At 41.1% G+C, this 57,671-nt stretch carries 52 protein-coding genes and 1 pseudogene; 31 read left to right on the top strand and 22 right to left on the bottom strand.

Going from position 1 to position 57,671, the window contains the following annotated elements:
- Nucleotides 1-150: 150 nt before the first annotated feature.
- The 3 genes from CDG77_RS07675 to CDG77_RS07665 all read left to right on the top strand — a co-directional run bounded on the left by CDG77_RS07675 (nt 151) and on the right by CDG77_RS07665 (nt 1,855).
- Nucleotides 151-639, top strand: coding sequence for a hypothetical protein (locus CDG77_RS07675; protein WP_094328805.1), 489 nt, complete (start codon nt 151-153; stop codon nt 637-639).
- A 156-nt stretch (nt 640-795) separates the two neighbouring features.
- Nucleotides 796-969 carry a 50S ribosomal protein L32 gene (gene rpmF, locus CDG77_RS07670; RefSeq protein WP_094328804.1) on the top strand — a complete coding sequence of 58 codons (174 nt, stop codon included), beginning with the start codon at nt 796-798 and terminating at the stop codon, nt 967-969.
- A 280-nt stretch (nt 970-1,249) separates the two neighbouring features.
- Nucleotides 1,250-1,855 (top strand): sulfite oxidase-like oxidoreductase, encoded by a 606-nt coding sequence (locus tag CDG77_RS07665; RefSeq protein WP_094328803.1) that lies wholly within the window; start codon nt 1,250-1,252, stop codon nt 1,853-1,855.
- A 114-nt stretch (nt 1,856-1,969) separates the two neighbouring features.
- Here CDG77_RS07665 and CDG77_RS07660 read toward each other — a convergent pair whose 3' ends face one another.
- The 3 genes from CDG77_RS07660 to CDG77_RS07650 form a co-directional block, all read right to left on the bottom strand.
- The gene (locus CDG77_RS07660) at nt 1,970-3,352 is read right to left on the bottom strand and encodes an aldehyde dehydrogenase (RefSeq protein WP_094328802.1); all 1,383 of its coding nucleotides are present in this window, start codon (nt 3,350-3,352) and stop codon (nt 1,970-1,972) included.
- Between the two features lie 194 nt (nt 3,353-3,546).
- Nucleotides 3,547-4,665: an ATP-binding response regulator gene (locus tag CDG77_RS07655; RefSeq protein ID WP_094328801.1), complete on the bottom strand. Its 1,119-nt coding sequence runs from the start codon at nt 4,663-4,665 to the stop codon at nt 3,547-3,549.
- A gap of 66 nt (nt 4,666-4,731) precedes the next feature.
- Nucleotides 4,732-4,962, bottom strand: a complete 231-nt coding sequence (locus CDG77_RS07650) for a hypothetical protein (protein ID WP_094328800.1) — start codon at nt 4,960-4,962, stop codon at nt 4,732-4,734.
- Nucleotides 4,963-5,135: 173 nt separating this feature from the next.
- Here CDG77_RS07650 and CDG77_RS07645 point away from each other — a divergent pair, with 173 nt between their 5' ends.
- Nucleotides 5,136-7,436, top strand: a complete 2,301-nt coding sequence (locus CDG77_RS07645; RefSeq protein WP_094328799.1) for an NACHT domain-containing protein — start codon at nt 5,136-5,138, stop codon at nt 7,434-7,436.
- Between the two features lie 326 nt (nt 7,437-7,762).
- Here the strand turns inward: CDG77_RS07645 and CDG77_RS07640 are convergent, their stop codons facing one another.
- From CDG77_RS07640 to CDG77_RS07605, 8 genes are all read right to left on the bottom strand, one after another.
- Complete coding sequence (locus CDG77_RS07640) at nt 7,763-8,134, bottom strand: type II toxin-antitoxin system VapC family toxin (protein ID WP_223269735.1); 372 nt, start codon at nt 8,132-8,134, stop codon at nt 7,763-7,765.
- A complete protein-coding gene (locus tag CDG77_RS07635; protein WP_094328797.1) occupies nt 8,128-8,343 on the bottom strand; it encodes a hypothetical protein in 216 nt (71 codons plus the stop codon). Before CDG77_RS07635 ends, CDG77_RS07640 begins: the two co-directional genes overlap by 7 nt.
- A gap of 125 nt (nt 8,344-8,468) precedes the next feature.
- Complete coding sequence (locus CDG77_RS07630; RefSeq protein ID WP_223269733.1) at nt 8,469-9,011, bottom strand: hypothetical protein; 543 nt, start codon at nt 9,009-9,011, stop codon at nt 8,469-8,471.
- Between the two features lie 123 nt (nt 9,012-9,134).
- Nucleotides 9,135-10,850, bottom strand: coding sequence for an urease subunit alpha (gene ureC, locus CDG77_RS07625; protein ID WP_190233923.1), 1,716 nt, complete (start codon nt 10,848-10,850; stop codon nt 9,135-9,137).
- A 9-nt stretch (nt 10,851-10,859) separates the two neighbouring features.
- A complete protein-coding gene (locus CDG77_RS07620) occupies nt 10,860-11,402 on the bottom strand; it encodes a DUF1349 domain-containing protein (protein WP_094328795.1) in 543 nt (180 codons plus the stop codon).
- 2 nt (nt 11,403-11,404) lie between these two features.
- The gene (locus tag CDG77_RS07615; RefSeq protein ID WP_181154372.1) at nt 11,405-11,710 is read right to left on the bottom strand and encodes an urease subunit beta; all 306 of its coding nucleotides are present in this window, start codon (nt 11,708-11,710) and stop codon (nt 11,405-11,407) included.
- A 21-nt stretch (nt 11,711-11,731) separates the two neighbouring features.
- The gene (gene ureA / locus CDG77_RS07610; protein ID WP_094328793.1) at nt 11,732-12,034 is read right to left on the bottom strand and encodes an urease subunit gamma; all 303 of its coding nucleotides are present in this window, start codon (nt 12,032-12,034) and stop codon (nt 11,732-11,734) included.
- Nucleotides 12,035-12,076: 42 nt separating this feature from the next.
- Nucleotides 12,077-12,916 carry an urease accessory protein UreD gene (locus tag CDG77_RS07605; RefSeq protein WP_094328792.1) on the bottom strand — a complete coding sequence of 280 codons (840 nt, stop codon included), beginning with the start codon at nt 12,914-12,916 and terminating at the stop codon, nt 12,077-12,079.
- Nucleotides 12,917-13,130: 214 nt separating this feature from the next.
- Here CDG77_RS07605 and CDG77_RS07600 point away from each other — a divergent pair, with 214 nt between their 5' ends.
- Nucleotides 13,131-13,988 (top strand): ParA family protein, encoded by an 858-nt coding sequence (locus CDG77_RS07600; protein WP_094328791.1) that lies wholly within the window; start codon nt 13,131-13,133, stop codon nt 13,986-13,988.
- Entirely contained in the window at nt 13,988-14,407 is a 420-nt protein-coding gene (locus CDG77_RS07595) for a hypothetical protein (protein WP_094328790.1), read from the top strand. Before CDG77_RS07600 ends, CDG77_RS07595 begins: the two co-directional genes overlap by 1 nt.
- A gap of 135 nt (nt 14,408-14,542) precedes the next feature.
- On the opposite strand, the gene CDG77_RS07590 is transcribed toward CDG77_RS07595, so the two are convergent.
- Complete coding sequence (locus tag CDG77_RS07590; protein ID WP_094328833.1) at nt 14,543-17,749, bottom strand: glycoside hydrolase family 15 protein; 3,207 nt, start codon at nt 17,747-17,749, stop codon at nt 14,543-14,545.
- A 291-nt stretch (nt 17,750-18,040) separates the two neighbouring features.
- On the opposite strand from CDG77_RS07590, the gene CDG77_RS07585 reads away from it, so the two are divergent.
- The 7 genes from CDG77_RS07585 (at nt 18,041) to CDG77_RS07555 (ending at nt 23,253) form a co-directional block, all read left to right on the top strand.
- Entirely contained in the window at nt 18,041-18,226 is a 186-nt protein-coding gene (locus tag CDG77_RS07585) for a ribbon-helix-helix protein, CopG family (protein WP_094328789.1), read from the top strand.
- Nucleotides 18,226-18,408 carry a DUF6888 family protein gene (locus tag CDG77_RS07580; protein WP_094328788.1) on the top strand — a complete coding sequence of 61 codons (183 nt, stop codon included), beginning with the start codon at nt 18,226-18,228 and terminating at the stop codon, nt 18,406-18,408. The genes CDG77_RS07585 and CDG77_RS07580 overlap by 1 nt, the downstream gene beginning before the upstream one ends.
- Nucleotides 18,405-18,602, top strand: coding sequence for a DUF6887 family protein (locus CDG77_RS07575; RefSeq protein ID WP_094328787.1), 198 nt, complete (start codon nt 18,405-18,407; stop codon nt 18,600-18,602). The genes CDG77_RS07580 and CDG77_RS07575 overlap by 4 nt, the downstream gene beginning before the upstream one ends.
- Before the next feature lie 464 nt (nt 18,603-19,066).
- Nucleotides 19,067-19,498, top strand: a complete 432-nt coding sequence (locus tag CDG77_RS07570; protein WP_094328786.1) for a hypothetical protein — start codon at nt 19,067-19,069, stop codon at nt 19,496-19,498.
- A gap of 580 nt (nt 19,499-20,078) precedes the next feature.
- Nucleotides 20,079-21,431 carry a magnesium transporter gene (mgtE, locus tag CDG77_RS07565; RefSeq protein ID WP_094328785.1) on the top strand — a complete coding sequence of 451 codons (1,353 nt, stop codon included), beginning with the start codon at nt 20,079-20,081 and terminating at the stop codon, nt 21,429-21,431.
- A 95-nt stretch (nt 21,432-21,526) separates the two neighbouring features.
- The gene (locus CDG77_RS07560; RefSeq protein ID WP_094328784.1) at nt 21,527-22,540 is read left to right on the top strand and encodes an aspartate carbamoyltransferase catalytic subunit; all 1,014 of its coding nucleotides are present in this window, start codon (nt 21,527-21,529) and stop codon (nt 22,538-22,540) included.
- A 272-nt stretch (nt 22,541-22,812) separates the two neighbouring features.
- A complete protein-coding gene (locus tag CDG77_RS07555) occupies nt 22,813-23,253 on the top strand; it encodes a pentapeptide repeat-containing protein (protein ID WP_094328783.1) in 441 nt (146 codons plus the stop codon).
- A 70-nt stretch (nt 23,254-23,323) separates the two neighbouring features.
- On the opposite strand, the gene CDG77_RS07550 is transcribed toward CDG77_RS07555, so the two are convergent.
- The 8 genes and pseudogenes from CDG77_RS07550 to CDG77_RS07520 form a co-directional block, all read right to left on the bottom strand.
- Nucleotides 23,324-24,664 (bottom strand): TldD/PmbA family protein, encoded by a 1,341-nt coding sequence (locus CDG77_RS07550; RefSeq protein WP_094328782.1) that lies wholly within the window; start codon nt 24,662-24,664, stop codon nt 23,324-23,326.
- Between the two features lie 174 nt (nt 24,665-24,838).
- Nucleotides 24,839-26,311: a TldD/PmbA family protein gene (locus CDG77_RS07545; RefSeq protein WP_104899130.1), complete on the bottom strand. Its 1,473-nt coding sequence runs from the start codon at nt 26,309-26,311 to the stop codon at nt 24,839-24,841.
- A gap of 75 nt (nt 26,312-26,386) precedes the next feature.
- Nucleotides 26,387-26,908: pseudogene (locus tag CDG77_RS37385) on the bottom strand (glycosyltransferase family 2 protein); the annotation flags it as partial.
- 45 nt (nt 26,909-26,953) lie between these two features.
- Complete coding sequence (locus CDG77_RS07540; protein ID WP_094328780.1) at nt 26,954-28,258, bottom strand: NAD(P)/FAD-dependent oxidoreductase; 1,305 nt, start codon at nt 28,256-28,258, stop codon at nt 26,954-26,956.
- A gap of 90 nt (nt 28,259-28,348) precedes the next feature.
- A complete protein-coding gene (locus CDG77_RS07535; protein WP_223269736.1) occupies nt 28,349-28,678 on the bottom strand; it encodes an EamA family transporter in 330 nt (109 codons plus the stop codon).
- Between the two features lie 62 nt (nt 28,679-28,740).
- Nucleotides 28,741-29,124 (bottom strand): EamA family transporter, encoded by a 384-nt coding sequence (locus CDG77_RS07530; RefSeq protein ID WP_094328778.1) that lies wholly within the window; start codon nt 29,122-29,124, stop codon nt 28,741-28,743.
- A 204-nt stretch (nt 29,125-29,328) separates the two neighbouring features.
- Nucleotides 29,329-29,634, bottom strand: a complete 306-nt coding sequence (locus tag CDG77_RS07525; RefSeq protein ID WP_143856970.1) for a hypothetical protein — start codon at nt 29,632-29,634, stop codon at nt 29,329-29,331.
- A 1,442-nt stretch (nt 29,635-31,076) separates the two neighbouring features.
- Nucleotides 31,077-31,391 (bottom strand): hypothetical protein, encoded by a 315-nt coding sequence (locus CDG77_RS07520; protein ID WP_317615911.1) that lies wholly within the window; start codon nt 31,389-31,391, stop codon nt 31,077-31,079.
- A gap of 460 nt (nt 31,392-31,851) precedes the next feature.
- Here CDG77_RS07520 and CDG77_RS07515 point away from each other — a divergent pair, with 460 nt between their 5' ends.
- The 5 genes from CDG77_RS07515 (at nt 31,852) to CDG77_RS07500 (ending at nt 35,616) form a co-directional block, all read left to right on the top strand.
- Nucleotides 31,852-34,011: a Tex family protein gene (locus CDG77_RS07515; protein ID WP_094328776.1), complete on the top strand. Its 2,160-nt coding sequence runs from the start codon at nt 31,852-31,854 to the stop codon at nt 34,009-34,011.
- A gap of 13 nt (nt 34,012-34,024) precedes the next feature.
- Nucleotides 34,025-34,354, top strand: coding sequence for a 2Fe-2S iron-sulfur cluster-binding protein (locus tag CDG77_RS07510; RefSeq protein WP_094328775.1), 330 nt, complete (start codon nt 34,025-34,027; stop codon nt 34,352-34,354).
- A complete protein-coding gene (locus CDG77_RS38455) occupies nt 34,351-34,485 on the top strand; it encodes a hypothetical protein (RefSeq protein WP_262985140.1) in 135 nt (44 codons plus the stop codon). The genes CDG77_RS07510 and CDG77_RS38455 overlap by 4 nt, the downstream gene beginning before the upstream one ends.
- Nucleotides 34,486-34,898: 413 nt before the next feature.
- Complete coding sequence (locus CDG77_RS07505; RefSeq protein WP_094328774.1) at nt 34,899-35,297, top strand: phage holin family protein; 399 nt, start codon at nt 34,899-34,901, stop codon at nt 35,295-35,297.
- A gap of 127 nt (nt 35,298-35,424) precedes the next feature.
- Nucleotides 35,425-35,616: a YqaE/Pmp3 family membrane protein gene (locus CDG77_RS07500; RefSeq protein WP_094328773.1), complete on the top strand. Its 192-nt coding sequence runs from the start codon at nt 35,425-35,427 to the stop codon at nt 35,614-35,616.
- A gap of 239 nt (nt 35,617-35,855) precedes the next feature.
- Here the strand turns inward: CDG77_RS07500 and CDG77_RS07495 are convergent, their stop codons facing one another.
- Nucleotides 35,856-36,662, bottom strand: a complete 807-nt coding sequence (locus CDG77_RS07495; RefSeq protein WP_094328772.1) for a histidine kinase — start codon at nt 36,660-36,662, stop codon at nt 35,856-35,858.
- A gap of 191 nt (nt 36,663-36,853) precedes the next feature.
- On the opposite strand from CDG77_RS07495, the gene CDG77_RS07490 reads away from it, so the two are divergent.
- From CDG77_RS07490 to CDG77_RS07455, 8 genes are all read left to right on the top strand, one after another.
- The gene (locus CDG77_RS07490) at nt 36,854-37,078 is read left to right on the top strand and encodes a hypothetical protein (protein ID WP_094328771.1); all 225 of its coding nucleotides are present in this window, start codon (nt 36,854-36,856) and stop codon (nt 37,076-37,078) included.
- Between the two features lie 26 nt (nt 37,079-37,104).
- Nucleotides 37,105-37,440 carry a cytochrome c6 PetJ gene (gene petJ / locus CDG77_RS07485; RefSeq protein ID WP_094328770.1) on the top strand — a complete coding sequence of 112 codons (336 nt, stop codon included), beginning with the start codon at nt 37,105-37,107 and terminating at the stop codon, nt 37,438-37,440.
- Between the two features lie 111 nt (nt 37,441-37,551).
- The gene (locus CDG77_RS07480; RefSeq protein ID WP_094328769.1) at nt 37,552-38,571 is read left to right on the top strand and encodes an aldo/keto reductase; all 1,020 of its coding nucleotides are present in this window, start codon (nt 37,552-37,554) and stop codon (nt 38,569-38,571) included.
- 382 nt (nt 38,572-38,953) lie between these two features.
- Nucleotides 38,954-40,192, top strand: coding sequence for an exodeoxyribonuclease VII large subunit (gene xseA, locus CDG77_RS07475; protein ID WP_094328768.1), 1,239 nt, complete (start codon nt 38,954-38,956; stop codon nt 40,190-40,192).
- A 38-nt stretch (nt 40,193-40,230) separates the two neighbouring features.
- Nucleotides 40,231-40,464, top strand: a complete 234-nt coding sequence (xseB, locus tag CDG77_RS07470; RefSeq protein ID WP_094328767.1) for an exodeoxyribonuclease VII small subunit — start codon at nt 40,231-40,233, stop codon at nt 40,462-40,464.
- A gap of 148 nt (nt 40,465-40,612) precedes the next feature.
- Nucleotides 40,613-42,871, top strand: coding sequence for an ATP-binding protein (locus CDG77_RS07465; protein WP_094328766.1), 2,259 nt, complete (start codon nt 40,613-40,615; stop codon nt 42,869-42,871).
- A complete protein-coding gene (locus tag CDG77_RS07460) occupies nt 42,868-43,341 on the top strand; it encodes a response regulator (RefSeq protein ID WP_094328765.1) in 474 nt (157 codons plus the stop codon). The genes CDG77_RS07465 and CDG77_RS07460 overlap by 4 nt, the downstream gene beginning before the upstream one ends.
- A 374-nt stretch (nt 43,342-43,715) precedes the next feature.
- Entirely contained in the window at nt 43,716-48,230 is a 4,515-nt protein-coding gene (locus tag CDG77_RS07455) for a PAS domain-containing protein (RefSeq protein WP_094328764.1), read from the top strand.
- A 90-nt stretch (nt 48,231-48,320) separates the two neighbouring features.
- On the opposite strand, the gene CDG77_RS07450 is transcribed toward CDG77_RS07455, so the two are convergent.
- Entirely contained in the window at nt 48,321-54,986 is a 6,666-nt protein-coding gene (locus tag CDG77_RS07450) for an ATP-binding sensor histidine kinase (RefSeq protein ID WP_094328763.1), read from the bottom strand.
- 100 nt (nt 54,987-55,086) lie between these two features.
- On the opposite strand from CDG77_RS07450, the gene CDG77_RS36280 reads away from it, so the two are divergent.
- From CDG77_RS36280 to ruvA, 5 genes are all read left to right on the top strand, one after another.
- A complete protein-coding gene (locus tag CDG77_RS36280) occupies nt 55,087-55,230 on the top strand; it encodes a hypothetical protein (protein WP_190233922.1) in 144 nt (47 codons plus the stop codon).
- Nucleotides 55,217-55,528 carry a DUF1877 family protein gene (locus tag CDG77_RS07445; protein WP_094328762.1) on the top strand — a complete coding sequence of 104 codons (312 nt, stop codon included), beginning with the start codon at nt 55,217-55,219 and terminating at the stop codon, nt 55,526-55,528. The genes CDG77_RS36280 and CDG77_RS07445 overlap by 14 nt, the downstream gene beginning before the upstream one ends.
- Nucleotides 55,529-55,633: 105 nt before the next feature.
- Nucleotides 55,634-56,026 (top strand): hypothetical protein, encoded by a 393-nt coding sequence (locus tag CDG77_RS07440; protein ID WP_094328761.1) that lies wholly within the window; start codon nt 55,634-55,636, stop codon nt 56,024-56,026.
- A 176-nt stretch (nt 56,027-56,202) separates the two neighbouring features.
- Nucleotides 56,203-56,961: a sucrose-phosphate phosphatase gene (locus CDG77_RS07435; protein ID WP_094328760.1), complete on the top strand. Its 759-nt coding sequence runs from the start codon at nt 56,203-56,205 to the stop codon at nt 56,959-56,961.
- The gene (gene ruvA, locus CDG77_RS07430; protein ID WP_094328759.1) at nt 56,961-57,593 is read left to right on the top strand and encodes a Holliday junction branch migration protein RuvA; all 633 of its coding nucleotides are present in this window, start codon (nt 56,961-56,963) and stop codon (nt 57,591-57,593) included. Before CDG77_RS07435 ends, ruvA begins: the two co-directional genes overlap by 1 nt.
- Nucleotides 57,594-57,671: the final 78 nt, after the last annotated feature.

Genomic DNA, 57,671 nt, shown 5'->3' with positions numbered 1-57,671 from the left:
TGCCAAAAAAACAAAGCTAACCTATGTCTTATGCTCTAGGTGATTCTGATGGAATCTTAAGTTAGAATGTAATTTTTATTACGTTAGTTAGTCGGAAAATACCTTTTACCTAATTTCAATAACAGATAGTTACTAAGGAGATAGAAGGTCATGAGCAAAATTTCTGCTCACCTACCATCATCGATCGCTCCCTTTTCATTTATTAGCCAAATTGCCAGACAAATCCGGATAATTCCTTTATTAATTTTGCTCGGATCTACCATTCCTGCGTGGTTTTTGACGGAAGCGATCGCACCCCAGGTTGTGCGAGCTTACACCGCTAGAGTCGATCTAGCTATTGACCGCCTACCGGAAGAAAACTATGAAACCGTTCTCAGGAGGGCGGAAGCGGCCGCGAGGGCAGCTGCTCAGAGGAGTTTCGACCAAGATATCTTGGTGACAGATGTTTCAATAATTATCTCCGTACAAAATTATGGAGCGATCGCACCAGTTCTGGCATTAGATGTTAGTCGTCCCCAATGGCGATCGCGTCCTGATGCTCAAAATTGGGCGACTTATTTTAAAACGGCGCGATCGCTACTTTTCTTTGACAATAGCTCTACAGCAGCTAGCAGTGTCAGTGTACCAACCAAAAAATGACGGGTTGAGCTAGACACGGAGACGTAAAGAGTGGAAGATTGAAAAAATTCCCTCTGTCCCCGTGTTTTACTTCAGTCTCAACCACTTACTGTTGTTCTTCACGTCAGTGGATGGACTAGAATAAGAAGGTTGTCAAGAATCACGATATCTGCTGACATGGCTGTTCCTAAGAAGAAAACTTCCAAATCAAAACGAGATAAACGTCGAGCTACCTGGAGACACAAAGCTGTCGTCGAAGCTCAGAAAGCCCTATCTTTGGGTAAGTCAATTTTGACTGGACGTTCTACATTTGTCTATCCAGCTGCTGAAGAAGAGGAAGAAGAATCATAATTTCCCAGTCAGGCAAAGCATAAACAGCACCAATCTTCTTACCACTGGATTAAACGCTTTTTATTAGCTTTCCTGATTGCATTTTGAATCATAGATACTCTACACAAGCTCATTAAATCGAGAAAAATTGGTAGTGAGTAATTGGGAATATCCATTACCCATTACCCATTACTGATGAGTAATGATTAAGTAACCATATAAAAAGTAAAATATCTGGTACTGTTAGCAACTCAGGAAAAAAGCTTGTAAACACTTTGAGAAAACTTATTTTTCTCCAACTATGCTAGGAAAATTTTTTCAGAAACCAGGGAAAGAAGAGGGGGAACGTGTCCCTCCTGGTCAACACTTAGCTAAAGGTTTCCCCGTATTAACTTACGGCGCAACTCCCCAAGTCAGCATTGAGGAATGGGAGTTTAAAGTTTGGGGTTTGGCAAAACCTGCTACCTTTAGTTGGTCAGATTTTATGGCGCTACCTCAACACGAATTTACAGCAGACTTCCACTGTGTAACGCGCTGGTCTAAGCTTGATGTCAAATGGACTGGCATTAAAGTTACAGATTTTATGGGTCTGATTGAGTTAGATCCGAAAGTAGCCCACATTATGGAACACTGCTATGGCGGCTACACTACCAATATTTCTGTAGAAGATTTCATCCGAGAAGAAAACTTCTTTGCCTTTAAAGTCTTTGGTGAAGACCTTCCATCTGAACACGGTGGCCCGATGCGGCTAGTTGTTCCCCACCTCTACGCTTGGAAAAGTGCTAAGTGGATTAATGGTTTAGAGTTTTTAGCTGGTGAAGAACTTGGTTTTTGGGAGCGCAATGGCTACCATCGCCGTGGTGAACCTTGGGCTGAAGAGCGTTACAGCAACGCTTTCGGGTTGTAAAAGTTAGGGATTTTTCACTTTCGGATTTTAGATTTTAGATTTTTCCTTCAATTCAAAATCTAAAATTGGCATAGTTAGGAGTTGGGGATTTTTATTTCTAACTCCTAGCTTTTTTTAACCCAAAAGTTTCTTTATGAGCGGCAATTTGCCTTCATAAGGAGCGTATCGCCATTTTAAATCGAGCCAGAAGGAGTTTTGCAATACACTTTTGTTATGGGAAAAAGTGTCAAAACTAGCTTTGCCGTGATAGTTGCCAATACCGCTATCTCCCACTCCACCAAATGGTAAAGACGAGACACCAACCTGCATCACTGTGTCATTGATACAGACTCCACCAGACGAAGTTTCCTGCAAAACTCGCTTTTGGAGATTTTTGTTTTGAGAAAATAAGTATAACGCTAAGGGTTTGGGTCTAGAGTTAATCAACGCGATCGCTTCGGCAATGTCAGTATATTCAATAATGGGTAAAATGGGGCCAAAAATCTCTTCCTGCATTACAGAATCTTTCAAAGAGACATTATCAATCACAGTGGGGGCAATATAACGCTCTGAAGGTTGATTTTCTCCACCAATGATAACTTCACCATCTTTGAGAAAGTTAACCAATCTATCAAAGTGTTTTTGACTGATAATCCTAGCATAATCAGGACTGCTTACAGGATTATCACCATAAAACTCTTTTAGGCATTTTCTCAGCCCATCTATTAAATCTTGTTTGATTTTTTGATTAACTAAAAGATAGTCAGGGGCGATACAAGTTTGTCCAGCATTAATAAATTTTCCCCAAGTGATTCGTCTGACAGTGTATTCAAGATTAATATCACTATCTACGATACAAGGACTTTTGCCACCCAATTCTAAAGTAACTGGTGTGAGATATTTTGCTGCTGCTGCCATGATGATTTTGCCGATGGCTGTGCCACCAGTAAAAAAGATATGGTCAAACTTTTCTGCAAGTAGTTTTTCACTAGCTTCTACGCCTCCTTCAACCACTGCAATATAAGCGGGATCAAAATGTTTGGCAATAATCTTAGCAATGACATCAGAGGTATGAGAAGCAATTTCTGAAGGTTTGATAATTGCACAATTACCGGCTGCGATCGCACCGACTAACGGTGAGATAATTAACTGAAATGGATAGTTCCAAGGGCCAATGATTAAAACAACCCCTAACGGTTCTGGATAAATCCTCGCTGAGTAGGAAAAAAAATCAAAGGAAACGGCTGCTTTTTTAGGCTTAGTCCAGGTATTGAGATGTTTTATAGCATAATCAATTTCTTTAACTACACCTATTTCTGTAAGGTAAGTCTCCAATTCTGGTTTATGTAAATCCGCTTTTAATGCCTCGACTATTGCTTGTTCATGCTCAATTATTGCTTGCTTGAGATTTTTAAGTTGTTCAATGCGAAAAGTGACATTTTTAGTTTTGCCAGTTTCAAAAAACTGTCGCTGATTCTGGATAATATCGCCAATGTTAGATAATTCAGTGGTAATCATTGTTTGTACCCTAAAAAACAAAAGTGTTGAATGTAGTGCTGCTATCTCAGCGCATTGAATTCGTCAATTTTTAGTGTTTGACTTGCTAATTGGAATATTTACTTTCAATTCTTGGTAGATATTAGTAAAGTCATAATTTATGAAATATCAGGAAAAAATACTCCGTAATTCATAAATTATAATTGCTAATTTTCTCAGGTTGTGGTGGGTAAAAGGACAATAAATGCACTACCTTTGCCCAACTCAGAATTCAGCAAAATAATGCCTTGATGTGCCTCGACAATTCGACGAGCAAGGTAGAGTCCTAAGCCACTACCAGAACTCTTGTGGCTACCTTGGCGAAATCGTTCAAATATGGTGGCTTGTTCTTCAGGACGAATACCTGGGCCAGTATCTGCGATCTCAACGCTAATATATTCAACGGAATTGGGTTTTCCAGATGTGAACTGATGTTGAGGAGTGAAACGAATAGTCACAGACCCAGAATCGGTAAATTTGATTGCATTGCCGATAAGGTTTGTAAATAGACGATGTAATTCTAAGCGATCGCCCATCACTGTGTTTGACTCTTCAGTAAAATCTAAATTTAGCGACAGTTTTTTATCTTGAGCTAGAGGTGCTAATTCTCCAGTCACCTCCTCTAGCAAACGTCCCAGGTTAACTGGTTGAAATGCCAAGCTTTTGCGACCTGCTTCAAAGCGATAAACTTCTAATAAGGTATTGACCATAGTTAGCAGGTTGAGATTACTACGGGCCATAATGGCGATTACTTCCTGCATTTGCGGTGATAATGTTCCCAACGCACCTTGTTGAAATAGCATTAACATGCGATCGGCGGCGACTAAGGGAGTGCGTAAATCGTGGGTGAGGCGGGAGACAAAATCTTCTCGCTGGCGGGCAATTTCATCACGTTCATCCATACTATGCTTCAAACGGAGGAGCGATCGCACTCGTGCCAGCAATTCGTCTACTGTTACAGGTTTGCGGATAAAATCATCAGCACCCAAGTCTAAACCGTGGGCGACGTTGGGCGTATCGTGGGCAGTGATTAGCAATATAGGGATGTATTGCGGCAATTTCATCTCCCCACGAATGTGCTTGGTAACTTCATACCCATCCATATCTGGCATCATCAGATCCAGTAGAACCAAGTCACAAGGAGAAGCTTTCAATTCTGCCAAGGCCGAAATCCCATTTTCTGCGGTGCTAATGGTGTAACCTTCTTCCTCCAAAATAGTTTTGATCAAAAACACGTTATCAGGAGAGTCATCAACAACCAGAATTTTGCCAGAACGAGAAGATTGTGAAGTCATTATAGATGCAAGGTACAGGGTAAAAGCAAATTTTTGATAAGACTAGCTGTATTTGTAACAATTTGTCTAGCTATATGTGTGTGAATCGTTCTCTTTTGTTGGCTCAGGCAGAGACTTTAGAGATGTTTTGAGCAAAATCCAATCAAGATAGAGTATGAGAATCTGCATTTTCAGAAAGTGGTTGAGACATTGAAAGCTTTCATCCCTCAGCAGCCATGCCCAGATTTTTTTCAGCAATAGCACTAGGATAACTTCAATAGATTTTTTGAGAATCAGAGTAATTAATATTTCTAACATTGCGATCGCCTCAGTTGTTTGACTGAGTTCAATGTCGCAATTTTGTTTTGTAGTTATTTATTTGACTTGTAGTGACTTAGATTGACTTGTCTTGACATCTCATGCCTTGCCGTAATTCGCTTGAAACACACGGCACGCTAAACTTAACTTGAAGCCGATTTTACAATAGGTATATGTCGTTACCAAAAGACTTCTTTACACAACTAGAGCAATACAGCGAATTGTCAAATAGAGAAAAGGCAGTTTTTGTGGAAATCTTTGGTAATAGCAAGAGCCGAGTTGAAGTTACACAAGCATTTCACATCTCTGAGAGCAATCTAAGTAGTTGCCTGACAGGTATTTACAAGAAGTTCAGTATCAGTGGCAGCGGGCCTGTGAAAGAAACCCGTTTGCGGGAGTATCTACAAAAGCGATATTCCCAGCAGAAACCTTCTGGTAGATCAACTGCTGATGTTGCAAAGGATGATATTGATGCTCTAGTTCAAGAAATCCGCGAAAAGGTTAAACCCAGCATTAAAGAAAAATGTGGAACCATGCGCGTGTTGGATATGCCTCAACCGATTGAGTTAACTGGAGAGCGAGGTATCTATACCAACGTCAACATTCTAGAGAAAATTACAGGACGCAGGCGACTAGATATCCCTGAACTGTTGCAAAACTGTAATCCAGAACACTTTGATCACTTTGGACTCAGCCGAGTAACAGAGAAGCGAATATCGGGGCTGGAAGTGGTGCAACGCTACAATAAGCTGATGGTTTTGGGAAAACCCGGAGCAGGTAAGACCACATTTTTGAAGTATTTGGCGATGCAGTGCATTGAGGGAGAGTATTTAACAAACCGAGTTCCCTTATTTATCACCCTTAAGAATTTCGCAGAAGCACCCAAACAGCCAGATGTGTTGAAATATGTTGCTCAACAATTGTCAGGTTTTGGAGTGAAGAATGCCAGCTTCAAAGCAGAAAAACTATTGAGACAAGGTAAGGCATTGATTTTGCTAGATGGTTTGGATGAAGTGCGCGAAGAGGATACGAAGCGTGTCTTACGGCAAATTCTATATCTGTCTGATAACTTTCATACCAATCAGTTCATAATGACGTGTCGAATTGCTGCCAAAGAATACACTTTTGAACGGTTTACAGAAGTGGAAATGGCGGATTTTGACCAAGAACAAATTGCCATTTTTGCCCAAAACTGGTTCCGATTAAGTGACCCGGTGAAAGGGAAACGTTTTATCCAAAAACTCAAGGATAACGAACCGATTCAAGAACTGGCAACCAACCCTTTATTGTTAACGCTACTGTGTTTGGTGTTTGGTGAAAGTGCAGATTTTCCAGCAAATCGTTCAGAACTTTATAAAGAAGGGTTAGATGTGTTGCTCAAAAAATGGGACGCCAAACGCAATATTGAGCGTGATCAAATTTATAAAAACTTGTCATTACAGCGTAAGGAAGACTTACTGAGCCATATTGCCCTGACTACTTTTGAGCAAAAGGACTATTTCTTTAAGCAAAGAATGGTTGAGACGTATATTGCTGATTTCATTCAAAATTTACGTGATGTCAATTCCGAACCTGAAGTTTTGAAACTTGACAGCAAAGCCGTTTTGGAGTCGATTGAAGCACAACATGGGCTACTGGTAGAACGAGCAAAAGGCATCTATTCATTTTCGCACCTGACGTTTCAGGAGTATTTTGCTGCCCGAGAAATTGTAGAAATACGAGATATCAATGCTATACAAAAGTTAGCAGAACATATTACTGAAACACGCTGGCGCGAGGTATTTTTACTAACTACAGGCATGATGCGTAAAGCTGATGATTTAGTACGCTTTATGAAGCAAAAAGTTGATAGTTTATTATGTGCAGATGAGAAGCTAAAAAAGTTTTTGAATTGGGCAAATGAAAAAGCTCTATGTATTCATGCTGGATATAAACCAGCAGCAATTAGAGCAGTTTATTTTGCTATCGATTTTTCTTTAGACTTTAACATAACCCATAATAATATTGTCTCAAATTTGGATTTAGGGCGAAGCATAGATACAGTCCTTGATAGTCATATAGCAAATGATTTCAGGCTCGGACTTGAGCAGAATCTGGCTATTGATCTTGACCTTGCTGTAACACTATCTGATTATGAATTCGACGACTTATCTATTAGTTTTGAACTAACGCATAATTTGGAATTCAGAAATATATTAGAACAGCTTAGGGAGCAAAGACATACAAATGATAAACATCATCAGCCAGAGCAGTCTTACCAAACGCATGATCAGGCTTGGCATGAGCAACTAAGAATTATGATGATTAAGTATCGTAATATTGGAAAACATTGGCAATTCAACGACTCACAAAATAAAATTTTACAGCAGTCTTACGATGCCAATGTATTACTGGTAAATTGCCTGAATAGTGATTGTTATATAAGCCGCGAAGTCAGGCAGGAAATTGAGGATACTTTGCTTTTATCTAAATAAGTGGGTGGGAAAATTTACAATTACGTAACTAAATGTAAAATTAGCACATACCTTACAAATACGTTATTTCACCGTTTTTACAAAACTAAACATATATGGATTTTATCGTGCCTACCTACTTATAAGGTAATTAAAAATTAAAAAGATGCAACATTTAACTATTTGATCGGAACTCCAAGACAGAAAATCGATGAGGGCAACTTTACTCTTATCTTTAAGAGCGATATCTGGCAATGAGCCGCTCTATGCCTACATTTATTCCCCAGAGGTGAGACTATCTAAAACTTGCTGAAATTCTGCTGTGAAAGGAATAGCGATCACTCCCATTACACAATTTGTACTGACTGAGTGTTAATTTCTGTTAAATTAGCCAATCTGACATCATTTGTAAACAATATTGCATTTAGAGATTTTGCAGTTGCTACAATTATTGCGTCAGGAACCCTAAGTCTATATTGTTTGCGAAATGCAATTGTTAAATTTTTAATATTATTATCAATATCAACAACTGTAATTTTATTTAAAAAATCAATAATTTTTGTTTCTTCTTCTAGACTGAGACTTGGATAAGAGAGTAATTCAATCTCAGTAATCACTGAAATAAAATATTGTCCTGATGGTAGTGGGTTTACCAAACGACCACCCAAAAAATACAAGACTATATTTGTATCTAATAAAATTAAAGGTTGTGTCAACACCACTCATCCCTAATTTGCTGCTGATATTCCAAAGGATCTTGAGTTAGTTGAATTACACCTGCATACTCGTTTAAGTTAAACTCTTGTTTTTTTTGTGATTGATGAGCTTCTAATATCTTCTCAATTTGCTGCCAGTCCTGATAATCAATCAACACCGCTACCGGACGCATGGCTTCATCAGTCACAATTTTTTTCTTAAAAGGTAGCATGATTTTCTATATCAGATGCAACGTTTAACTATTTGATCGTAACTCCAAAACAAAAAATTGATGAGGGCAATGTTACTCTCATCTTTAAGAGCGATATCTGGCAACAAGCCACTCGATGCCTACGCTCATTTCGCAGAGGTGAGGTTATCTAAAATTTGCTGAAATTCTGCTGTGGAAGGAATTGCGATCGCATTTTTGAGAAGCATTTTGAGTACAGATGGTTCTTCTATTCCATTGATAACTTCTACAATAGAGCTTGGCACTTCTCCAAATCGTGTTTCTAGAACTGTAATGATGCTTTCTCTAGCATTTTCGACAATTCCTTCTTCTTTTGCTAGCCTTTCAATACTAGTTACGTACCGCATTCTATCTGCCTCCTCGTAACTTCTAACTTCTGTTTTAAAACTAAGTGCCAACTCTTTTGGCAAAACCATTATCCAGTCGATAAACCGAAATAGTTCCCGAATATCTTTCCGGCTATATCCCCGTTCATACAGCCGTCTGACTAGGCTTAGTTTCCACTGTAGCCGATTTTGTGGGTTTCGTTGCGTTGCTTTGGTCTTGAGATGCGCCATCACAATATAATTACTAATTCGTAATTCGTAATTCGTAATTGAAGAATAGAGAGGAACTTGATTAATCAATGAACACACAAAAGCGTGTAGCATTATTATTTTGAAGCAAGTGAGTTTAGTTTTGGGATAATAATTACGAATTACGAATTATCAATTACGAATTATTTTGACTTCTTTCCAAGGACTATCGTAATCAGTAAGTTGCTCGGTCATGAACTAAAACAAAAAGTATCTCTGTGCCATTGGTAAAACTGTCGCAGGTTCACAAATCAGCAACTCACCATCTGCCCTAACTTGATATGTTTCTGGATCTACTTCAATGTGAGGTAGTGCATCATTCAGCTTCATATCCCGCTTACTCAATTGCCGTGTCCCAGAAACTGCAACTGCTGCCTTTTGTAAACCTAGCTGGCTGGGAATTTCTTTCTCTAAAGCTGCTTGGGAAATAAAAGTTAATGATGTGGCATGACGCGCCCCTGCAAAACTACCAAACATCGATCGCATATACACTGGTTGCGGTGTGGGAATACTGGCGTTAGCATCGCCCATTTGCGCCCATGCAATCATTCCGCCTTTAATGACTATCTCTGGTTTGACACCAAAAAACGCGGGACGCCACAAACATAAATCTGCTAATTTTCCCTCTTCCACTGAACCCACATATTGAGCAATCCCGTGAGCGATCGCAGGGTTAATTGTATACTTAGCAACATATCTTTTTGCCCGAAAGTTATCCGCTTTTTGCTCTGCTCCTTGTGGGTTAAGAGTTCCCCGTTGCACCTTCATTTTGTGAGATGTCTGCCAAGTGCGAATTATCACTTCGCCTACTCTTCCCATTGCCTGAGAATCGGAAGAAATCATGCTAAATGCGCCTAAGTCGTGCAAAATATCTTCGGCGGCAATGGTTTCTCGGCGGATACGAGATTCAGCAAAAGCGACATCTTCAGCGATCGCTGGGTCAAGATGATGGCATACCATCAACATATCCAGGTGTTCATCTAAGGTATTTAAAGTGTAAGGGCGTGTGGGATTGGTGGAAGATGGCAGAACGTTGGCTTGTCCGCAAACTTTGATAATATCTGGCGCGTGTCCGCCGCCTGCGCCTTCGGTGTGATAGGTGTGGATGACACGATTCTTGAAAGCTGCGATCGTATCTTCGACAAATCCGGCTTCGTTCAGGGTATCAGTATGAATCGCTACTTGCACACCATATTCATCAGCAACGCTAAGGCAAGTATCAATTGCTGCGGGTGTGGTTCCCCAGTCTTCATGTAGTTTTAACCCCATTGCACCAGCATTTACTTGTTCTACAAGTCCTTGGGGCTGGCTGGCATTACCTTTACCCAAAAATCCTAAGTTGACGGGAAAAGCATCAGCAGCTTGCAACATTCGGTAAATATTCCAAGGGCCGGGAGTGCAGGTAGTGGCATTTGTACCTGTAGCTGGGCCAGTACCACCGCCGATCATGGTGGTAATACCGGAAGCGATCGCAACTTCTATCTGTTGGGGACAAATAAAATGAATATGGGCATCAATACCGCCAGCAGTGAGAATCATTCCTTCTCCTGCTAAGGCTTCGGTTCCAGGGCCGATAATAATATCTACATTGTCTTGAATATAAGGATTTCCCGCTTTACCAATTTTGAAAATTTTGCCATCTTTAATGCCAATATCTGCTTTGACAATACCCCACCAATCGAGAATTAAGGCATTAGTAATGACTAAATCGACAGCACCATCGGCGTTAGAAATGGGGGATTGTCCCATCCCGTCTCGGATAACTTTACCGCCACCGAACTTTACTTCATCGCCGTAGGTAGTGAAATCTTCTTCAACTTCAATAAATAATTCTGTGTCTGCAAGTCGGATGCGATCGCCTACTGTGGGGCCATAGGTTTCGGCGTAAGCGCGGCGATCCATTCTATAACTCATAACTATTCCTCACAAACTACGAATTTGGAATTTTTCAAACCTCATCTGAAAACCATTTCCTTCAGGTGAGGCACACATCACACCGACACTTAATGTTTCCACTGGAGTCAAATAAGCAAGCCGCAGCATTGTGTACTCAGTTCCATTTAAAGAGTATTCGACTTCTATTCCTGTGCCGCGTCGAGTTACACGTACCCAAATTGCAGATGGATTTTGGGGTACTGGAATAACAGACCAATCTGAGAAATTGCGTGTCACTACTGCACTAATTTGTTGTACGCCGTTGACAAATTCAATACCACATTTTAACCAATTCAATTCATCTGAACGTACCATCAAACCTGCTTGATCGTATAAATCCTGATACTGTCCATTGACTTTAACTTCGGCAATAAAGTTACCTTGAATCTTTTGATAAAAAAAGTGACCATTATCTCTAATAAAACCGTAGTGAGTTTCCCGCCAAAAATCTGTTTTTCCGCCAGACTTAATAGCGATCGCTTCATCTTTTACTTCCCAAACAGGCGGTTCATTGTACCATTCCATTTTCATAGCTACAGAGAACCGTTAATTTTGGCGTTGAAGCCGTAGACTTGGCGAGTCCCGACTAACGTGACTAAAGTCACTTCTTTTTCGTCGCCTGGTTCAAAGCGGACTGCGGTTCCGGCGGGGATATCGAGGCGCATTCCTCGCGCTTGTTCTCTGTCAAAGTTTAAGGCGGTGTTAACTTCATAAAAGTGATAGTGGGAACCGACTTGTATCGGGCGATCGCCTGTATTTGAAACTTGCAATTTTATAGTTGGACGACCAATATTTAGTTCAATTTCACCTTCTGGTGTGATAATTTCTCCAGGAATCATAATAAATTAAAATTTACAAAATTAACGAATTGGATTATGTACTGTTACTAACTTTGTGCCATCAGGAAAAGTAGCTTCAACTTGCACATCATGCACCATTTCTGGTATCCCTTCCATGACATCATCCCGCGTTAATAATGTTGTACCATAGCTCATCAAGTCAGCTACAGTTTGCCCATCTCTCGCCCCTTCTAAAATAGCAGCAGAAATATACGCGATCGCTTCTGGATAATTCAGTTTTAAACCCCTTCCTTTCCGTCTTTCTGCTAATAAAGCAGCAGTAAAAATTAATAGCTTATCTTTTTCCTGCGGCGTAAGTTGCATTCTTACCTCTTCCTTCGCGTTCTTCGCGCCTTCGTGGTTCGTTTAAAGCTGCCACACTCTTGGTATACAATTACCACGATTTAAAAAAGAAACTCGCAGCAACTGCCAAACATTAATAAACCAGTTCCTCACCTCAGATGTAGAAGCACCGCGATATCGACACAATAATCCATGTTGTAACCGACTAACACCCGTTTCTCCTTCCCCATTCCATAAATTTCGCGTTTTTTCGACAATTTCTCCTGAAACTGCACCACCAACCCAAACTAGACTACCTACAATTGGTTTTCCACCCAAACCGTGGGGACTGTGAAAAATTTCTTCGCTACCCCGTAACAATTGCCGATCGATCCATAATGGAACGCCTTGCTGCCAAATTTCGGTGTGCGATCGCCATTCTCCTTGTAAGAATTTCTCTCCCCTAGCACTACGACCAAATCGGGTAATTTCCCAGCCTAAAAAGCTAGCCCCGGTTGCTAATTCTACCCGTAAATCTTGCCGATAAATCGCGTCGTTAAATAAAATTGTCTCTTGCGGCAACCACTCTAAGCAAGCACCAGCGTCAACTTGCATCTGGATGGTTTGTCTAGCTTGTAAGCCATTGCTGCGATATATCTTGCTTGCAGCCGCCGTGGTGATTAAGGTTTGGGCTTGGGGTTGGAGGTGGATGTTAGAAGATAAGCGATCGCCTCCTACCATACCCCCTGCTGTGTGTAAAATGACGCTGTGACAGACTTTTTCCCCTTCTGGGTAGAATGGGCGTTGTACCTTCAGGGGTGCTTGGTGGCGATCGTAAATTAATTGGGTTGCACCTTTGCGATCGGCATAGACTAAATTAAGTTTGCCATGCCAACCTTCTGCTATTTGTGAGTTACAAGTCATTTATAAATTTAAGATTAAAGTTCAGATACCTTATATTTATTTAATGCATTATTTGCTGCTTTACATGCAAGTTATCAGGATTTTTCGCCAATGTATACGCTAGTGCAATAGACCATTATATAAAAGTAAAAATGAACCTGTTAGTTGTTAGTTGGGCATATTTTCCGGGAAAGATAGAGATGTAGCAATGTAATGTGTCAATCTACCAGGAATTATGACAGCTAAAGTGATAAGCATTTGCAACCTCAAGGGTGGAGTTGGCAAAACTACCACCGTCATGGCATTAGCGGAATATTTAGCCGGCGATACGATGTACAAAAAGCGTGTACTTGCTATTGATCTTGATCCTCAAAGTAATTTGACTAGTGCTTTAATGTCAGAAGAGGTTTGGGAAAAAGAATTTGAAAGTAAAAAATTGACATTGCCTTATTTATTTAAAGATCCTGAATATTTTTTAGAAAATATTAAAAGTGAAAATTTTATAGTTAAACACAATATTTCAAATGTTAGGAACGGAAATTCTTTTGCCCACTTACATCTGATACCTAGCAGCCCAAGACTATTTGAAATCCAGGAACAATTGCCATCAGGTTATTATTCTTTTAACTTTAAACCTGTTGAACTTATTCGTATAATCATCAAACCCTTACTAAATAATTATGATTATATTTTAATAGACTGCGCTCCCAATATTAACACAGTAGTTAAAAGTGCATTTCTAGCTAGCCATGCTTGTATAATCCCTTGTGTACCAAACCGAATGTCAATTCATGGATTAGATTTATTACTTGAACACATTGAAAAGTTTAATAGAGATTATGTACATAACTTAAAAGCCGTTGGAACATTAATTTCTCGTTACAACCGAACAATAGCCCAAAGTGAAAATTTAAACTCTATTATTGTTAACCCTTTCTATCCACCAGTTTTTGAAACCAAAATTTTAGAAAGAGCAAAAATTGCACAAGGGTTAGAATTGAACAATTATTTAACATATAAACAAAAATATGATGATTCTCATGATTCTATGGTGAAATTAACTAAAGAATTTATTCAGAGAGTAGGTAGATAATGGAAGCATCACAAATTGCAAACTTATTAAGAGCGATCGCAGAAGTTGTGGAATCTGATCCAAAACTTGCTAAGGCTGTAGAAAAATGTCTAACTAACAGTTTAAATGCTCATAAAAGTAAATCTTCATCCGACGTAACACCAAAGCAGTCAGAGGCTAGTAAAACTCTCGAAAATGGTGATCTTATCCTAACTGAATGTCGGCAAATTTTACGCGAACAGGGTGAAGAACAACTGAGGTTTTACTTAACCGAGTTAGGAGAAAAAGTTAGAGAATTATTGAAACACGGTCAACTCGATCCAAAACGTTCTATGCGTCGCCGGAAAGATTTGAATAGTATTATTGAGCATATTATTCAAAAATTGCAAGCTCAAGATAAAAGTGGAAAACTACTTGCAGCTTCAATCTCTAGAACATAATGTAGCTATTTATTCGCTAACTGGAATAACCACGTACAAGAATGGGTCGACTCCAGTAAAGCAGGCCCAAAGCAGTATGCATTCTCTCATTGTCTGCGTTTCTACCCTGTGGGAAGGTGTGTAGCGCATCTGCGGTTAAAAATCTTTCACAAACTCTGTCAAGAACCTAAATGCTTTCAAAATATAACTAGCACAATCTCTAGGTGAAGTATTGTAAAACGATCGCCACGCACTAGCTTTATCCTCATCATAGCGATCGCTGCGTTGACTATGATTTTCTAGCCACGCCAATCGCACAGCATGGCCAATCAACACATCCAAGACGATATACTCTTCAATTTGCAGCTTAGGATTATTCGCTGCGATCGCACCTAATTCGATTAATGCTTCAATATTAACTTGGCGGTATTCTGGAGCTTCGATTTTATTCAGCAAATGCTCAACCAACAGAGCAAAATTTCTTTCACCTGCTGTCATTTCCGACAGCATTATTTCACTATCTAAACGATTGCGCCGCTCTAGTTTATCCCCAATTACTATACCCTTGCAATGTTGCATTAATAGCCAAACTTGCTTAAAAAATTCTTTTGGTACGCGTCCCGTCGCACCTTCAGCTTGGCGAAACCGTTGCCAACCACCCGGTGGGACTTCTATCCCTTCGGCGATTCCTGGTAATACTACCCAAGCGATATCACTTTCTTTTTGTTTGACGTGCAGTGATTCTTGCTGGCGCAACAGGTTACTCATGCCAGTATATCCAGTTAATACCTGACGCAAGCGCATTTTCACATCAAAGGGTGAAAGTTGCATTAAGCGATCGTAAGCTTCATCTTGGGTAACGTGTAATTCCCGCGCTAGTTCGCTGGTTATCAATAAAATGAGATAGCCGACTCTCAGGGTTAGTAGTCCCTGAAATAGTTCGGGTTCTGAGCGAATTAAGATACCAAGATAGATTAAAATCTCTTGTGTTAGGACGCGATCGCGGATATCTTCACGACAAAAATGATTAATTTTATCGGCAATTTCATCGTGGGACATGGGTACGGTAATCAAAGACGCTTCACTATAAGCTTTACCCACAGCTATTTGCTTACCCCGTACCAAAATACTCGTGGCTGCATCTGATAGGCTGATATCAACCATTTGCCGTAACCCCGCAGCCCGACGCACTACCGCCCAAATGCCTAAATCTCCAGCTTTGGTGTAAACTTCATCGAGTAAATCACCTACTGTTACCCGATATCCTGGGCCACCATATCCGGTATCAAATTTCATTCCCTGCAAGCGAGTTAAGGTTTGCAATAACTCAATTTGCTCGTAAATATTCTCTGATGCACGCAAAGAAGAAAGTAATAATCCGAAGTTGGTTTCATACTCCATCTGAAATTCTTGAGTATGTCCTAAGCGCCAGTTTTTTTCAGGATGATAAGCCAAATAATAGCAACGTGGGCTAGCATTTTTCAGTGGCGATCGCGAAAATTCTGCATTTGGCAGAAAATCGATTCTTTGAATTCCAGCCGTCAGCATTAGCTGATTTAGCCGCCCTAATTTCACTCGCACACCGTTACAAACCCCATCTTTCAGTTCTTGCATCAGTTCTAGTAATGCTTCAGAACCACTTTCTAACATGGTGTGCGTCAACATTAAAGTCAAGGTAGGACGACCTAAATCGTTCCAATATTTTTGAATGTAAGCTAGTTCGCTTCTAATTTGATCTAGTAAAAAATGGTAATCAAGGGTTAAGTAAAACTGTTGAGAATCGGAAAATGAAGGTAAAAACACAATTGTTTCACCGCTAATCCGAAATATTCTCGATGTTGTCAAACTCCGCAACCGTCGCACTGGCCGCCCGGTTAAACCAAGTTTGTCATTACGTCCAATTTGGGTATAAATAGCTGAGAATTCTCCAGCTTTTCTCACTTGAATCGGTTCTACTTGAGTGGGCGTTTGTGCTTCAATTCCGTGAACTTCTAGTTTTTTCTGTAAATCTTCATCTTCTGCTAATAAGGCAATTTGTACCAACGATTCACGCTGTTTCCCTACACATAAATGTCTTCCCAAAGGGTCGATATCACCAAGTGCTAGTAACCCTTCACTCAACATTTCTCCGAGAAAGTATAAACTTTGCGCCCATACTAAGGGAATATTTTCATTGGGTAAACGTGGTTGCGTTTGGGGTGCTAACTTTTCTGCCTCTATGTTTTCGGCTGGAACATAATAAAGCTCTGGCAATAAACGCAAACCATTTTGTTCTATAAGTAATGATTCTAAAAGATTTTGGTATTTTTTAACTTGTTCTTGTTCGCCGCGAAATAATCCATCTAGAACTAAATAAGTGAAAAATAACGGCCATTCGCATTCAATATGCTCAAATTGTTTGAGTTCCCACGGTTCGTAGTGCAAGCGCTGACTATCTTCTAAAACGGTTTGGTGTCCATCACGCAGAAAGCGTTTGCAGCCGTATTTACCTGCAAGTTTATTGATAATATCGTTTAAAGTGCGATCGCGTAACTCCAAATCTTCCACTGCAAAGGCAGGATAACTAATAATACTTAACAGCGCCCCATCAATTTCTTTGGAACCAGATTCCCTCGGTAATAAGGATTCTAGGGTAATCCGGGCGCGGGCAATTTCATCTGGTAAAACATGAATTACTGATGCTTGACTACCATGCACACCAAACAAATCCAGTCCGTTGATAGCTTCTAAAGCAGCTTTCGCCATGCCTACAGAACTGGCATTTAACTCTGCACTACCACGATTAATTTTATTCCCACGTTCCCAAATGCCGTAATCTGGTGTGCGGTAAGCTCGTCCAATGTAGTAAACTAAATTTTGGACGAAGTTCACTTCATCAATCGTATAAATGATTTGCAATCCCGCAGCCGTCATTTGCCCCAACATCAGCAAAAATATGGATGTGGCATCAAGTTGCAAATGTCCCCATTCGTCATCACCAACAACAACGTCGCCAGTCGCGGTATTATATTTGGCGTGCAGTCCATCTAGTAGCGACTGAGTATGTTTAAATGTCTCTACTTTATGAGCTTGTCGCATCATCGCAAATAGCAACCCGCGCATCAATTTAATGACACTATGTTCTAGTTCATAGGTGCGTCCTTTGTCGTCATCAATCTTGCGGTATGCAAGTCCTAAACCCCAAACTGCCAAAATGCTGTAAACGTTGTCTCGCACCCAGGCATCAGTATAATCGCCGTGGGCTGTAATCGCAGTACTCGCAGGTAGTAAACCAGTAATCGGATTCTGCCGAGTCAGGATAATTGTTTTAATTTGCTGGTAGTAATAGTCCAGACGGGCTAGCAATTCGGTAGATGTTTTCATGATTTGGTTCAGAACTAGTTGCAAAATTCGAGCCTGTGACTCTAAACCAAGCCAGAACAAGTTCTGTAATGGTTGATGGGACAACAGCTAAGGGTGGTATGAGTTTATTATTATCTCGTGTTAGTAGATTTCTGGGTACTTAATTTTAGTGATTTTATTTCGGCGTGGCACTGGCGAAATAGTGAAAAATTGGGGAGATTTTTGGGTGTGGTCAGAATTACGTGCTATTGAGTGCAATCTGGGAGATATGAGCTAGTATGCTAGCATAACAGCAGATTAACTTTTTTCATCATGGAAACTCGAATTAACAAACGCACCCACAGCGATTACACCCAAAGTGCTGCCTATCTGCCCAAGGATTTAGTTAAAATTTTCAAACAGCTAGCTCTTGAGTTAGAAATAGGGCACAGTGAGGCAATGGAAGAAGCTGTCAGAATGTGGTGTGATGCGGCAATCAAAAAAGTAAGTCAACCTTGATGAGGTATCCTACACCCAAACAAAATCTGATTTGTTTTATTCTCTGTCAAAACCTCACAACGTTTCTACTACCTATCTTTATAGTCAGATTAGATGAACGAACAGGAGACATCTATATCTTGGCTGGTGATGAAACTGGTATTGTAATTAACCCTAATGGTAAATGGAGATACGACGAATGAATAAGCCTCAGTTTGCAGCAATGAGCAAAGTAGAGTTAAAACGTTATTTATTAGAGAATCGTAATGATACAGAAGCTTTTCACGCTCTAATGGATAAAATTAACGCTGAACCTAACCCGAAGTTTTATACCATAGATGAAATTGGTGAACTGGAAAAACTAATAGAAGCAAAACGGACACGAGAAAATCTCTAAAAATTACCGAAGAAAGCAGAGGGCAGTTCGAGCTTACGGCAGGAGGAAGAAAATATATTTTTTGCCCTTTGCCAAACGGGTTTAACACAGTCAGAGATACAACTAATTTTTAGTCATGGATTAGAAAATGACCGCGATCGCAAACGAAAATATGAGATTTGATCAAATCTCATAAAGTTATGTGTTATTTTTTACTTTAAATCATAGCTTTTGAAGGCATAACGAATTATTTTTGTTGATAAGTTACGTCAGATAAACGAGTGCTAATTTAAGTTTAATTACGTAGATATTAGTAACTATTATTGGTTACAGTAAGTTCTAAGTTGGAAATAAAATATTTGAGTAGCGAACCAAACTAGCAAGCCTTCATCATTGATTGCCTGTGTCATAAAATATAATCTTCAATTTAATTTTTAAGCCTTAATGACATTTCTTTTAGAGACAAGCTCTGAGAGATAAATAATATGAACATACTTCAAAAACTACTTAGTTTAATTCTAATTATTATTCCTTGTATTTTACTTATAGCTTGCTGTTGGGTTGGCAATATTTTCCCCTTACTATTTGGAGATAAAATCTGGCTTCATAAAAACCCTGATGTAATGGAAAAAGAAATTTTACACAGATTACCTGTCGGCACATCCGTTGATAAAGCTAAAGCAATAATGAAGCGAAATGGCTTTAAATGTGAAGACATCCAAAACGGAGTGTACTACAGATATAGAGATATTAGAATAAATTACAGCAAAGGTACTAAACATAGCCACGTAAATTTTCTAGACTGTAGAATTAATAAACCTTCCCTAATTAACACGGAATACTGGTGGACACAGGTTGAGTATAGAGATGAAAGTGTTACACATATTTCTGTGTCATATCGTAATGTAGGACTTTAATTTGTCTAGTTAGTCGTGCCTGAAAAATAGAATAAATACTAGTCTAGATTACAATGGCAAGACAAGCATCCTGAGTGGATTGTATCTGAAGCGATGCCTACGGGGGGCTACGCCTACGCGAAAACTAAAACACATTACTGCGAATACGAAGTAAAACCTGTTAACCCATTTTTGATTCTTCGTCATCCAGGTGACTACGCATAAAGTTGCTTGATCCAAAATAATACTGAGGTATTGGCAATATTTTAACTCTGTAAAGTTTCGGATTAAATTCGTTGATTGGCTTGACAGAGCTTATTGTTGTAGTAGTAAAATCTACCTTAAGTTACATGAAAATTACTTAAAAATCTGTTCGTCAAGTCATTTGAGAGTGATAAATATCACAAACATTAAATACTGATGCCTCAGTATGTACCTGAGAGTGCTATTCCGGGTTAGGATGATGAACAGCGATGCCTTCATTTAGCGATATTGAATTGTTGAAATTTTATGGGCAATAGTCCACCAGATGGCAGTATCAACCTCCTCTGATCTGGCGAGAAAGTCTCCCAGCGCGGGGGAGACTTAGGAGATATATCTCATGCTTACACAAGATATTCGTGATTTGCTGACTGATACTACCGATTTAAACCAATTGAAATGGGATTTGAATCGCTTGCAACCTGTGGATGTAGGAGATTACATTACACAATTGCCTGAGAAAGAACGCGCGATCGCATTCCGTTTACTCAACAAAGCTCAGGCAATTGATGTATTTGAATATCTGCCCACAGAGGTGCAAGAAGAATTAATTAATTCTCTGCATGATGTCCAGGTAGTGCAACTTGTAGAAGCCATGAGTCCCGATGAACGGGCAGAATTGTTTGATGAACTACCTGCTGGGGTAATCAAACGGCTATTACAAGAACTAAGTCCAGAAGAAAGGCAAGCAACAGCAACGATTCTCGGCTATCCAGAAGGCACGGCTGGGCGGGTGATGACAACCGAATATGTTCGGTTGCGGCAAGGATTGACTGTAGGTGAAGCCCTGAGTAAAATCCGCCGTCAGGATGAAGACAAGGAGACGATTTACTACGCCTACGTCACAGATGACAACCGGACGCTGGTGAGAGTAGTTTCACTGCGCCAATTACTGTTTACCTTTCCCGATGTTTTCATTCAGGATATCTCTAGCGATCGCGTCATTAAAGTTAGAACTGAAACCCCTCAAGAAGAAGTGGCGCGAATTATGCAGCGCTACGACTTAATTGCCATCCCCGTCGTCGATCGGGAAGACCGATTGGTTGGCATCGTCACCATTGATGATGTCATGGATATTTTGGAAGAAGAAGCCACAGAAGATATCCAAAAACTGGCGGGTGTGAGTGGTGATGAAGCAGTTTTATCCTCTCCCTTACTTACCATCCGCAACCGCTTGCCTTGGCTGTTGGGCATTATGGCACTGTATATTGGTGCAGCCAGTGCGATCGCGCCTTTTCAATCTGTAATTGCCGCAGTGCCAGTTCTAGCAGTAATCATGCCGATTTTTTCTAACACTGGTGGTACTGTCGGTATTCAATCATTAACGGTGACAATCCGCGGCTTAGGGGTGGGTGAGGTAACACCCAAAGATACAATGAAAATTCTTCGCAAAGAACTTCTAGCTGGTTTAGGTACAGCCGTAGCTTTAGCCATAACGATGTTCCTGCTTTCCTTAATTTGGGCGCGACCCCAAGAACGATGGGTGGCTTTAATTGCCGGCATGGTAATGGCAACTAATACAATTGTGGCTGTTACACTCGGCACTTTACTACCAATGGGTTTGGAACGGCTGAAACTTGACCCTGCTTTAGTTAGTGGCCCGTTAGTGACTACAATGCTAGATACAATTGGGTTTTTAACGTTCCTCAGCCTAATTTCTCTAGCTTTAAATGTTTTCCATTTACCAACTTGAAAGGATTGGGCATGGGGCATAGGGCATAGGGCATTGATTATATCTCCCTCATCTCCCTCATCTCCCTCATCTCGCCCACTCCCCAGTCTCCAAATATGCCTACTAATACCTGGAATCGTCATCACATTCTTTCCCTAGCTGACTTCACCACCACTGAATACGATACAGTTTTGCAAACTGCGGCCTCTTTCCAAGAAGTGCTATCCCGGCGGACGAAGAAAGTGCCAACTTTGCAGGGACAAGTGGTAGCAAATTTGTTTTTTGAATCTTCTACCCGGACTCGCAGCAGTTTTGAACTGGCGGCGAAACGCTTAAGTGCTGATACATTGAACTTCGCCGCAGCCACATCTTCTATGACTAAGGGAGAGACAATTCTTGACACGGCGAAGACTTATTTGGCAATGGGAACTGATATTATGGTAGTCCGCCATCGAGAGGCAGGAGTACCAAATGCGATCGCGGCTGAAATGGATCGTTTAGGTGTACGAGTTAGTGTCCTCAATGCTGGTGATGGTCAACACGAACATCCTTCCCAAGCATTGCTAGATTTATTTACCATAAGTACTCTAATTGACCCAGCGAGTCCCCGAGTGGAACTTTTAAAAGGGAAAAAGATTGCCATTGTTGGAGATATCCTTCATTCTCGTGTGGCGCGATCGAATATTTGGAGTTTAATTGCCAGTGGTGCCGAAGTGCATCTGGCAGCACCACCAACCCTGTTACCCAAATTATTTGCTGAGTATATATCTGAGGAGTTAGGAGTCAAAAGTGATTTCCCCACTCCCCAACTTTTTCTACATTGGCAGCTAGAACCAGCTTTACAAGATGCCGATTTTGTGATGACTCTACGCCTACAAAAGGAACGCATGACGGCTCATTTGCTGCCAAGTTTGCGAGAATATCATCAGTTGTTTGGCATTACACGCACAAAGTTGCAACTTTGTAAACCTAATGTCAAAGTTCTACATCCAGGCCCAGTTAATCGGGGTGTTGAAATTAGTTCTGAATTGATGGATGACCCAGAATTTAGTCTGATTCAATCGCAAGTTACTAGCGGTATCGCCGTTCGCATGGCTTTACTATATTTATTAGGCAGTGGCAAGGCTTAATAAGCTGAAAAATATTTAAGTCGCATAATCAAATTAAATCAAACTCTTGTGGGGTGGGCAACATGAGCGCCCAGTCTCTGCAAGTTAAATGCGAAAAAGTTCATCAAGATAGAACTAAAATTAATCCCATCGGACTAACTTACACAAGAATACCTAATCACATAGAAAATATGTATTCCTCCCATCGCATGAGGACATAGTTCTCAAATTTTGGGACAGTGGGATTGTAGAAGTCAAGAATTTAATGACTTTTAGAAATGTCGGAGGTAAATATGAAAGCAATCTTTTTGACGGCAGCAGCCTTACTCAGCACACTATCTTTAGCTGCTCCCCTTTCCGTCAAAGCAGAAAACTCCGCCCCTGTTCGGCGCTTGCTGGAAACTAGAGCATGTTCTGGATGTAACTTAACAGGAGCAAACCTGAAAGGCGCTCACCTCATAGGTGTTGACTTAAGAAATGCAAATTTAAAGGGAGCTAATCTCGAAGGTGCTAATTTAGAAGGCGCTGATTTAACGGGCGCAAATTTAAAGTCTGCTAATCTCACCAAAGCATTTGTCAGCGATACTATCTTAAATAATGCCAACCTCACCAACGTTAATTTGAGTAATTCCCGTTTATATAATAGTGACGTAAATGGCGCAATTTTGGCTAATATTGATTTAAGCGGCGCTGATGTATTTAACACTGCCATTAGCATTGGTGGGGAATACTAATGGTGAGTCACGATCTTAAAGTGATGAGTTAAGAGTTATATTCAACTCCTAACTCTCCACTGACTAAGCTTTATTCACCAGTAATTGACAGTTCATTAACCCAGATTTTCGGGCAAACTCCCCCTGGTGTTAACTCAGCTTCTTTTTCTACATAAATAATTGACTTTAAGAGTTCCAAGAAATCGCCAGCAACAGTTGCTGACTCAATACTTGTCTTGACACCTTTATTCACTAGCCAACCATCAAACGGCAGAGAAAAGGAACCTTGCAAGGATTTAACTCCGGCATGGAGAGCTTGTAAATCATCGATAAAAATCACATTCTCCGCAGTTTCTAAACTCAACTCTTCTTCAGGAGTTGCTGTTGTAAAAACGTGATAAAAATTCGGACTAACGCTGACTTTTGCACCAATACTGGCATTACCTGTGGGCTGGGAATTCAACCTTTTGGCAGTACCTGCACTATGAAGAAAGCTTTTTAAAACACCATTTTCAATCAACGAAATTTGACGAGTCGGAGTTCCTTCACCATCAAAAGTTTCTGCCCCTACATTAGCTGGGTGCAGTGCATCGTCATAAACTGAAAGCAGAGGAGAAGCAATTTCCTTACCTAAATCATCAGGAGTTGATAAGCTTTGATTATCCAAAATACTTTGGGCGTTGAATAAATTAGAAAAAGCACCCAACAAACTTAAGAAAGCTTCTGCTGAGAAAACAACTCGATATTTACCAGTCTTGATTTTTTCATAGTTCAAGTGGCTGATAGTTTTATCGGCGGTTTCTTTGATGCAACCATTGATGTCTAGATTATCTAAACTTTGATTGATTCTATAAGCACCTGCACTGCGAGGTTTTTTTCCTTCTTCTTCAGTTTTGCTGTAAAGATAAACTGATGCTAAGGAATGAGATTCAGTTCTCACTGCACCGTCGCTATTTAGATAAAACCTGTCAATATCTCTTTGCGATAAACCATTATAAGGTACACCTTGAATTGCTGGATGGGCTGCCAGTAATTCTTTTTCAGCTACCAACAATCTTTCTATGAGTTCAGCAACAGGTGCTTGGGCTGTTTTATCCTGATGTTTATTCGGAATAGGAACAGTAGCTTCAGGACTAAAATCAGGAACATTTTCTTTAACACCAAAAAAACTGGCTTCGTAAGCAGTTTTCAAAGCTAATTCTAATCCCTTGGGGTCTACATCTGTGGTGCTGGTGACACCCATTGTATTTTCTTCATTCCAGACACGAACAGTAACACCAGAGCGATTTGATGCTTTGACTTGTTTTGGCTCACCTTGGTCTACTTGCACGCTAGTATCATCTACCGTTGAGCCATAAATGTCGAATTTCTTAATGCCAAGCTTCTCAGCATTATCCTTGGCAGAATTTGCAATTTCATTGATATTTGGCATAGTAAATTTTTGATTGTGGATGTTATTGCTTGTATTTCTCTCGGAGAATTATGACTGAAGCAACAGTCAGGCAATTTGTTCTTTGGGATTTTAGATTGAATCTACTAGATAATCAGATAACTTGAGTATTTTGGATTTTGAATATTACAATCCAAAATCCAAAATCTAAAATTCTTATCGTCCACCGACGGTAATAGAATCAACTTTGATGTGGGGTTGTCCGACTGTGGTGTAAATACTTCCACTCACAGAGCCACAAAAACCTGGTGCAATTTCCAAATCTTGGGAACACATAGAAATTTTATTCATAATTTCCTTAGCTTCACCAATCAAAATTGCTCCCTTTAGCGGTTTGGTGATTTTGCCATTTTCGATTAAATAAGCTTCATCAACACCAAAGTTAAATTGACCTGTAGCACCAACACTACCGCCACCCATCTTTTTACAGTAAATACCTTTATCAACAGAGGCAAATAATTCATCAGTGCTATATTCGCCAGAATCAATATAAGTATTACGCATCCGGCTAGCAGCAGCAAAGGTATAATTTTGCCTGCGTCCACTTCCAGTTCTGGGGTGTCCGGTGCGTGCAGAACCTGTTCTATCAGCTAAGAAATTTTTGAGAATGCCTTTTTCAATTAATAAGGTTCTTTGAGCAGGCATACCTTCGTCATCCATATCAATTGTCCCGAAAGCGTTTTCAGAACGCCCTTCATCCCAGGCGGTTAAACTTTCGTGGGCAATTTTTTCGCCTTTTTTGTCAGCAAAGGGAGTAGTATTGCGTTCGATTTGAGTTGTTTCTAGTAGGTGTCCGCAAGCTTCGTGGAAGATTACGCCGCCAAAGTGATTGGCCATAATAATCGGGTAAGTACCAGATTCTACGTAATCGGCGTAGAGCATTTTTCCAGCAGATTCTGCTATTTTTTCGGCGGCTTGTTGAGAATCCCAAGTTCTCAAGAAATTGGCATCGCTAGTATTACCTGCGCGATCGCCAATTGAGGTACGATTAGCACCATCAGCACACAATAGGTTAAATCCTACTGACTGGGTGAGGCGAATATCGCGGGCAAAAGTCCCGTCACTAGCGGCAATTAAAACTTCTTGCCAATCCCGAAAATAGGTAGCACGGCGCGATTGGATGTGGCTAGCTTTTTGCTTCAGATTGGCAGTCCCATCCAGAAGGACTTCTCCCATTTCGCGGATGGAGCTACACACTGGTAGCCATGCATCTTTACCTCTTTTGGTGGCGTAATCTCTCAGTAATTCCAGGTTAATTTCTGGGATGAAAGCTTTAGGAGTAGGTAATTGCAATCCCAGGATAGAAAGACCTTTTTCTAAAGCTGCTTTTAAACCAGAAAACGAAAGGTCATTAGTACTGACATAGCAATCGGCTTTGCCGCGAAATACTCTGACTCCCGCACCTGTAGACAAACTTGGTGAAATACTAGTGATAGAGTCTTCTTCTGCAAGACAACTAATATAGTTGCGACGCTCTAAAAATAATTCGATAAAGTCAGCACCTGCGGCGCGTCCTAATCCCAGGAGAGTAGCCAGGGGGGCCTCCCAGGTTTCATCGAAACGCTCTGGTGTGGAGGAATATTGTAAAGTGGGAAGTTGATTCGAGAGAAGTAGCGTACTTGTAAGCAGTAAATCTATCATGCAAGCAAATCCACTTTCAGTAAATAGATTGTCGCCATAATACATATCCAGTTTACTAACAAAATTACGGTTATATAACCTGTAACCACAAGTATAGTCTCTGACACCTGGTACACGGGCTGCAATTCTAAACAGCCAGCTAGCTCCGTAACTCATTATTTCTCTAAACTTTGATAAACCTATGACTTTAGAGCCTTTTCGGTATCTAGATGCGATCGCAATATCATAGCTACCAGCTATCATTGTGTCATACATCTTGATTAAGAGTTCTGGTGGTTGAGTGTTGTCGCAATCCATTGCGGCTAAAAAATCGCCTTCTTTAGAAATTTCTAAGAAAGTTGTGAAACCTGTTTTAATTGCTTCACCTAAACCAGCATTCTTGGGATGTTGGACTAAATTAAGCAATACCCCCAGTGATTCAGCTTCCTCTAAAGCGGTATCAGCAGTTGCATCACTACTACCATCATCAACAAGAATCAGTTTTATCTCCATATTAGAGATTTGCTGTAATGTCTGAAACCTTTTGAATAAGGGACGAATTGATTCTTGCTCGTTGTATGCGGGTAAAAGAACAAAAAGACTCATAAAGACCTCGTGTGATTTTTAAAATAAAATACAATTACTCAAATCTCAAGAATTCAGTAATGTAGATTTCTTGAGAAATTCATCGACTTGTCGCACAACTGCATTGTTGTTGACACTATCATTGACCAACTGTGAGGTATTCACGACGAAAAAATCATCGTTTTCGGTACTCACTTTTGGAACAAGGCTTGAATAATCTAAAACTTGTAGTGGCTGCACTTTAATAGCTCGATTTATATGTGCCGCTACAATGTCATCTGATTTGAGTTCTGGGAACATCAAACGTATACCCTGGAAAAATACTTGGCGCAATTCATCATCTGGCTGTTTCAGCAACGGGTCGGTGGAAAGGATGTATTTTGGTAAGAATGTCATGTGATATCCTGCTGTTTCCTGCAAAGAAACTAAGTTACTCATACCGATGACTCCGGTAAAAGGAATATTTCTATCGGCAATATTTACTACGTAATAAGGAACTAAAGCCTTGCGAGTAATCAGCACCATGCAAATTACACCCAGGTATTCTACTGTTTCACCAGTGTCTGAAACTTTTACTAGTTCATTGGCAGCAACTTGCTGCAAAATATTAACTGGGCCAGTAAAAATGACTTTATCAAAATGTTCTTTTTTACCCTGAGATTCTACCCACATTCCACCTCCTGCATGAGGTGCGATGTATTCTACTGCAACCCCTGTGCGGATATGTCCGCCAGCCGCGGAAATTAATTTTTCTATATGGTCAAAAACAGTTTTGTAGCCACCAGAAACATAACCAAGTTGTTCTTTATTTAATGAAGAATCCCGCGCTGAAAATAGTCGTTTGATATAAGCCCAAATAAAAACTGCTGATATCCGTTTATAGTTCTCTCCTAATTTGGATAGAAGCAACGGTTTCCAAAGCTTTTCGTATGTACTTTTACCACCGAGTTTTAATAGCCAATCTTCCACTAAAATCTTCTCTAAGCGCCTCCAGTCATTCAGGCGTGAACCATATAGAAGAGTAAAAGCTAATCTGATTTTACCTATAAGTCCAAACAGAGGAAAACGCAAAAATTCTATAGTGTTACTGATAGAATAGAATTTTTGATTGTCGTAGAACCCTGTTAAACTTCGATGCCAACGTAGCTTATCTCCAAGACCAATATCTCTAAGAAAATTTATTAAATGAGTATCAGAAGGGAGGATAACGTGATAAAAACGATCCCAAGTAAATAACCCATAATCATGATAGGTGGTAAGTCCACCAAGCTGCTTATTACTATCGAATACAGTTACTCTATGTCCTTTATTTGCAAGACGTTGGGCTAATACTAGTCCAGTTATACCTCCGCCAACGATACCTATATTCATAAATTTAAACTTATATTTTTAGCGATGTTTTCGAAATTTATCTTCAGGGCTTTTTAATATTAATAACCTCAACCATTACTTTTTTAGCTATTAGTTTACAACCAGAATTACACCAGTAATGATTATGGAAATTCCTAACCACTGGCTAAACATAACCTGCTCTTTCAGAAGATAGTGAGAAGCAATCGGTATAAGTGCATACATTAATCCTAGAACTGGAAATGCTTGACTCAGAGGAATTGTCCGCAATACATAAAGCCACAATATAGTCATAAATGTATAACATATAAACCAAATCAAAAAATAACGAGACAATAAGAGATTTAAGATAGACGCGCTTCCTCCTTCAGTAGGGCTAGAAATGTGCAGCCCATATTTTAGTGATACGTTAGCTGTTGTTCCGAATAAAACTACAATCATTAAAAGTAGCCAAGTAATAATGTTCATTTGTAAATATTTTTTGTCAGATTTACTTTTGGTTTTTATATAGATTTTTTAACTGGAAGAACGACTAAAAGAACACCCATAAAAATAGTGATTACTCCTGCTATTCGAGTTAGTGTAATTACCTCATTAAAAAAATAGTATGAGCCAAACAGTATACCGACATAATTTAAGCTAGTCAGTGGATAAGCAACACTCAATTTTACAGAACGTAGAGCCAATATCCAATTTACTACTCCCAAGCAATAAACACTAACAGCTAATACTAATTTTTGAATAAATTCCCAAGTAAATAGTCCTTCTTCTGCATGACTCATGGTATTTTTCATCAGCAGTTGCCCAGAAATACTAAATAAAATACTGACAAACAAGATAAAATAAGGAATTATTTTAAAGTTTGAAATTTGCGACATAGATTTCATAGTACATTTACCTCAATCGAGATAGTAGGTATCAACCTGACAGTAAACATCTCGTTATTTTGAACGCTTCTGATTTCGGCTACACCTTCTGTACAATTCGACTTTTACTTCAGTAAATAGACAATAAAACTATGAGGGTTATATTGAAGTGACTAATATCAAAATGACCATCGAAGCTAATGTCTAAGAGTTAGCAACTAAATACTATGCAGCTTGTAGGAGGGTTGCTGGATTATGTCCAATTCTGATATGAGCGAGAATTACAGAAATCTTCCATATTAGCCAGTTATGCTTCAAGACTACTTTTAGTGCGATCGCAGCATTTATGTCATAGTGAATGCAGACATGGTGCAGGTTCGAGACTTCATCACAAAATCGCTCTAGACAAGTTTTAGCAGTGCGCGACATCCGCTCTTGAACTTGAATTAGACGCGCATGTTCAACAGATGGAGCTAAACTAATAAAAGTGGATTGCCATAATTTTTGATTAATCCATTCATTTATTTTCATCAGTTGCATCCTGCTGTAGAAATCTTATTAAAGACACGACTGAACTTTTCAAGAAATTAACTTAACTGGATTGATAAATGTTCTTCATTTTCTCCAGAAAATTTTAATTAACTTATTGATATACCATAGAATTCCTCTAGGCTCACATCCATATCTGTAACCTCGGCTGGTAACTAAGCCGATTAATAAAAATTTTTACTCAAGTTGAGCGTGTATAGGTACTCTTTTTAGACATGGGAACAAAACTATTAACAAAAGTCTGCTTGGCTGCGAAAATCTTAGACAGATGAATCCAGTCTACGATCGTGAGCTTTACAGGGTTCTGAGGAATTTTAGTAAATGTCCAAATAGAGTATTTTAAGACTAATAGCTAATGTCAACTAAGGTTTGGCAATCAACTCGCTGTTTACGTTGGTTTAAGCAGATTTGAAATGTCTTTCCATTATTGTAATATTAGTGTTGCTGAATTGTTCTTAACTATATGTAATTTTAACTAGAGTTTTACCTCAAAATTTACTGCTACATACAATCACTTACTAGAATACCACGAGAATAGCGTGTTGCATATTTATCGCTATACTTCATCAAAAATTCATTTACTGAAAATATACTTAAACAAAAACTTCACAAAATCGAAAGCTTTCTGTATATGAATTTTTGTTTTTAAGAATTTGTAGATTTATGAAGCACTTCCTGGCTAATAAACTCATAGAAGTAGGTATTTGGTATCAGGCTCCAGAAGTGCCAAGCTAAGAGTTTGAGAAAGCAGAATTTCAACTCGAATAATAGTACAGGTACAAGGAAGATGTAATATTATACTACATTAATACATCTAAGATAGCAAAAAAATATATATGGGACTCATATTTAATTTTTTAAAAAACTTAGTATAACTCAAAGAGCCTTCTTTCCTGTTGCCTATTACTTGCCTACGATGCTTCGCGCACCACGTAAATAAACTTAGAAATTAAAGCGGGTTGCTATGTATAGTAACTAAGAGTCTGAATTGTTTTATATTTATCTACGAAAACCTTCAAATTCAGACATCTCAGACAAAACTTCGTTAAGAGTTCATTCCGACACTAAGTAAGTCAGAATAATTTATTTTATCTGACGATTGGTTATAAATATACTTTTAAAACTTGGCGTTGCCTTTATAGATGGAAAAGCTTAACAGTGCTTCAGCATCGATTTTGTGAACTGAGGTAGAACATCAAGCTTACCATAATTAGTAAATATTCGATTCAAAAAAGGAGTCTCAAGCACTCAAAACCTTACTCAAACAGAATAATTTGCCAAAGAAAAGATTTTAATCTCTGTCTTTAAGTACATTACTGGGCTAGCTATCTGAGAATTTCTAGGAGGTTAAAGTTGAGAAAAAACTAGTTGGGGATGGTTGATATTATTTAATTTCTCTAGGTTGTTTATCCTGTAGTTTCAGTTTATTTGGACTGATTCTCCTGCAAAAGTCTGTTGGTCATAATCAAGACCATGATTAACAATCCAAACTGAATCTGCCAGGGTGCTAACACTAAACTTAATATCAAGCTAATGGCTGCGAATACACCAGAAAGATATGCAATTTCATCATTACTCTTTTTAAAGAAGTAGCCAGTGGCTAAAGCAGTACACAGTGGTATTAAGAAAAACAAAGGCATATTACTAACCTCTGAGCTAAAAGTTGTTTTGCTTGTAAAACAAATCGAAGTTATTTTTGGAATTGTGGTTAATTCTACATCCAATAAGGTTTTAGCCACAACAGTCTATCGAAATAAATATTATAGAAAATCAAGATTACGCAAGGTTGGATATTACACCAATTGGAATAATTCTTCCTATAGATGAAGCACACAAAAGCTTGGTGAATCAATCCTTTTCGCTGGCGGTGCGTCTAGCTAACTTTAACAGTAGGTGAAGAGATGCTAGATGCAGCTCGGTTTAAGTGTAAAATTAGACAATTTATTGTGGTGATGCAAGTCCCTAGTACTCTCCCAATCGATCGCGCCAGCGTAAAACTTTATACTAAGACTGCTTGTCTATGTAGATTGATAGAGTGTAAAAATTGCGTAGGTGAGTTTTGTCTATTTCGCAAATTCCACTTTTGTGAGAAATCATTTATTTGGTAAATTAGCTTAAAACTTTGGTCTTGCGCCAAGATAAGGATCTAGCGTATTACCTTTAGAAGTAGCATTTTCATTTTTTCATTTTAGACACCTAATGCTGAATATTCCTCAACTACTGGCAACTGAAATAAACCTCAAACCCCATCAGGTGCAAAACGCGCTGGAACTTTTGGCGGAGGGTGCAACAATTCCCTTTATTGCACGTTACCGTAAAGAGCGCACCGATGAGATGAATGAAGTGCAACTACGCGAACTGTCCGATCGATATACTTATTTAACAGAACTGGAAGAACGAAAATCTGCGATTTTAAGTGCGATCGCCCAACAAGGTAAACTCACAGATGAACTGAAAGCCAAAATCTCATCCTGCTTACAAAAAACCGAACTTGAGGATTTATACTTACCCTATCGCCCAAAACGACGTACCCGCGCCACTATCGCTAGAGAAAAAGGACTCGAACCACTGGCGGAGTTCATCAAGTCACTAAATCTCAAAAATGCTGTAACAGCTTCACTGGAGGAAGAAGCGGCTAAGTATATTTCTGAAACCAAGGGAGTCAAAACCGCAGAAGAAGCCCTTAAAGGTGCTGCTGATATTTTAGCCGAAGAAGTTGCTGAGAAAGCTGAATTACGGGCATATATCCGCGATTATCTTCTAGATGAAGGGATATTTGTCTCCCGCATCAAAGATGATTATCCCGAAGGTACAACCAAATTTGAGATGTACCGTAACTATCAAATTAGGGTAAAAAATATTGCACCTCACAATATGCTGGCGTTGTGTCGGGGTGAAACCGAAAAAATATTAAGCTTTGAAATCGCTTTTGATGAAGATACGGTACTTTACTATCTGGAGTCGAAAGAAATTAAAACCAAAGTTCGGTCAATTCGAGATTTTTATCAGGGGATGCTGAAGGATGCATTCAATCGTTTGATGAAAGTATCTCTAATGGGAGAGGTAATTTCTGATAAAAAAGTTTACGCAGACATAGAATCAATCAAGACATTTGAAACTAATCTGCGAGAGTTGCTGCTATCTGCACCAGCCGGAATGAAACCAACCTTGGCGATAGACCCTGGATTTAGAACTGGGTGCAAAGTTGCAGTCCTCGACCAAACGGGGAAATTTTTGGAATACCAAGCGGTTTTCCCCCACCAAGCTGCTGAACAACGCTTGAAAGCTGCACAAACTGTCAAAAATCTGATTGAGAAATATAAGATTGAGTTAATCGCCATTGGTAACGGTACAGCCTCCCGCGAGACAGAGGAGTTTGTGACGCAAGTATTGCAAACAATAGAACGCAAACCGGTTAAAGTGATGGTGAATGAATCTGGTGCATCTATATATTCTGCAAGTAGTGTAGCGCTAGAAGAGTTTCCCGATTTAGATATTACCGTGCGCGGTGCCATTAGCATTGGTCGCCGTTTGCAAGACCCTTTGGCGGAACTGGTGAAAATCGATCCCAAATCCATTGGTGTGGGACAATATCAGCACGATGTCGATCAGAAGTTGTTGAAAAAGAAATTAGATGACACTGTAGAAAGCTGCGTTAACTACGTCGGCGTAGACTTGAATACTGCATCTAAAGAACTTCTGACTTCCGTCTCTGGGATTACGGCAACTGTTGCCAATAACATTGTCGCTCATCGTAATCAGAATGGAGCCTTTAAAAATCGCCGCCAACTTTTGAAAGTTCCAAAGCTGGGGCCAAAAGCTTTTGAACAAGCGGCGGGTTTTCTGCGGATTCGTGGCGGTGACAACCCATTAGATAGTACAGCAGTGCATCCAGAGAGTTATTCTGTAGTAGAAGCGATCGCATCCGATCTAAATGTGCCGTTAAATCAGGTGACACAAATTGCCGAAAAACTCAAAAAGACCAACCTGAAAAAATATGTTACCGATAGCGTTGGCGAACCCACACTACGCGACATCCTCAGCGAACTGGAAAAACCAGGTAGAGATCCCCGTGCAGAATTTAAGTATGCCACCTTCAGAGAAGGAATTAAAGAAATTAGGGACTTAAAGGTGGGAATGGAACTAGAGGGAATCGTGACGAATGTCGCCAACTTCGGTGCTTTTGTTGATATTGGCGTACATCAAGATGGCTTAGTGCATATATCCCAACTCGCCGATAGATTTATAGACGATCCCAACAAAGTTGTCAAAGTCGGACAAGTAGTTAAAGTGAAGGTGTTAGAAATCGACGAGAAACTCAAGCGGATTAGTTTGTCGATGAAAGCAGTTAAACAATAATTCTAAGCAGCAGATGGCAGTTTATCAAGTTCGATTCATCAATCCTACAATTGGGTTAGATCGCACCATTCAAGTACCAGACGATCAATATATTCTGGATATAGCGGAAGATGCTGGTATCCGTCTACCATCTGGGTGCAAACAAGGCGAATGTTCTGCTTGTGTCGCCAAACTTATTAGTGGTGAAGTTAATCAAAGCGAGCAAAAATTTCTGCGCCCAAGTGAAATACAGGCTGGTTATGTTGTTACTTGTGTAACTTACCCTTTGTCTAATTGCACTTTAGAAACCCATCAAGAACCAGTCTTATATAAGTCAGCCCTTTACTATAGGAATCCGGTTTGATTTCTGAAAAGATACGTAGGGAAGCCAGTCGTATGGGCGGGTTTCCCGACTTGAGCGTCACTGGCGTTGTGTTAGCACGGAGAGTACAGCACCAAACCCTTGATAATGGTGCGTTACGAACTTCGTTCTAACACAACGCCAGTTGCTACAACGGAGGGAACCTCCGCAACGCACTGGCTCCCCTACATACCTAATTTTGTTCAAAAATCAAATAGGAGTCCTATAGAAGCCTGAGTCTAGAAAATCTGATTAAATTAATCTTAAATTTGTGGGTGCATCATCTGTTTAACGCACCTCAAAAACACAAAAAATTCCATTCCGGCAATTGCAAAACTTGCAATTAATTAGTTAAACAGAATAGGGGCGTAGGGCTATGCGTCCTTACTTTGTATTGCATCCATCTAATAACTACTATAGTTTTCTCAATGATAGACCTAATGGTAGAAGCAAATTCTATCTTGCTAGAGAGGTGAAAGTCTGGCAGATAGTTAAAGATCGGATCAGAAGTTACAAACAAAACATCTTTAGTGATTAGGTCAGAAAAATGTTGACACCATTATTAACCGCTCTAGCTACAGCTTTGAGCCTATTAATTGTTGATTTAGTTGTTCCAGGCGTTAATATTGCCAATTTCCCGGCAGCTTTGATTGCCGCTTTCGTAATTGGTCTAATTAACGGTTCAGTTAAACCAGTTCTGTCTGGTCTCTCCCTACCGCTTAACTTTTTATCATTTGGAACATTTTCGCTCGTTGTCAACGGTTTGTGTTTTTGGTTAGCAGCAGTACTAGTTCCTGGTTTCTCAGTCAGTGGGATTATTGGTTTTCTTCTGGGGCCAGTGATTCTAACTTTTGCTAATACTTTCATTAACAACTACTTTGTTGAAAGAAGCCTTTTAACCGGCGGTAGTGATGTCAAAAGCCAAAATGAATTACCTTCTAGATAAATATTACAGGGAGGAGAAGTAGTAATTTCATCACTTCTCTACTCCAAAAAAAATATCCGAAGGTGGATTTCCTCATTCGGCATCTTCAAAAGAATGTAACTAAACAAAATTACAAAGTTGTAAAATCATGAAACTAGTTCGCTTTGCTCTAGGTTTATTAGTGCCTCCTTTAGGCGTTTTCCTGACAGTTGGAGTTGGCCCAACATTATTGATTAACATCTTGCTGACAGTTTTAGGTTGGCTACCCGGTAGTATTCATGCAATTTGGATCATTGCCAAGCATGAAGAACAACTTAATCCAGAGGGACGTACTTACTAATATGCAAGATTCATTTTAGGAAACCTAACAAATGGTGGGTTACAGCTTTAGCCGTAACCCACCATTTTACTTTCTAGCAAAACTAGAAGTTTACTAGTTCTTTATGAAGAAAAGATGTGCCAAACTATATGAGGAACTTAGATGTTTTTCAGCTTTCATACTAAAAGGTGCGTTAGCGTTTGGCATAACACACCCTACGAAAAAATATGTGTCGGGGTTTTGTGAAGAAGCAGTCTAGTCTATTTATGAATAGTTTCCCGTTCTTTCGCAGCAGGTTCCTTATCCTTATCTTTGAACAAATCAGCTGCTGTTAAGAGCAATTCTCGCAATGTTTGTTTGATTTGACGCTCTTTTCTCGCGAGGGATGTACCAGCTTCTCCTAGTTTATCTTCTAGCTGCGATCGCTTCTCTCCTACCTGTACAACTACGGACTCAGCTTGGGGACGGGCTTTATCATACCAGTGTTTAGCCTCGTCTAGATAATCTTGAACCTCCAGAGAACGTCCGCCATAGCGTGCAGCTAAGTTAGCTCGGACAATCGCTAGTTGCGCTTGCAGTTGCGCGTAACGTTTTTTTAACAATGCTGCTTCTTCACTATCTTTAATAGCATTGACAGCAGAATCAATAGCAGTTTTAGTACTAGCAGATTTTTCCTTACCCGTCTCTTCAATCTCTGCCAAGATTACATCAACCTCTTGCTGGAGTTCTTCTTCCTCACCATCCAGTTGAGCCTGTAGCCGCTTGATATCTGTCTGAGTTTTAGCAATGGCTTCGTGTCTTTGACTATTAATTCCTTCCAGCGCTCCTTCAATAGAAGCTGTCACTTCATCTTTGAGTTCGCTACCTTTTTCTTGGAAGTTTTCAATTACAGCAGAAACTGCATCTCTAACAAGGCTACGAAGTTCGCTAGAACCTTGTTTAAACTCAGAACCTACTTGAGAAACTGCCGATTTAACAATTTCTCTAATTCTATCGGTTCTTAATTGTCCAGTTTCTTTCGCTTGTTGCAAGTCTGCTTGAATTTGTTGTTTGATATTGTTAGGCATTTTCAACTCTTGGAATTTAACTAATTGGGATAAAAGTTTCTAGACATGTTCATACACCCATATTATGGCGCAGCCTGATTGAGTTAGGCACTTCCTTTAGATAGAAAATTTCAGCCCTAGAGAGGTGATGTGTAGGATGTTGACCATTTGTGAGATGATGAATATTTAGTGGTAGTAATTAGGAGGAAAATATGTGGCAAGTAAATATTACTTGTTCGGGCGATGCCTGGAAGCTTTATGGGACTGAATTTAAAGCGATCGCAGAAAAGTATCAAGGTGAATTAATCGGTTCCAAAAAAATGCCAGATGGTACACGCATCATGTCCTACAAAATTGAGGATGTTAGCGATGCAGAATCATTTCAAGAAGATTGTGCAAATTTTACTGGATTTACAACTGACTTTGAATCTCTATAGTTATTATCCAAATCAGGAGAAGTTAATTGAAAAAAATACTCACATTAGTATTAGTAACATTTTTGTTATTGATAAGTACTTTTACTTTCCCTGCTAGTGCGGCAGACACAGTTAACGGCGAACAAATATTTAGTGTTCATTGTGCTGGTTGTCATATTAACGGTAGCAACATAGTCAGGCGTGGAAAAAATCTCAAAAAGCAAGCCCTAAAAAAGTATGGAATGGATTCAATAGAGGCAATTACATCCATAGTTACCAATGGTAAAAATAATATGTCAGCCTACAAAGAGCGTCTCACTGAACAGCAAATTCAAGACGTTAGTGCTTATGTTCTCGAACAAGCTGAAAAAGGCTGGCGTTAGAAAGTTAAGAGTTGGGAGTTAGAAGTTAGGAATTATGAATTATCAGTTATGATTTATCTATTAGTAATTCTTAAGTCTTCCCATTGCTAAATTTTCACTCATAAATTGAAAATGAACTTACCCGCAGCCAGCCGTCTCCAATTCACTCCTGATTTAAATATTTCCCGTATATTAAATGGGATGTGGCAAGTCTCCGGCGCACACGGACAGATCAATCCTCAAGCCGCCATTGAGACTATGTTCAAATATTTAGATGCAGGCTTTACCACTTGGGATTTAGCAGATCATTATGGCCCCGCAGAAGACTTTATTGGTGAGTTTCGCTGTCAACTAATTGATACTCGTGGTAAAGATGCTTTATCTCAGGTGCAAGCCTTTACAAAATGGGTACCTCGTCCAGGTAAAATCACAAAAGAACTGGTTGAAGAAAATATTGATATTTCCCTGAGAAGGATGAATGTGCAATCGTTAGATTTAATGCAATTCCACTGGTGGGAATATCAGGATAAAAATTACCTAGATGCCCTCAAATATATGGCAGAACTTCAAACTGAGGGTAAAATTAAGCATCTAGGTTTAACAAATTTTGACACAGAAAACCTGAAGATTATTACTGAAGCAGGTATCAAGATTGTTTCTAACCAAGTACAATTTTCCCTGGTGGATCGCCGTCCCGAAGTTAATATGGTGGAGTTTTGTCAACAGCATGACATAAAGCTTTTTACTTACGGTACGCTGTGCGGCGGTTTGTTATCAGAAAACTATTTAGGCAAACCAGAACCACAAGGATTCGATCTCTCCACTGCTAGTTTGAAAAAATATAAAAATACGATCGATGCTTGGGGTGGTTGGCAATTATTTCAAGAGTTGCTAGCTATCTTGAAGGAAATTGCTAATAAGCATAAAGTAAGCATTTCCAACGTAGCAGTACGTTACATTTTAGATCGGCCAACGGTGGGCGGTGTGATAGTTGGTGCCAGACTTGGTGTATCTGAACATATAGAAGATAACGCCAAAGCATTTAGTTTTAGTTTAGATACTGACGATCGCGATCGCATCATTGCCGTATCTCGCCAATCACGAGATTTGTATCAGCTAATCGGCGATTGTGGCGACGAATATCGGCGATAATTATCAGCAAAAGGGTGATATACACCAGTGTTTCAGATGAGGGATGAAGGCTAACAGCTTTCCCTGATTCAAATTACAGATACCACACCACTGCTAGCGAGTCTCAAGCGTCTTGAAGACCACACTGCGTCTCGATCTATTTCCACTAAATCTTTGATTTAGTGGAAGATTAAAGCCAATAAATTCTCTATTTACTTTGGATATCAATACCGGAGAAATGATGTTAGTGAGACAATTAGCCGTTCTGAAAATTGCCTTTGCTTAGTAAAAGGGATTGGGGAAGATCGGGGAGAAATTATGTTTGGGGCTTTGAATAGACTAAACTTCTGTTTTCATTAAAATGCTAGAATCTCTCCAGCACAAATGCTTTCAGGCATCTTTGATGACTCTCGATCTTCCCGACCCTCTCATTCTCAATACTGCGCTTTCAGTATCTGGATTAACTGACTATATCCGCTTGCTGTTAGAGCAAGATGAACAATTACGGCAAGTTTGGGTAACTGGCGAAGTTTCCAGCACTAACCACCATCGCAGTGGGTTATTTTTTACGCTGCAAGATCCCGATCGCACCGCCGGAATTAAATGTGTGGTATGGAATAGCCAATTGCCAAAACTCGCCCAAATGCCAGTTGCTGGCGAGCAGATAATTATTTTGGGTAGTATTCGCCTGTATCCGCAACGGGGAGAGTATCAGTTATCAGTTTGGCAGACTTTACCTGCTGGTGTTGGTTTACAGGCATTGCGCTATCAACAACTAAAAAATCGCTTGCTGGCTGAGGGTTTATTCGACGCGCAAAGAAAGCGATCGCTCCCCACCCACCCGCAAACCATCGCTGTCGTCACTTCCCCAACGGCTGCTGCTTGGGGTGATATTCAAAAAACTCTCAAACAAAGGTATCCAGGTTTACACATTTTATTTTCTCCCGCGACAGTACAAGGCGAGCAAGCGCCGGAATCTATCGTTAAAGCAATTGAGCGGGTGGAAAGAGATGGACGCGCCGAAGTGCTAATTTTATCGCGGGGTGGTGGCGCGGTGGAAGAGTTGGCTTGCTTTAATGATGAACGCGTGGTGCGATCGCTTGCTAGTTGTTCTATTCCGGTAATAACTGGCATTGGCCATCAACGAGATGAATCTTTGGCGGATTTAGTTGCAGATGTCTGTGTGCATACACCCACTGCGGCGGCGGAAAGGGTTGTACCGGCACTTTTAGAGTTGTATACTGAGCATCGGCAGCGAGTTGTGGCTTTACATGATGCGGTGTATGAGTTTAGGGAAAATGCTGAGAATAAACTCCAAGGATTGCGAAATCGTTTGCGACGTTTGCGGTTAGATCGGCAAGTGCAGCAGGAGGTGGAAAAGCTAGCTTGGAAGCGTCAGCATTTGGTGCAAATTACGACGGGGCGATCGCAGCAAGCAACGCAGTATTTAGAATTATTGCGGCAAAAGTTGGCTAGTCTTGACCCGAAAGCAGTGTTACAGCGCGGTTATGCGGTGGTGAGAACGGAAGATGGAGCGATCGCTCGTTCGGCGACGAAGTTGGCTGTGGGGGAAGAATTGGTGATTCAGTTGGGGCAGGGTGGCGTTAAAGTGAAGGTTATGGAAGTAAACGTAGACGCGTAGCGGCTTACCGCAGAGGCGCAGAGGACACAGAGAGATTAATGATTAAACGTAAAAGTGCTTCTAATTCTGATTCGATGGAAGGTTGGAATTATGAGGCGAAGGTTGCTGAAATAGAGGGAATTATTACTCGCATTGAGGCGGGTGAGTTGGAATTAGAAGCTGTGTTCGATCAATTTGCAAGTGCTGTGGAGTATTTACGTCAGTGTGAAAGTTTTTTGCAGCAGCGACAGCAGCAGGTAGATTTGTTGATTGAAACTTTGAGTGAAGAGTAAAAGCCAGAGCATTTAGTGAGAGTTAAATATAATTAAAAAGTCAAACTAGTTAAAAATAAATAATAATAATTTTTAGTAAATCTCCGTTTCCACTCATATTTAAATCTTCCCAATCCCCAATCCTAATGAGGAGTTTGAAAAGCTGAGAATGACTGATGAGACTATTGATTTGAAAAACTGCGATCGCGAACCGATCCACATTCCGAATCTGATCCAGCCTCACGGGGTTTTACTAGTTTTGCAAGATCCCACTCTGGAAATTATTCAGGTAAGCAGCAATACCCAAGAAGTTATTGGTCGTCAACCGGAAAAATTGTTGGGGAAGCCGCTATCAGATTTACTTGATGCCAAGCAGATTAAGCTGATTCAACAATGTTTAGCAGAGGATTTTGAGAGCATCAATCCCCTAAATTTGTCTATCAAGTGTCTGAATAAATCAATTCATTTTGATGGGATTGTACATCGTTTAGATACTACTATTATTCTCGAATTGGAGCAGAAAAAAGCTAGAGGCAAAGCAGGCTTTTTTGACTTCTATCAACAGGTAAGAGGAACTATTACCCGCATTCAAAAAGCACCCACGCTACTGGAAATGTGTCAGATTGTGGTTACAGAAGTCCGGCGAATTACTGGCTTTGAACGCGTCATGGTCTATCAATTCGATAGCGAAGGGGCAGGCAGGGTCATCGCTGAAGATACCAGTCTGGAAATGCCCTATCTAGACTTACACTATCCGCCCTCTGACATTCCCAAGCAAGCCCGACAGCTATACACCCTCAACTGGCTGCGACTGATTCCAGATGCCAGCTACCAGCCTGTCGGCTTAATTCCAGCGAACAATCCTTTGACAAATCAACCGCTCGATCTTAGTCTGTCGGTGTTGCGGAGTGTTTCTCCAATTCATCTAGAGTACATGCAAAATATGGGTGTAACCGCCTCCATGTCTATTTCTCTGATGCACGAACAAAAGCTTTGGGGATTGATTGCCTGTCATCATTCTTCGCCCAAATATGTTTCTTACAATATCCGCACTATGTGCGAGTTCATTGGACAGGTGATGTCTGTGGAATTAGTAAACAAAGAAGCGAGTGAAGACATTGATTACAAAAGTCAATTGAAATCATTGCAAACTCAATTTGTTGAAGAGTTGTCTCAGGCTGAGTATTTCCGAGATGGCATGGTGCAACTGAAATCTCAATTACTCAATCTGGTTAGCGCTACTGGAGCAGTAATATGCAGTGATAACCAGTATATTCGAGTCGGGAAAACGCCATCGGAGGAAGAGGTTCACGCCTTACTTAATTGGATTAAACCTCACTTTTTTCATAACTTGTTTGAGACGCGATCGCTGGCGAAAAATTATCCTGCTGCTGAGTCATTTCAAGCGATCGCCAGTGGGGTGTTAGCCCTGGAAATTTCTAGAGTTCATCACAATTACATTCTCTGGTTTCGCCCGGAGGTAATTCAAACAGTGAATTGGGGCGGCAACCCCAACAAACCTGTGGAAGTTTCGTCCGATGGCAGTTTACGCATATCTCCTCGCAAATCTTTTCAATTATGGCAAGAAACGGTACAAGGATCTGCCCTACCCTGGAAACCCTGTGAAGTTGAAGCGGTTATTGAACTGCGAAGCCTGGTTGTGGGTGTTGTGTTGCGGCAAGCAGACAAAATGGCATCGATGAATTTTGAATTACAACGCAGTAACGAAGAACTCGATTCTTTTGCCTACGTTGCCTCCCATGACCTGAAAGAACCTCTGCGGGGGATTCACAACTATGCTAATTTCTTAATGGAAGACTATGCAGACGTACTGGATGACGATGGAATTGCCAAACTCCAAACCCTAGTGCGGCTAACGCAGCGAATGGAAGACCTAATCAACTCACTCCTCCATTTCTCCCGGTTGGGACGCGCTGAACTAAGCCGACAATCAGTGAATCTGAATGAGGTAGTGCAGCAGGTAATCGCAACTTTGACTATTGCCCGACCGCAAAGCGAAGTCGAGTTTCGCATTCCTCAACCCCTTAATAACATTCAAGGCGATCGCGCTCAAATTAACGAACTCTTCAGCAACCTGATGAGCAACGCCGTTAAGTACAATGATAAACCCCAAAAGTGGGTTGAAATTGGTTTCATCGAAGCAAATGACGAAAGCAAAATTGCTCCCACTTCTGTTATTTTCTACGTTCGTGATAACGGCATTGGTATCTCACAAGAATATCTTGACAAAATATTTGAAATCTTCCGCCGCTTACATGGACGGGACGAATTTGGCGGTGGGACTGGAGTAGGATTAACCATTGCCCGCAAAATTGTGGAACGGCATGGTGGTAGAATTTGGGTAGAATCTACCCCAACTCTTGGTAGTACATTTTACTTTACTCTGTCGGTGGAGGTAAACAAATGACTAGTATTTCAGCCTCCCCTGTCCAGCAAACGCCACTGCTTTTAGTTGTGGAGGACAGCAACGAAGACTTTGAGGCACTGCAACGATTTCTAAAGCGATCTTCCATTCCGATTCTCATTGAACGGTGTGTGAATGGAGAACAAGCCTTGGCGTTTCTTTATCGGACTGGCAGCTATATCAATCGTGAAAATGCGCCCCGTCCCGGCTTGATTGTCCTTGACCTGAACCTGCCCGGAACCGATGGACGAGAAGTGTTGCGCCGGATTAAACTGGATGACAATTTGAAAAGGATTCCGGTGGTGGTGTTTACTACCTCTAATAATCCCAAAGATATCGAAGTATGCTATCAATATGGTGTCAACAGCTATATTGTTAAGCCAATTAATTTTGCTCAACTGAAACGAGATATTCAGATGCTCGTGGAGTATTGGTTTGAAGTGACAACGCTGCCTGATTACTTAGATGATTAGTCATGAGTTCAGCGATCGCCCATTCTTTTAATCGTTGATGACTCCAATAATATATTGAGCGTTTATGAGTTTTTCCTGGCAGATAAACACTAAAAATAATATAATTTATTGTAGTTGAAAATTCTATTTGCAATTAGCCTAATGGCGATTGTATTTAGGTATATATTATATTTTTTTGTATTGCTATAATTGCTCTTTCATCACTCTCTTAAAAAAAAATCATACCTAATTTTTCTTGACTCAGAGTCACAAAACAAAGGGTATGTTAAAATCTTTACAATAGATGAGGATTTTAGCGCTATTTAAAAAATACCAATTCCTCTGTGTTAACCTGCAAAATGTGGGTTAAACTCTATCGGCTCAATTAGTTCCTGATGTCTCAGCAACAGCGCACCCTCTTAATTGTCGATGATTCCCCAGAGGATAGAGAACTCTATCGGCGGTATTTGCTGCGCGATCGCGAGTATTCCTATACATTTTTGGAAGCAACGCTGGGACGGCAAGGATTAGAACTTTGGCAGCAACACCAGCCAGATGCCATTTTACTTGATTATCGACTGCCCGATCTAGACGGACTGGAATTTCTCGCTAAATTGCAACCCTCAACCCAACAGCCCTGCCTACCTGTGATTGTCGTCACCGGACAGGGCAATGAGGCGATCGCAGTTCAGGCGATGAAAGCGGGCGCACAAGATTATATTGTCAAAGAGCAAATTACCCCAGAAGGGCTGCAAATAGCAGTGAATGGGGCGATTGAAACAGTGCGGCTACGCACCCAATTGCAACAGCGAATTGAACGAGAGCGCGTAGTCGCCCACATTACCCAGCAAATTCACCAATCCCTGAATCTGGATGAAATTCTTCAGACAACCGTAGCCGAAGTCCGGCAGTTTCTCCACACCGATCGCGTCCTAGTTTTTCGGTTAAAACCTGACGGGGATGGTACAGTAATCGCAGAATCAGTTGGGGCAGAGTGGCGATCGCTCCTCTCCTCGACTATCTACGATCCCTGTCTGGCTGAGAACTACCTCGCATGGAATCCATCAGAAGGTCTGAGCTACGATCCCGCTTTTGTCGAGAATTATTTCCAACGCTATCATCAGGGACAAGTAACCGCGATATCTGATATTCAGGATAGCAGTATTGACCCATGCCACGTTGAATTATTAGCTCAGTTTCAAGTCAAAGCTAATCTAGTCGTGCCCATTCTGCAAGACAACCAGTTTTGGGGATTGCTGATTGCTCATCATTGTACCTCCCCTCGATTTTGGCAGCCCTTAGAGATTGACTTGCTCAAAGAACTGGCAATTCAGGTGAGTATCGCCTTGCGACAGGCAGAGTTGTATCAGCAGGCACAGCACGAACTAAAGGAACGCCAACAAGTAGAAGCGGAACTACGTCAAAGTGAAGAACGGCTACAATTGGCTCTGTCAGCCTCTCGGATGGGAACGTGGAACTGGAACATCCAAACGGGAAAAATTTCCTGGTCGGATAACCTGGAAGCCTTATTTGGCATGGAACCAGGAGAGTTTGACGGCTCTTATGAGATGTTTGCAGCCCGGTTGCACCAAGACGATCGCGATCGCGTTTTGGCAGCCGGAAAGCGGGCGATCGCCACCGGAGAAGACTATGACATTGAATTTCGGGTAGTATATCCCAACGGTAAGATTCGCTGGGCACTCAGTCAGGGCAAGGTTTTCTACAACCAACACGGGCAACCAATTCAGATGGCGGGTATTGATTTAGATATCACCGAACCCAAACGTTCAGCCCAGGTTCTGCGGGATAGTGAAGAACGTTTTCGGCAACTCGCAGAAAATATTGAGGCGGTATTTTGGATCAAAGAGGTGTACGAAAACCGAGTCAGCTATGTTAGTCCTGCATATCAAAGACTGTGGGGATTGAACCCAGAGGAATTGTATCAAGGACAACAATCATGGGTCGATCGGATTCACCCAGAGGATCGAGAATCGACTGACAAAGCCTTTCATGAAAAAGCAGTCGCAGGTCAATTTGATGAAGAATACCGGATCGTCTTACCCGATGGTAATATTCGTTGGGTTCACGATCGCTGCTTTCCCCTTCGAGATGAAGCAGGAGAGATTTATCGGTTTGCAGGTATTGCCGAAGACATTAGCGAACGCAAACGCTCTTTCGCAGCCCTACAACAGAGTGAAGAACGCTTCCGCACATCGGTTGAAAATATGCTGGACTGCTTTGGGGTATACCGGGCGATCCGGAACGAGCAGGGGCAGATTATCGATTTTCGGACTGAATATGTCAATGATGCGGCCTGTCTCAACAATCAAATGACTTATGAGCAGCAGATTGGGCGGGGTTTGTGTGAATTACTACCAGGGCATCGGGATAGTGGATTGTTTGATGAGTACTGTCAGGTAGTAGAAACAGGGAAAGGGCTGATTAAAGACAGCCTAGTTTATGAGGATGATTACGGACAACAACGCTTAGTTAGAGCATTTGATATCCGCGTGGCTAAATTTGGAGATGGATTTGTTGCCACCTGGCGAGATATTACCGCTCGCCAACAAACCGAAGAAGCCCTGCGCCAGAGTGAAGAATTTAAGAACCGCATTTTAGAGAGCAGTTCAGACTGCATCAAAGTATTGAGCCTGGATGGGCGGCTCCTGTACATGAATACAGGCGGGCTGTGTTTGATGGAAATTGACGACTTAGATTCCTATATTAATACTGAATGGGTCTGTTTCTGGGAAGGCAACTATCGGCAACAGGCAGAGCAGGCACTCGCTGCCGCTAAAGTAGGCAAAATCAGCGTTTTTCGCGGATACTGTCCAACTATCAAAAACACTCCCAAATGGTGGGAAGTGGTCGTTAGCCCGATTCTGGATGCCTCCGGGCAGATGGAACGAGTCTTGTTGGTTTCACGAGACATCACCCAGCGCAAAAAGACAGAACTCCTATTGCAGGAGAGTGAAGCCCGATTAAAGCTAGCATACAAAGCCACGCGATCGGGACTATGGGATTGGGACATTATCCGCAACAGCGCTCATGTCTCTGAAGAGTACTGCAATTTGTTTGGGTTTGACCCAACCACAGAGTCAATTACCTATGAAGAGTGGTTAAGCTGCCTGCACCCAGACGATCGCACCTCAGCCCATGAAGCGGTGACTCGTACCATCCAGCAACAACAAGAGCATTATGAAAGTGATTTCCGTATCCTACATCACAATGGCATTCGCTGGTTAGTGGCTAAAGGTAAAGTATTTTATGATACCGTTGGCAACGCGGTACGGATGTTGGGCAACGTGCAAGATATCACCGATCGCAAACTTGCTGAACAACACTTGTATGAATCGGAAGAGCGCTTGCAATTGGGGATGCAAATTGCCGATTTTGCCCTTGCTAGATTTGATTATACATCGAATATAGTCGAGCTTTCGCCAGAAGCAGCCGCTTTATACGGTTTACCCGTCGATGAACTAGTTGTCTCCCGCGAGCGGATCCACGCGACATTTCATCCAGAAGAACAGGCCGAACTTGCTCAATTAATCGATTATCTTTCAGATCCTGCTGCTTCTAGTCTATTTGCACGCGACCATCGCGTGGTTTGGCCAGATGGCAGCGTGCGGTGGTTAAGCGTTCGCAAACGGACTTTCGTTGACCCGACAAGTGCAGAGCAAAAACCTCTCTACGCAATTCTAGCGGCCCTTGACATTACCGATCGCAAACTTGCCGAGCAAGAACGGGAGCAACTGTTGGAACAGGAGAAACTAGCCAGAGCCGAAGCCGAACGCGCCAATCGGATTAAAGATGAGTTTCTTGCCGTTCTCTCCCATGAATTGCGATCGCCACTTAACCCAATTCTCGGCTGGACAAAACTGCTGCAAACCCGCAAATTTAGTGAAGCAAAAACAGCCGAAGCCTTAGCCACCATTGAACGCAATGCTAAATTACAAACTCAACTGATTGATGACTTGCTCGATGTCGCCAAGATTCTGCGCGGAAAACTCAGCATTGATGCTGCTCCTGTGAATCTAGCTTTTGTAATTGAAGCTGCGATTGATACGGTAACTACGGCAGCCATTGCCAAATCAATTGCTTTGCATCCAATACTACCAAATATTGGGCAAGTCTCTGGAGATTCCAACCGCCTTCAACAGATCGTTTGGAATTTACTTTCCAACGCGATCAAGTTTACCCCCAAGGGAGGACGGGTAGAAATCCGACTAGAGCGAGTTGACGATCGGGCACACATTATCGTTAGTGACACTGGCAGAGGCATTAGCCCTGACTTTCTCCCATATATTTTTGAGTCATTCCGTCAAGAAGATGTCTCAATTACCCGCAAGTATGGCGGGTTAGGATTGGGGTTAGCGATCGTCCGGCAATTGGTTGAAGCTCACGGCGGCGCGATCGCGGCTGATAGTCCTGGTGAAGGCTTTGGAGCCACCTTTACAGTCCAGTTACCACTGCTGAATATTGAACCGGAAATCAAGCAGATAGATGAGTTGTCACAACCAGCACTCGAACTCACCGGAATTCGAGTCTTGACAGTCGATGACGATCCCGATGCCCGCGAGCTATTAACCGTATTGCTGACTGAATACGGAGCGACAGTTAAGACTGTTACTTCGGCGGCAGAAGTACTGGCAAACTTGGAGTCCTTCCAACCCGATGTCTTAGTCAGTGATATTGGGATGCCTGAAGTCGATGGCTATAACCTAATTCAACAGATCCGAACTTTACCCCCCGAAAAAGGCGGACACATTCGGGCGATCGCTTTGACTGCCTACGCCAGAGTTGATGATTCTGAACGAGCCATAGCCAGTGGCTATCAACGGCACGTTACCAAGCCCCTCGATCCAGAAGAGTTAGTTCAAGCTGTGGTGGCACTCGCACAGACGAAATGAAACCAATNACAAATGACAAATGACAAATGACAAATGACAAATGACAAATGACAAATGACAAATGACAAATGACAAATGACAAATGACAAATCAAGATTGGCAAATTGGAATCATCACGATAAATGTGGCTCCCTGCCCCAGTTCGGAAACACAATATAATTTGCCTTTGTGTTTTTCAGCCACAATCTGATAACTAATGGAAAGTCCCATTCCTGTGCCTTTGCCGACAGGTTTTGTCGTAAAGAATGGATCGAACAATTTTTGCTTGATATGAGCAGGAATTCCAGTCCCATTATCTGTGATTTTAATGACAACTTGTTTGCTTTCTACCAGGACAGTGCAAATCGTAATGGTAGGATTTAATAGTTGGTTTTGAGTGTTTGCTTCTTCTAGCGCATCAATGGCATTGCTCAAAAGATTCATAAACACTTGGTTGAGTTGTCCGGCATAGCACTCGACTAACGGTAACTCCCCATAATCTTTGACAATCTCAATGCCAGGAGAATCAGATTTCGCTTTCAGCCGATGTTGCAGAATCATTAGTGTGCTATCAATGCCCTCATGAATATTGACCTCTTTCATCTCGGCTTCATCCATGCGGGAGAAAGTGCGTAGAGAGACAACAATTTTTTGAATGCGTTCTGCTCCAACTCGCATCGAATAAATCAGTTTGGGTAAGTCTTCTAGGATAAACTCCAAATCCATCGCCTCAATTTCTTCTTCAATCTCAGAATCGGGATTTGGGTAATGTTTCTGATAAAGTTCCAGGAGTCTGAGAATATTTTTGGTGTATTCATTCGCATGGCTAAGATTGCCGAAAATAAAGTTGACTGGATTGTTGATTTCATGGGCAACACCTGCCACCAGTTGCCCCAATCCTGACATTTTCTCGGATTGGATCATCTGTGTTTGGGCGTGCTGGAGTTCTTGCAGGGTTTGCTCTAGTTCTACTGTGCGCTGATTCAATTGAGCTTCAGCGCGTTTGCGTTCACGAAGTGCAGCTTGCTGTTCGCTGACATCGTGGATATTGCCAAGAATCACCGTTTCACCATCCAGAATAATTCTACTAAGTGTGATATCGGTATCAAAGACTGTACCATCCCTGAATTTTTTACTTTTCCACTCAAAGTTAACGGTTTCTCCAGTTAATGCCCTTGCCCAAAAGTCTGGAGCCAGGTGAAAGGGATTATCGGGTGCAGAACAGTGTTCCAAGACAGAGATTCGTGTAATTTCGTCTTTGTCTAGTTCATAGAGTTTTAAGGCCGAATCGTTAGCATTTAAAACCACACCATTCAAGTCATGAACAAGGATGGCATTATTAACGTTATTAAAAATGGTGAGGAGATTTTTCTCAGAAGTTTGCACAGCAGCTTCAGCGCGTTTGCGATCGCTAATTTCAAAGCTTGTGCCAATAATCCGGTAAATCCGTCCCTCATTATTCTTGAGTGGGTTGAAATTGATCATCCACCAGCTTTCCTGCCCATCAAAGGTTAGACACTGCTCATGATAAACGGGCATTTCCGTTCTAGCGCACTCAGTAAGCTGTTGTTGGATAATTTCAGCCTGTGCTGGATCGAGCACTTCAGCAGGCGTTTTGCCTACGGCATCAGCACTACTAATTCCAGATGCTCGTTCCGAAAGAGCGTTCCATCCAGCGTAATAGAAGCGACCATTTTCCGACACATCCACAACAAAAATGCTCATTTCGGCTCCGTTGTAGATGCTGCTCAGAAACTGCTCTTTCTCTTGAAGTGCGGCTTCTGCTTGTTTGCGTAAGCAAAGCTCGTCGTAGGCATCACTAATATCAATTACCACCCCATCCCACATCACCGAGCCATCGGCTTGTAGTTCTGGTTTAGATGCACATTGAATCCATTTGATTTTGCCTGAAGCAGCCACAATTCGCCACTCCAGTCTAAAAGGCGTTAACATTCGAGCAGAATTTATAACTAACCGTTCAACTATTGAGCGATCGTCTGGATGCGTCATCAGGTGAAGGTTGTGTACCCCTGCCATTACTTCCTGTGAATCCACCTCATACAGGTCATAGCAACCCGAACTAACGTAAGGTGTTGAGAAAGAGCCATCTCTAGCCAGACAGAATTTAAATACCATCCCTGGAATATTGTCAACCACCTTCTGGAATTGGGCTTCACTGGCACGCAGTTCTGCTAGTGTTTGTTGTGCCTGTTCATAGAGACGAGCATTTTCTAGAGAAATAGCGGCTTGAGTACATAACAGGTTCAGCATCTCGACGCGATCGCTAGTAAATGCCCCAGTCGTCAAGTTATTCTCCAAATAGAGGATACCTGCGAATTTACCCCGGTAGAGAATCGGACTACATAAAATGCTTTTTGGCTGTTGGTTCAAAATGTAAGTGTCGCTGGCAAAGGTTGGATGAGTAGTCGCATCTGCCAACACCACAGGTTTTAAGGAATGTTTGACGTGATAAATCAGTCTCAGAGGAATATCCTCGCTTTCTTCGACTGGAGTTCTTTGCAGAACGATGGGTTGAGTATTAGCGGTGACAGTCCCTTTAATCACCAAGCGATCGCCCGTGGTATCGTCTAGTGAATCGCTCCGCAGCAGCATTAACACGCATTTTTCTGCCCCAGCATTTTCAATTACTATCCGAAGCAAGGCGGCTAGGAGTTTTTCTAATTGAATTTCACCAGAAAGAGTTTGAGAGGCTTTGAGAACAGTTAACAGATCGAGCGATTCTGTAATGCTGCTTGAGCTAGAAGTTTCAGTAGAATGAAAAGCTGGGGCAAAAATTGTATCAGATGGTGTAAGTGACGGTTGCCGTTGTTGCACAATTGCAGCCAAAAGCTGAGGATAGCGATGTTCTAAATCGGTGACTTTGGCTTTAGCTCCCCAATGAGCGTAGCAGTAATACGCTTCTTGTATATATGCTTGAGCCAGTTTTTGTTTGCCCCATTGGAGGTAGAATTTGCCTGCTAATTCGTTGCTTAGTGCTTCTTCTTGAATATATGCATTTGCTTTGGCGGATGCGATCGCGCGATCGTAGTAATCCATAGCTTCATACATCTGCCCCAACACCCGATACTGTTCTGCTTCAACCAAATAAAATTTGTGTAAATGGTTTTTAGGTGCTAGGTTTGACCATTCTTTCAACTTCTTTTGATTATCAATAACTTCCTGGGGCAAACTATTACCTTCCTTACCTTGGGCGTTGGGTAACATCGCCAGATGAGTCAATGAATCGTAAAAGTGAAACACCGGAATCATGAAACAGCCGGATACACCATTTAAATATTGTTTGGCATCAACTGCCACTTTTATGGCTTGCTCCCACTCATTGAAGAAGTAACAAAGAATTAGTTTATTTATATAGAGTGTTCCCATTGCATAAAGGTCGTTAGCCTGTTGATGCTTGGGCAACATGATTTCTTCGTCATATACTACACCTTTAATTTCCCAATCACACTTACTCTCTCCCAGGAAATTTAAGACGGATTGGTAAAAAACTCTGAGATAATTGTGAGCCACTTCCTGTTTAAGTTGAGCCAATGCCTGACTGTAAACCTTCATCTCTGGTTCTAAAATTGACAAATTTTTTCCCAGAAAAAAGGACAGCGAACAATAATTGTAGGCACAGTAGGCAGCATATTCTAAAGTGCCCATCTCCAAACCGCTATGGTATCCATCGAGCAAAGGAGCGAGTGAATCTTGAATATGATGTTTCCAAGGTTTAATGAAGGGATAAACCATGTTAATCGTGCTGGCTTTAAATTCTCTACTCTCGAAGCGTGATAATAATCCCATTGCCAGTTCGCTAATGCGATCGCCTAAATCTATTTCTCCAATACCGCATAAAATTACTCCATACCAAGCATAAGCCTGTGCTGATACCGCCGCATTCCCATAAGCAACTGATAATCTCACCTGCTTGCACACGATTAATGGCAGTAATTCTGGAACCGCTTGATAGACTGCTGCTGTCACAGTCGCTAAAATTCTGATCTCTGCCAAAGCTTTCAAGTCTTTCATCTCAGGCAGTTCTAACAAATATTCTAAATGTTTTTCTTTTAATACATCTTGAGTTTGTTGTAAACTTTCAGTAATATCTGCGTTAGTCGGCTGCTCTGGAAACGACACTCCAAATAATTTTAAAATAGAAAGAGCAGTTTTAATAGCTTTAGGCTGATTACTTTGGGCGACATCAGCCAAAATTCTGACTTCATAGACCTTCACTTTGTCTAGTAATTGACGAGCATTTTGTACTACCTCATCAACTATCTGCTCCATAAGCCTAAAGTCACTGCTCAGACAGGCTACTTCTGCGGCTAGATCGTGGAGAGCCAACGTTAAATCATAGCATTGCTGCCAACAACTTCCTGCGAGCAGTTGTATGCCTTTAGTGGCGTATTCAATTGCTGCGACGTAAGCAGTTGCAGATTTTGCTTTTTGGGCAGCAGCTAAATTTAGTTTTGCTAATCTCTCCTGTTCAGTTGCTAAGACAATTAAATCAGATCCTTTATTTAATTGATTAACAATCTCGAAGATTTTTTCCTCTTTTTCCGCTTCGTTCATTACACTTAAGAGCAATCGCCCAATTTTTAAGTGCATCAGTTGTTTTTGGTTGTCGGGAATGAGCGAATAAGCAGCTTGTTGGACGCGATCGTGCAGAAACTTGTAAGAAACAATCACTTTTTCATCAGTTAGTGCTGCTTGTAACTGTCCATTCTCCTCAATCTGCGACTCTGATTTTGACTGATAAAACTTGTAAATATCATTGCTGGGAATAACTAATCCCTCTTGAAGGGCTTTCCACAAGTCAGTAGCAGTTTCAGCTTGAGACTTTTCATAGATAATCGCCAATGTTGCTAAATCAAAAGAGTTACCAATACACGCTGCAAGTTTCAGGACATTTTGAGTGGCAACTGGCAATTTCTGCAACTGCATTGCCATGAACTCTACCACGTCATCTCTGAGGGAGAGCGATCGCACATAACTAATATCACACTGCCAATGTCCAACTTGAGGAGCAAACTCAATGTCTCCCTCTTCGTGTAGTGCCTTGAGAAACTGTGTGCTGAAAAATGGGTTTCCTTGGGTTTTTTGATAGACTAGCTGGGTTAAAGGTTGCGCGATCGCTGCTGAACATTGCAATGTATCCTTAACCAGCAAATTTAAACTTTCTTGACTTAAGGGAGATAGTGCGATCGTGTTTACTGTAGTGCCAGTTTTCTTGATTTCTTCTAACGTCAATATCAAGGGATGAGCCAGCGACACCTCATTATCACGATATGCACCAATCAATAACATATAGCCGCTTTCTCGCTGGCCGATCGACACCTGAATCAAGTTCAGTGATGCTGAATCTGCCCACTGTAAATCATCCAAAAACATCACTAAGGGATGTGTAACTGTGGTGAATACTTGAATAAATTTTTGGAACAACAGATTAAAACGGTTCTGGGAAGCACTACCTGAGAGTTCCACTACTGGGGATTGTTGTCCAATAATCTGCTCTAACTCAGGAATTACCTCAATAATTACTTGAGCATTTTCCCCCAAGGCTGTCAGAATCCTGTTCTTCCATTCTTTTAACTGGGTGTCACTTTCGCCTAATAACTGCCCCATCAAGTCGCGAAAGGCTTGGACAAAGGCACTGAGGGGAATGTTGCGGTTGAACTGGTCGTACTTGCCTTTGATAAAGTAGCCTCGTTGCCGGACAATGGGCTTATGTACTTCATTCACCACCGCCGTTTTACCAATGCCGGAGAATCCCGCCACTAGCATGAACTCCGAGGCTCCATTGGCAACCCGCTCGAATCCTTCTAGTAAGATTTTAACTTCTTGCTCCCTGCCATAGAGTTTTTCTTGGATTGCAAAGCGATCGCTTATATCTCGCTCTCCAATGGAGAAATGCTCAATCTTAGCTATTTCTTTCAGTTGTTCTCTGCACAGATGCAAATCATGTTTTAGTCCCAACGCACTCTGGTAGCGGTCTTCCGCATTTTTCGCCATCAGCTTGCGAACAATATTTCCTAGAACCAAAGGGATCTCAGAGTTGACATCGCAGACATTAGGAGGAAGTTTTGCAATATGACAATGCACTAACTCCATCGGATCTTGAGAATCAAAAGGCAGTTTTCCTGTCAGTAGCTCAAAGAAACTTACTCCCAATGAATAAAAATCACTGCGATAGTCAATCCCCCGATTCATCCGTCCCGTCTGTTCTGGTGACAGATAAGCCAGAGTCCCTTCCAGGACATTAGGATTTTGAATTTCTGTGGTTTCTCTCGGTAATAAGGAGGAGATGCTGAAGTCTATCAGCTTTAACAGCTTGGTATCTGGGTTAATTAGGATGTTAGCGGGTTTAATGTCTTTATGAATCACCCGTTGTTGATGTAACTGGTGCAGAATATCTGTCAGTTGTAGGGCTATAATCAGGAATTGCTCTAAGTTTTGTGGCTGTTCTTTAGTAAATTGTCGTAGTGATATGCCACCAAAATCTTCCATCACCAAAGCATAACCATTATGATACGGTTCTAGACTGTGGGGCTTAATAATCCCAGGAATATCTAAGTTTTTGGCAAGAGAATATTGGTTGCGAAACTGTACTAGTTCGCTGAAGGTGGGGTACTCCCGTTTTAAAAGCTTGATTACAACTGCTTGGTTATCTGCTTCTCTGACCGCGCGATACACGAGTGTGCGCGAACCTGAATATAGTTGCTCTCTAATTTGGTAGCCTGCCAGTGTTACAGTTATATCTACTTTTGCGCTCATAGCTTTTGCGGGGAGTTTCTTTAGTCAATTTAGAATTCCCTATAGAACATCTTGTGTAACAAATTTTGGTAATTATTTAGGTTTTGGATGTATTGCTTGTATGAGAAACTGCAAGTTAGCGATCGCTGGTTATGTAAATAAAAGATTAACGAACCGCAGAGGCGCAGAGAACACAGAGAGGTTAATGGTTAAACGTAAGAGTCCTTCTAGTTGTGAAGAAGGTTGCAATTATGATGATGAATAACGAGAAACTGCTGCCTAGAATTTACAGTATAAAAAACCCAGATTTTGATTTCGGGCCAGCCCGCTTTCTAACTCCTGACGAAGTGCAAGAAGTCGCGAAGGTACTAAGCAAGATTTCCAAAGCTGATCTGCAAACCCGATTCGATCCTTCAGCACTTTCAGTAGCAAATGTTTATCCAGGTATATGGAAAAGTGGAGACGATGAGCTAGAGTATTTAACTTATTACTACATCTCATTGGTCAAGTTTTTTCAAGAAGCAGCGAAATGTGGTGATGTAGTGTTATTTTATATATCTTGATAATAATGTGTAGGCTGGGTTGAGGAACGAAACCTAACAAAATTAGGGATTATTAGTATTTAGTTTTGCAAAGCCTCAACTCAATATACAAAATGGTGAGACAAAATGAATAAATATGATGCAAGTCAAATAAAGGTGAGAAACATCCCTCCGTTAGAGCAGCTAGAAGATGGAAAGTGCTGTAGAACCTACATCTATCGCTTCACAAATTCGTTGCCTGAACAGAATGTTATTAACCAAATTGCAAACAGTTTAGAGCAAAGATTCACCTTTTCAAAGGAAGTATATGAGCTTTCTGAAGATGTTGAAATCTGTGCATCTATTTTGATGGAGCGTTTACAAGATAACGAAGCCAGAGTTAGTGTTTTGACACTTCAACCCGAAGAATCTTGCGTTTACATCTTTGGCATAGGCACTTTACCACGGAAACTTGAGGAAAGGTTTGGAACTGTACAGTCGATTCAAGGACAAGAGCGAGAGGCTTGGAGCTTGGATTGATCGTTAGGAAGTTAGAGTAGCATTTCCAATTGCGATCGCACCTACAATCAAGCAATATGAAAAATTATTTCTAGGTTATCAGTAAACGCAAGTTTAAACTTATTTTATTTTTAGTAAACTTCTTGCAAAATTCTCTTCACGCGGTAGAATAACGAAATTTTGCAAGAGCTTTAATCATGAAACCATTTCTTTTTGTAACCGACCTAGATGATACCCTCGTATATCGGACTGTGGGCGATGACAGCGCTTTACCAGAACTAAATAAATTACTGAGTCAACATCGCCAAGAATACGGCACTAAAATTGTTTATTCTACCGGGCGATCGCCTGTACTTTACAAAGAACTCCAAGCTCAAAAAAATCTTTTGCAACCAGATGCCCTCGTCCTCTCCGTGGGTACAGAAATTTACCTTGATGCGAATGATACACCAGACTCAGATTGGTCAGAAATTCTCTCTCCAGGATGGGAACGAGAAACCGTATTATCTATTACCCGAAAATACCGTGAGTTAGTTCGGCAACCAGATTCAGAACAGCGTCCCTTCAAAGTGAGTTTTTTTCTAGAACAGGAAGTATCTGCGAATGTTCTACCACAACTTGAAGCAGAGTTGCAGAAATCTAAATTAAATGTAAAGTTAATCTACAGTAGCGGAATAGACCTTGACATTGTACCCCATAGCAGCGATAAAGGTCAGGCAATGCAGTTTTTACGCCAGAAGTGGAAATTTGCAGCAGAACAAACAGTTGTCTGTGGTGATTCGGGTAATGATATTGCTTTATTTGCTGTAGGCAACGAACGGGGAATCATTGTCGGGAATGCCCGAAAAGAGTTACTCCAATGGCACAATGAGCATCCCTCTGACTACCGCTACCTGGCTTCATGTTTTTGTGCAGGTGGAATTATTGAAGGCTTAAATTATTTTGGTCTCTTGTAATGATTAGTTATCTAAAAGGTATAGTCGCTGGTATCCAAACAATTGGCGCTAATCGCGTGATTCTGACTCTGGAAGTGAATGGCTTGGGGTATGATTTGCAAGTTCCCCAACGGCTAGCAAACCAGTTACCAGAGTCGGGAGGAGTAGCGCAAATTTTTACCCATTTCCAAATTCGGGAAGAAGTGCCCTTTTTATATGGCTTTGCTTCGCCATCTGAACGCGATTTATTTCGCCACTTGCTGACTGTCACAGGGATTGGTGCAGCTTTAGCGATCGCCCTCTTGGACACTCTGGAACTACCAGATTTAGTCCAAGCAATTATCGCTGGCAATACACAAATCTTAATTCAGGCTCCCGGTGTCGGTAAAAAAATCGCAGAACGCATCTGTTTGGAACTGAAAAGCAAATTGGTCGAGTGGCGCAAATCAGCCGGTTTCTTCGTCGCCACAGGCGGGCCAGCACCAGGAATTCTCGAAGAGGTACAAATGACCCTCTTCGCCTTGGGATATACTGCCCATGAAGTCAGTCACGCCCTGCATGTAGTGAGTGAAGATATCGGCTTACCCAAAGATGCATACGTCGAAGATTGGATTAAACAAGCGATCGCTCATCTCAGTAGCGAACAAGTTTAATTGTCATTTGTCATTGGTCATTAGTCATTTGTTATTTGTTATTCTCTCCCCCAATGCCCAATGCCCAGTCCCCAATCC

The organism is Nostoc sp. 'Peltigera membranacea cyanobiont' 213, assembly GCF_002245975.1.
GTDB lineage: Bacteria > Cyanobacteriota > Cyanobacteriia > Cyanobacteriales > Nostocaceae > Nostoc.
This window is presented reverse-complemented; position numbering and strand designations above follow the sequence as displayed.

Coding starts and splice junctions, on each gene's coding strand:
- CDG77_RS07675 (WP_094328805.1), top strand. CDS start 151: ATGAGCAAAATTTCTGCTCACCTACCATCATCGATCGCTCCCTTTTCA.
- rpmF (WP_094328804.1), top strand. CDS start 796: ATGGCTGTTCCTAAGAAGAAAACTTCCAAATCAAAACGAGATAAACGT.
- CDG77_RS07665 (WP_094328803.1), top strand. CDS start 1,250: ATGCTAGGAAAATTTTTTCAGAAACCAGGGAAAGAAGAGGGGGAACGT.
- CDG77_RS07660 (WP_094328802.1), bottom strand. CDS start 3,352: ATGATTACCACTGAATTATCTAACATTGGCGATATTATCCAGAATCAG.
- CDG77_RS07655 (WP_094328801.1), bottom strand. CDS start 4,665: ATGACTTCACAATCTTCTCGTTCTGGCAAAATTCTGGTTGTTGATGAC.
- CDG77_RS07650 (WP_094328800.1), bottom strand. CDS start 4,962: ATGTTAGAAATATTAATTACTCTGATTCTCAAAAAATCTATTGAAGTT.
- CDG77_RS07645 (WP_094328799.1), top strand. CDS start 5,136: ATGTCGTTACCAAAAGACTTCTTTACACAACTAGAGCAATACAGCGAA.
- CDG77_RS07635 (WP_094328797.1), bottom strand. CDS start 8,343: ATGCTACCTTTTAAGAAAAAAATTGTGACTGATGAAGCCATGCGTCCG.
- CDG77_RS07630 (WP_223269733.1), bottom strand. CDS start 9,011: ATGCTACACGCTTTTGTGTGTTCATTGATTAATCAAGTTCCTCTCTAT.
- ureC (WP_190233923.1), bottom strand. CDS start 10,850: ATGAGTTATAGAATGGATCGCCGCGCTTACGCCGAAACCTATGGCCCC.
- CDG77_RS07620 (WP_094328795.1), bottom strand. CDS start 11,402: ATGAAAATGGAATGGTACAATGAACCGCCTGTTTGGGAAGTAAAAGAT.
- CDG77_RS07615 (WP_181154372.1), bottom strand. CDS start 11,710: ATGATTCCTGGAGAAATTATCACACCAGAAGGTGAAATTGAACTAAAT.
- ureA (WP_094328793.1), bottom strand. CDS start 12,034: ATGCAACTTACGCCGCAGGAAAAAGATAAGCTATTAATTTTTACTGCT.
- CDG77_RS07605 (WP_094328792.1), bottom strand. CDS start 12,916: ATGACTTGTAACTCACAAATAGCAGAAGGTTGGCATGGCAAACTTAAT.
- CDG77_RS07600 (WP_094328791.1), top strand. CDS start 13,131: ATGACAGCTAAAGTGATAAGCATTTGCAACCTCAAGGGTGGAGTTGGC.
- CDG77_RS07595 (WP_094328790.1), top strand. CDS start 13,988: ATGGAAGCATCACAAATTGCAAACTTATTAAGAGCGATCGCAGAAGTT.
- CDG77_RS07590 (WP_094328833.1), bottom strand. CDS start 17,749: ATGAAAACATCTACCGAATTGCTAGCCCGTCTGGACTATTACTACCAG.
- CDG77_RS07585 (WP_094328789.1), top strand. CDS start 18,041: ATGGAAACTCGAATTAACAAACGCACCCACAGCGATTACACCCAAAGT.
- CDG77_RS07580 (WP_094328788.1), top strand. CDS start 18,226: ATGAGGTATCCTACACCCAAACAAAATCTGATTTGTTTTATTCTCTGT.
- CDG77_RS07575 (WP_094328787.1), top strand. CDS start 18,405: ATGAATAAGCCTCAGTTTGCAGCAATGAGCAAAGTAGAGTTAAAACGT.
- CDG77_RS07570 (WP_094328786.1), top strand. CDS start 19,067: ATGAACATACTTCAAAAACTACTTAGTTTAATTCTAATTATTATTCCT.
- mgtE (WP_094328785.1), top strand. CDS start 20,079: ATGCTTACACAAGATATTCGTGATTTGCTGACTGATACTACCGATTTA.
- CDG77_RS07560 (WP_094328784.1), top strand. CDS start 21,527: ATGCCTACTAATACCTGGAATCGTCATCACATTCTTTCCCTAGCTGAC.
- CDG77_RS07555 (WP_094328783.1), top strand. CDS start 22,813: ATGAAAGCAATCTTTTTGACGGCAGCAGCCTTACTCAGCACACTATCT.
- CDG77_RS07550 (WP_094328782.1), bottom strand. CDS start 24,664: ATGCCAAATATCAATGAAATTGCAAATTCTGCCAAGGATAATGCTGAG.
- CDG77_RS07540 (WP_094328780.1), bottom strand. CDS start 28,258: ATGAATATAGGTATCGTTGGCGGAGGTATAACTGGACTAGTATTAGCC.
- CDG77_RS07535 (WP_223269736.1), bottom strand. CDS start 28,678: ATGATTGTAGTTTTATTCGGAACAACAGCTAACGTATCACTAAAATAT.
- CDG77_RS07530 (WP_094328778.1), bottom strand. CDS start 29,124: ATGAAATCTATGTCGCAAATTTCAAACTTTAAAATAATTCCTTATTTT.
- CDG77_RS07525 (WP_143856970.1), bottom strand. CDS start 29,634: ATGAAAATAAATGAATGGATTAATCAAAAATTATGGCAATCCACTTTT.
- CDG77_RS07515 (WP_094328776.1), top strand. CDS start 31,852: ATGCTGAATATTCCTCAACTACTGGCAACTGAAATAAACCTCAAACCC.
- CDG77_RS07510 (WP_094328775.1), top strand. CDS start 34,025: ATGGCAGTTTATCAAGTTCGATTCATCAATCCTACAATTGGGTTAGAT.
- CDG77_RS07505 (WP_094328774.1), top strand. CDS start 34,899: ATGTTGACACCATTATTAACCGCTCTAGCTACAGCTTTGAGCCTATTA.
- CDG77_RS07500 (WP_094328773.1), top strand. CDS start 35,425: ATGAAACTAGTTCGCTTTGCTCTAGGTTTATTAGTGCCTCCTTTAGGC.
- CDG77_RS07495 (WP_094328772.1), bottom strand. CDS start 36,662: ATGCCTAACAATATCAAACAACAAATTCAAGCAGACTTGCAACAAGCG.
- CDG77_RS07490 (WP_094328771.1), top strand. CDS start 36,854: ATGTGGCAAGTAAATATTACTTGTTCGGGCGATGCCTGGAAGCTTTAT.
- CDG77_RS07480 (WP_094328769.1), top strand. CDS start 37,552: ATGAACTTACCCGCAGCCAGCCGTCTCCAATTCACTCCTGATTTAAAT.
- xseA (WP_094328768.1), top strand. CDS start 38,954: ATGACTCTCGATCTTCCCGACCCTCTCATTCTCAATACTGCGCTTTCA.
- xseB (WP_094328767.1), top strand. CDS start 40,231: ATGATTAAACGTAAAAGTGCTTCTAATTCTGATTCGATGGAAGGTTGG.
- CDG77_RS07465 (WP_094328766.1), top strand. CDS start 40,613: ATGACTGATGAGACTATTGATTTGAAAAACTGCGATCGCGAACCGATC.
- CDG77_RS07460 (WP_094328765.1), top strand. CDS start 42,868: ATGACTAGTATTTCAGCCTCCCCTGTCCAGCAAACGCCACTGCTTTTA.
- CDG77_RS07455 (WP_094328764.1), top strand. CDS start 43,716: ATGTCTCAGCAACAGCGCACCCTCTTAATTGTCGATGATTCCCCAGAG.
- CDG77_RS07450 (WP_094328763.1), bottom strand. CDS start 54,986: ATGAGCGCAAAAGTAGATATAACTGTAACACTGGCAGGCTACCAAATT.
- CDG77_RS36280 (WP_190233922.1), top strand. CDS start 55,087: ATGAGAAACTGCAAGTTAGCGATCGCTGGTTATGTAAATAAAAGATTA.
- CDG77_RS07445 (WP_094328762.1), top strand. CDS start 55,217: ATGATGATGAATAACGAGAAACTGCTGCCTAGAATTTACAGTATAAAA.
- CDG77_RS07440 (WP_094328761.1), top strand. CDS start 55,634: ATGAATAAATATGATGCAAGTCAAATAAAGGTGAGAAACATCCCTCCG.
- CDG77_RS07435 (WP_094328760.1), top strand. CDS start 56,203: ATGAAACCATTTCTTTTTGTAACCGACCTAGATGATACCCTCGTATAT.
- ruvA (WP_094328759.1), top strand. CDS start 56,961: ATGATTAGTTATCTAAAAGGTATAGTCGCTGGTATCCAAACAATTGGC.